We start from the raw sequence: 56,898 nt of genomic DNA, 5'->3' as shown, positions 1-56,898 counted from the left end.
GAGCTGTGCACGCGCACGTCGCCGCCCACGGCGGTGATCTGCCGCGCCAGCGCCGCCTTCGGCGCGCAGACGGCGACCGGCCCCACGACGTCGTCCGTCGGCCGCCCGTCGCGCACCCGGCGGGCCCACAGCGCTTCGAGGATGAGGTGTTCGCGCACGGAGAAGCCGCCGACGGCGGTGCCGAGGAGCCAGCCGTCGCCGACCCGTTCGAGCAGTTCCGCCCGGGTGTGCGGCCCCGGCTCCACGTCGAGCACGCTGCAGCGGGGTGCGACCGCGCCCCGGGCGCCGCGGCCGTGTCCGGTGCTGCTGCCCCCGCTCAGGGCCCGGGTCGCCCGGGAGGTGAGCAGCGCGCTCCAGCGGCCGTCGCGGACCAGCGTGACCGTCCGGGGCGCGGTGTCCTCGTCGTCCCGGAGGTAGCTGCCCGCGTACGGACGGGCCGTCGGGCGGTCGCGTACCGTCAGCGGGGCCGGGGTCCACGTGTCGCCGAGGGACCGGCCGAGGGCCTGCCGCTGGGCCAGGTAGTTGTCGGCCTCGCTGGTGTGGCCGAAGCACTCGTGCACCAGGATTCCGGCCGCCGGGGGCGTGAGCAGCGCCGGGCCGGACAACGGGCCGGTCAGCGGACGGCGCCGGGCCAGCAGCGCGCGGTCGTCGAGCAGCCGGGCCACGCCGCCGTCCAGTTCGGCCGCCACGTAGGCGCTGTCGTGGGCGGCGACGCCCCACTGCGGGACGTGGCCGTGCCGGGCCGGGCCGAGGCGGATGCGCACCCGGCACAGCCCGCCGTGTTCGTCGTGGTCGACGTGCGCCCCCGGTCCGAGCCGGGCGCGGGCCCGTGTCAGCGCCGCGCCGACGACGTCCTCGCCGGGGCCGGCCGGGACGGCGGGCGGGCCGTGGGGCCGCCCGTCAGCCACGGTCGAGCCGGTCGATCGCGCTCCGGCACCCCGCGAGCAGCCGGGCGCCGTGCTCGGTCGGCTGGGCGACCTCGAGCAGGTTCTTCTCGGCGACGCGCAGCTGATCGGTCTTCAGCGCGACGTAGCGCTGGATGCGGGCCCGTTCGACCGGGTCGCGCTCGACCGCCAGATGGCGGCCGGCCACGTGGACGTCGTTGATGAAGGAGAGGATGCCGTGCACGATGTGCCCGAGGGGCCGCTCCGCGTCGACGAACGGCGAGTGGTGCCGCGCCTCGGGATTGCGGACCACCGCCACGCAGTCGAGGATGCCGCTGAAGCGCTGGTGGGTGGCCTCGTGGACCAGGGTCTGGGCGAGCATGTGGGCGGGTCGTTCGCTGGTCAGGACCAGACCCCGCAGGCCGTGGATGCTGAAGTTCAGGGGCCGCAGCCCGCGGTGGCCGCCCAGTGCCGCGAACGCCTGGATGTCGATCGCCGCCATCTCCAGGCCCTCGGGCCACACGGCCGCCAGCGCGTCGGCTCCCCGCTGCACGGTCGCGGCGAACTCCCGCGCCCGCTCAGCGGTGAGGTCGAGCGGCTCCTCGTCGCCCTCGCGGGCCCAGCCGAAGAGCTGGGCGGCGCGGCCTCCGGCGGCGGTGGTGACGACCGGTGCCATGGGACGCCGGGCCCCGAGGCCGACGTGGGCCGCCGCGCCCGGCCGCTCGGGCTCCAGGCACCGGCCGAGCTGGGTGAGCAGGACCGCGGGGTCGGCGCCGGTCCCGGTGCTGCGCCAGATCCAGCCGGTCATGTCCGGTCGCAGTGCCCGGTCCAGGGCCTCGTCGACGTCCCAGGCGTCCAGCAGTTCCAGGGCGCGGGCGAGCTCGGGCGCGTCGGGGCGGTCCTCGCGCAGCGCCCTGACCGCGCGCAGGAGCCGGACGAGGTACTGCCGGGCCACGACGCGGCGCACCTGTTCGCCGGCGGCGACGGCGGCGGCGTCCTCCGCGAGGACGATCAGCGACAGATCGGGCAGTCCCGCCGCCGACCTGTCCGCCGCGAGTTCCTTCAGCCTCATGCGTCCCCCTGTCCCGCCGGTTCCGTGTGCCGCTCCGGCGCTTCCTGCGCTTCCGGCGCCGGGCGCGTGATGGTGCGCAGGGCCCGTACGAGCGCCGCCTCGAGCCGCTCGGGGTCGGCCCCGTCGAGGGGAAGCGGCTCCCACCAGGCGTCCTGCGCGGCCAGTGCGCGCAGCAGCGGCTTGAGGTGGACGCCCAGCGCGCTGCGCGCGTTGTAGGAGAAGGACACGCTGACCGAGCCCTCGTCGGCGCCGTCCGGGTCCTCGACCCCCTCGTGGGGTGCGAACAGCGGCAGGTACAGCACGTCACCGGGGTGCAGCAGCACCTCCCAGGGCCGCTGCGGGAGCCGGCCCGAGGGCACGAACCCCTTGGTCTCCAGCATGCGTCGGCGCTGCCGGTCGCGGCTGGTGTGCTCGGGCAGCCCGACGCGCCAGCTCTTGGAGCCCTGCTGCTGCACGACGAAGTTGTCGCTGTGGTCGAAGTGGCAGCCGATCCCGGCGCCGCCGCCGCGGGTGACGGACAGATCGGCCGTGCACTCGTCCCAGCCGAAGAGACCGGCCAGCTTCTCGCAGGCGGCAGCCAGTTGGGGCATGGTGTGCTGCGCCTGGTTCACGAAGAGCACGGTTCCGTCGGGGCGCCGGTGCACGCCCGCCGCTGAGGTGTCCGCGTCCAGGCGTGCCTCGAGTGCCGTGACGTCGGACCAGGTCAGCGCCGGTGCGAGAAACTGCGGTCCACAGCCGCGCAGGACGACGGGCCGGCGGCGCCAGTGCTCGCGGCGGAACCGGTCGAGGTCGAGCTGGTCCGTCTCGTCCGGCCGGCGGGTGTCCGTCCGTTCGGTCCGGTGAGTGTTCATCGCAGCCCCCATGCGCGCACGCGCTCCTCCAGTGAGGCCCGCACCCGCGGTGCGAGCGCGTCGAGGCGCCCGTCGAGGAAGGCGGTCAGGGCCTCGTACAGCGGGCGGCGGGCGGTGCCGATGACGCAACGGCCGCCTCCCGCCAGGAACATGGTCGGTTCCAGCCGCCACGCCCCGGGCGCCTCGTCGTAGGCGCGGAACCCGCACAGGACACCGCCGTGGAAGGCCGTGTGGGCGAGGGTGACGTCGAAGGTGGCGTGGGCTCCGGTGGCGACCGCGCGGACGACGGCCGCTGCGGCCTCGTGATGGACCAGCGGCTCCAGTTCGCCGCGCGGGTCGAGCTCCGGTGGCCGGCCTGCCATGAAGCGGTGGAAGCACTCGGGCAGCGTCGTGCCGCGGCCGTACGGGGAGAATGGGACGTCGCGGAACCGCTGGAAGGACGGCGAGGCGATGAACCGCTCCGCCACCTGGTTGACCGCCACCCCGCGCCGCTCCCGCAGCTCGTCCAGGGTGCGGGGGAACGCCCCCTTGAGGCCGGGCCCGGTGCCGGTGCCGCCGGAGACCACCTCGGAGCGTATGTTCCGTCCCACCAGGGCCAGTTCGTGCAGGTCCACCCGGCCGAAGGCGTCCACCAGGTCGGCGTCGAGGCCGAGCCGGCGGCCGGCCGGGCCGTCGGCGGTGAACGCCTCGCGGAACTCCCTGTCGTACAGCAGCCGGTCGAGGACCTTCAGGATCCGCTCGTGCCGCGTGGGCGGACCGAGGACGGGGGCCGGGGTCTCATGCGGCACGGGCGCCGCCCTCCTTCCAGGACCGCACGAGGGCGAACAGCCTCTCCGCGTTGGGCCGCGACTTCGGGACGAGCTGTCCGTCGGCGGTGAACTTGGGGTCCTCGTAGGTGACGCCGGTCAGGTTCGGCATCTGCGGCAGCAGGTGTTCCAGCAGGGCCAGTTGCTCGTCGAGCAGCACCCCGTGGTGCAGGTCGCGGAAGCGCCCGTCGACGATCTGGCAGCCCGACAGGTGCACCTCGTGGCAGCGGTCGAGCGGCAGCGCGTCCAGGCCCTCGAACATCCGCGGTCCGGTGCGCCCGGTCAGCCACTGGTAGGCGAGGATGTGCCCGATGTCGATGGTGGCCAGGGCGCCGGTCTCCCGGATCACGGTGTCGTAGAAGGTGAACGCGTCCAGGTCGCCGACGAGGAAGCTGCCGCCCTCGGTGAAGCCGGGGAACTCCACCGACAGGGGCGCCCGCAGCCGCTCCACCCAGTCGGCGACGCCGGCCACGCAGTGTTTCAGGCCCTCCTCGGTGAGGACGGGCGGCATGGGGTAGGGCAGGCTGCGGCCCGCCAGGGACCAGATGCCGAGGTCCTCGACGACCCAGCGGAATCCGTAGCGTTCGACGAGGGCGTTGGTGAAGTCCGCGATCTCGGCGCGCCGGTAGCGCTCGGGGCTCCCGGTGTTGAGCATGGTGTGGTGGAAGGCGCGGGGCCGCTCGGCGCCGAACAGCTCGAACAGGCGGTCGTACGCCGGGAAGTAGCGCTCGGGGGCGAGGGGGCCGTAGTCGATGGGCTGGAAGGCGACGAACATGTAGTCGTAGCCGGGGGCGTTGTGTCTCAGGAAGGCGGCCACCTGGTCGGTGGGCCGGCCGGAGCCGGTCTTCTCGAAGCCGATCCGCTCTCCCCAGACCAGGTCCATGCCCAGCCCCAGTCCGAGCTTCTCCATCACACGCTCCTCCCTCCGAGGGCATCGGACGCCGCGGGCGCCCGGCGGGCGCCGGCTGCGGTGGGGTCCGGCCCGTCGGGCTCCAGCAGGCGTTTGTCGAGCATCCGGTGCAGCCAGTGCCGTCCGTCCCTGTCCTCCGGCTGGAAGCGGCCGTCCGGGGTGGGCGTCAGGCCGGCGGGCACGGCGGCCATCCGCGGCCAGGCGACGTCGGCCAGGAACCAGCGGCCGCCCACCCGTCGCAGGGCGACGGCGAACCGCGGCCGGGCCGCCGTGGTCCGGTCGCCGGACGCGGCCGGACGTCCGTCCGGGTGCTGCGGCAGGTCGGGGCGGCCGGCGCGTTCGGCGTCGGGTACGGCCTCGACGGTCATCCGCAGCAGCCGGTCGCGGGCCTCGTCGGTCGCGGCGCCCGCCAGGACCGCGCCGCCGACGCGTCCGGCGGCGAAGGCCAGTCCGTCGTTGGTGACGAGCGGATCGTCGTCCTCGCGCGGCCGGTCGGCCCACAGGTGGCTGCCGGGTTCGGCAACGAGCAACTGCAGGGTGTCCAGGCCCATGTCGGCGGGGTGGCGCCGGATGACGCCGACCGTGTCGTGGTGGCCCTCGACGGCCCGGGGGTGGTCGTAGCCGTCCATGAAGGAGAGGTTGGTGACGATGCCCGCGCCGGTCAGGTTGAGCACGGCCCGCTCTGCGTGGGCCGCGTCCTGTCCCTTCCGCAGGGAGTCGAGTATGTCCTGGTCGGCCGTCTCGAAGCCGGTCGAGATCTGCACGCAGCCGGCCTCGCGAAGCCGGCGGCAGAAACCGGGGTCGGCCAGTTCCGGCTCCAGGCGGGCCCGGACCCGGAAGGTCAGGTCCGCTCCGCCGCGACGCACGGCCTCCATGACGCGCAACAGGTGCCGCAGGCCGGTGTTCTCGTCGGCCACGGCCACATCGGTGATGCCGAGCCGGCGGGCGAGCCCGACGAGGTGCCGGGCGGCGGTGCCGGGGTCGATCTGCTGGAAGGCCCGGGCGTCGCGGTAACGGTTGCCGTACGAGCAGAACGTGCACCGTCCCCAGTAGCAGCCCACGGTCAGGCGGTACGGGAACTGGTGGGCCTGGTTGCTGTAGTCCGCGAAGTCGAACTGCCCGAAGTCGGGCGCGGGTTGGTCGTTGAGGACGAAGCCGTCGCGCAGGCCGTCCGCGTGCCGTTCCGGCACCTCATGGGTGCGGGCCGGGCCGGTCCCGAGGACGTCGGTCAGGAAGTCCTCGCCGTGGCCCGCGCACCAGTGGTCCACCGAGCCGGCCGCCGCGGTCCGGCGGCGCAGGGCGGCGGCCCACATCTGCACGGTCGGTCCGCCGAGGGCGATCCGGACGTCCGGCCGGCGCCGTTTGACGGAGGTGGTCAGGGCGAGGGTGGGGACCACCTGGCTGAAGAACGGGACGGTGAAGGCCAGGAGGCGGGGCCGGTGTTCGGCGAGCAGCGCTTCGAGGCGGTCGGCGCACCAGCGGGCGGACCAGGAGCCGAGGGACGCCTCCACCAGCTCGTCGATCCGCCCCAGCCGGGGTGTCCCGGGGAGGATCCAGCCGTCCCGGCCGGCCTGCCGCAGGACGTAGCGGCCGGTCGCGGTGATGGCCGTCTCCTGGTCGAATCCGGCGGAGCGGTCCCGGGCGGTGCGCAGCAGCAGGTCGCCGTGGGCGGCCCGGTATTCCTCGCTGACGCCCCGGTAGATGGCGGCGGCGGTCGGCGCGTCGTCGGCCGCGCCGTCCTCGGGGGCCGTCGGGCGGCGCAGGAGCACCTCGTCGCGGTACTCCAGGTTGAGGTCGACGGCGCGCACTCGGTGCCCCTGGGCGGTCCAGGCCGCGGTGAGCTGGGGCAGGGCGAGGTAGGGGAACTGCACGGCCTCGCTGACCGGTGGCATCACCAGGAGCACGTCGATCACGGCCGGTCCGTCTCCGGCCCGGCGGCGGCGCCGGGCCCGGTCAGGCGGGCCAGCCGCCGCAGTTGCCGCCCGGCCGCCTCCGCCGTGTCCGGGTCGCCCTGGGCGCGGGCGAGAACGCGCAGCGTCTTCCACACCCCTTCGCGCAACGGCAGTTCGGCGGCGAGGGCGCGGAACTCGTCCAGGGCGGCGCCGGCGCCGTCCAGGCGCAGGGTGGCCCGCGCGCCCATGACGCGGGCGTGTGCGCCGAGGGTGTCCTGGGGGTCGATGGCCGCCGCCTCGCGCAGGTACGAGCGGGCGGCGCGGTGGTCGCCGAGGGCGAAGTGGGCGGCGCCGACGCGGTAGGCGAGCCAACTGGAGCGGTAGCCGTGCGCGGCGGCCCGCTCGAAGCACTTCTCCGCCGTCTCCAGGCTCGCCGCCGTGTGCGCCAGGCCGCGCAGGGCGATGACGATACCCGCTTCCGGTCCGTCGCCGTCCGCCTCGGGTCCGGACGGTCCGGCGCCCTGGTGGACGCGCAGCATCAGGTCCTCCGGCCACGGCGTGGCGGGCAGGTACGAGGACCGGCGCGCGCGCAGCCCGAGCCGGGCGGCGACGTCCGCGCCCACGGTGCGGTACTCGGACGGCAGGAAACCCGACCGGGTGGACCAGGTCATCGCGGTCAGTTCGCCTCCGCAGGCGCCGACCAGGCGGGCCAGTTCGTCCGTGCCGTGCTCGGACCTGCCGTGCTCGTCGACCAGCCAGTCCAGGTCGATGTCCGTCACGACGTCCGTGCGCACGTGCCGGTCGAGGTGGTCGATGAGGAGGTCGGGGGGTACGACGGCGAGCCGGACCCCGCACAGGGTGACCGCGAGGCAGCAGCGCTCCGCCCGCGGGTCGGCCGGAGCGCCGGCGGTGCCGATCAGCGAGACGGCGTCCAGCGCGTGCCGCACCCAGCCGTCGGAGGAACGCCAACTGGGCACCCACACCAGGTCGGTGAGGCCGGCCGTGATCGCGGCGGCGGACCAGAAGTCGTCAAGGCCGAAGGCGCCGGGCACTCCGCGGACCGGCAGCCGGCGCACCAGCGGGGCCGGGGAGCCGCCCTCCTCGGCGGCGGCGCGCAGCGCCTCGGCGCCGCCCGGGGCCAGGGGCTTGAGGTCGAGGTGGCGGTCGAAGCAGACGACCGTGCGGCCGCCGTAGGGGCGGCCGGACCACAGGGCCGCGACCTCGCCGTGCTCCTCGAAGAGATCAACGTGTGCCGGCATCCGGTGACCGTTCCATGAGAGGTGTTCCCGGCGCCGGGACGGTGTCCGAGGGCCCCGCGGACGCGAACCGGCGGACGTCCGGCCGTACGGCCACGGCGGCGGTGGAGACGAGCACGAGCGCGCCGCCCCACAGCATGATCGAGCGGGCGTCGGCGAAGCGGAGCAGTCCGGCGCCCAGCAGCTGCCCGAGCGGCAGGGAGGCGAAGGAGAAGAAGAAGTCCGCCGAGAAAGCGCGGCCGTGCAGCTCCTCGGGCACGTCCCGGCGCAGTCCGGTCATCTTGACGACGTCGAAGGCCTGCTGTCCGACACCGCCCGCGAAGAAGGCGGCGGCGAGCAGCAGGACGGAACCGGTCATGACGGGCGCCAGCACGGTCACGCCGAACAGGGCGAGCAGGGCGAGGGCGTACAGGCCGCGGCGCCGGCCGCCGATCCGGCCGCCGACGAGGGCGCCGACGGCGTTGCCGACGGCGAAGGCGCCCAGGACGAATCCGTACACGGTGGCGCTGTGACCGCGCTCGATCAGGAAGACGGGCAGGGCGACCATCCAGGGGCCGACGGCGAACACCACGTGCACGACGGCGAGGAGCTGCACATGGCGCAGCCACGGGATGCGCCACAGCACGGCGAGGCCCTGGAGGGCGGTGCGCAGGAGCGAGGGTTCGGCGTCATCCGCGTCGTCGCTCCGCGGGCCGCCCGCCGGGCCGTCCGGTTCGGGCCCGGCCTTCCCGGGCGCCGGTTCCGCCGCGCGGGCGCCGGACCGGGAGCGGGTCCCGATGTGCGCGCCCGCGTAGCGGGTGGCGGCGGCGGAGACCCCGAAGGCGAACGCGGCGAGCACGGCGCCCGTGGGCGCGCCGAGCGCGCCGACGACGGCGGCGGCGAGGGTGGGGCCGACCATGCCGGCGCTGTTGCGCATGCCTTCCAGCAGGCCGTAGGCGGCGGTGACCTCGGTGTCCTCCTCGCCGGCGGCGTCGCGGGCCGCGCGGTGCGGGAGGACCTTGGGCGCGACGACGAGCAGCGCGGGCTCGCTGACCGCCTCGCACAGTCCGATCAGTACGGCGACGGCGAGGACGACGGGGTCCAGTCCGCCGTCCCAGACCACGGCGAGTGCGACGAGAGCGGCCACGCGGGCGGAGTCCGCGACGACGGCCGCGCGGACCGGGTCGAACCGGTCCAGGAGGGCTCCGCTGAACAGCACCACCGCGCCGAGCGCGACGAAGCGCGCGGCGAAGACCGCGCCGATGGTCTCGGCGGGCGTGCCCGCCTTCGCGGCCGCCACCACCACGATGATGGGAAAGAACGCGTCACCGAGAAGGGAGACCATCTGCCCGAAACAAAGGCCGGCGAAACGCCGGTGCCGCAACAGCCGTACATAAATCGCCACAGCGGGCCGTGTGACCTTTCTCGACGAGAACCTGGGGTACCGTGCTCGAATTATCGGCCGGACGACGACAACGGGCGGACGGGCCGGAAAACCGGGCCGCCCACCCGTTTTCATGTCTGGTCCGGGCCGGCCTTAGCTGCGGAACCGGAACGCGTGGAACGCCACGCTGTCGTCCAGGTCCTCGGCCTCCAGGACCTCCAGAGAGTCGAGGTCCTCGATCTCCTCGAGGATCTTCTGGTCGGTGTTCGACTCGCCCATTGCGTCTCCCTCGGAAATAGGGCACCACAGGCCCAACCCCGCAGCGCTTGCAATTGATCCTAAGGGACGCCCTCACCCGCCCAAAGAAGGCATGGGGAGTTTGACCGAAAAGCACGCCGGCGGGCCGGGCTCCGCTTTTCGATCAGCGCCATGAGTCGGGAAATCGCGGGAAAATAAACGGAGTCGGCCATTCCTTCGTACGCGCGGTGGCTCGTTCCGGTCGCATTCGGCACTTTCGCCCGCGGAAACTTTTTCCCCGCGGCCCGAAAGGGTGACTTCGCTCCTTCACGGCCGGGGGGTTCCGGCCGTGACGGGACGTCTCAGCCGGTGGTGAGCACCATCCGGAAGCGGGCCCGGCCGGCCAGCATCTTCCGGTAGGCCTCGTCCGCCTGCTCCAGCGGCACGGACTCCGTCATCGGGCGGATGCCGTGCAGGGCACTGAACGCCATGGTGTCCTCGACGTCCTTCGCGGTGCCGGAGGGGTGACCGCGCACGACACGGCCGCTCATCAGCAACTGGACCGGGCTGATGCCCAGGGGCTCGGTGTCCGCCCCGATGACCACCAGCTCGCCGCGGGGCGCCAGGCCGTCCACGGTGGCCGTGATGGCATCGGAGTGCCCGGCGGTGGCGAGCACGACCTTGGCTCCGCCGAGGGACTGCAGGGCCTCGGCGACCGGGGTGCCGGAGGTGCTGTCGACATAGTGGTGGGCGCCGAGCCGCTTGGCGAAGTCGGCCTTCTCGGCGCCGCGGGCGATCCCCACGGTCTCGAAGCCCATGGCGACCGCGTACTGCACCCCGAGGTGTCCCAGGCCGCCGAGTCCGAGCACCGCGACCAGGTCGCCCGGCCTGGCCGAGCTGCGCCGCAGCCCGTTGAACGTGGTGACGCCGGCGCAGGCCATGGGCCCGGCGTCGCCCGCCGCCAGACCCTCGGGGATGCGGGCCAGGGCGTCGACGGGTACGAGCACCTTGTCGCCGAAGCCGCCGTCGTACGCCCAGCCCGGGACCTTCAGGTTCGGGCACACGACGAAATCGCCCTCGCGGCAGGGCGCGCAGTGGCCGCAGCTGCCGCCGAACCAGCCGACGGCCACCCGGTCACCGGCGCGCCATCCGCGGTCCTGGGCCCCCTCGCCCAGCTCCTCGATCCGCCCGGCGATCTCGTGCCCGGGCACCTCGGGGAACGACACGCCCGGCAGTCCGCCGCTCACGAAGAGGGCGTCGCTGTGGCAGATCCCGCACGCCTCCACGGCGACCAGGACCTGCCCGGGCCCGGGCCGGGGCACCTCTCGCTCGGCCAGTTCGAACGTGCCGTCCGGGGCGGTCACCTGCGCGACTCGATAGGTACTCATCTGCATCTCCGGAGAACGGGTACGACGGCCCCCCGCTCCAGCACACCAGCTCCACCCGAATGCCGCGCGCCGAACCCCCGGCCCGGATGCCGCCACCCGGCCGGCCCACCGCCCCGCCAAGCCCGGGTCCGGCCCCGGCGAGTCCCGCCGTCTGCCGCACGGTCCGCCGAACCGGACCCCGCCGGCCGCCGACCCGCCGAACCCCGTCTCACCAGCGCCCGGCTTGCCCGGCCCGGGCCGGGCACGTCTCGTCGTCGACAGGGCCGGACGGGGCGCTGTGACCGCACTCGGCCAGGCCGGAGCCCCCGTCGACAAGGGGTGGGGCCGGAAGCCCCCGCAGCCGCGACCGACGCTCGCGCCCCCTCCCCCCCTCACCCCTCTCCGGCCCGCCACCCCTCCGGGCGGAGGATGCCCAGGAGCTGGCGGACGAGTTCGTCCACGACGTCGTCCAGGGTCGCGTCCACCCAGCCGCTGCTCCAGTCGTGCAGCAGGCCGTTGACGCTGCCGATGAAGGCGGTGGCCGCGAGGCGGTAGTCGCGTACCGCCGCCTCCCCGCGGGCCGCCGCCGCGTCGGCCTCCGCGCGGATCAGGTCGACCCAGCGGGCGCGGCGGGCGAGCCGCTGCTCCTCCAGCCGGGCGCTGACACCGATGATCTCCACGAAGGCGATGCGGATGCGGCGCGGGTCGCTGGTGACGTCGCGGGCGTAGGCGCGGAACAGCACGGCGACCCGCTCGGCCAGCGGCAGCCCCTCCGCCGCCGCGAGCGCGTCCAGCACGGCCCGTTCCGCGAGGCCGTTGACCTCCAGGTGCAGCGCGGCGAGGACGTCCTCGAGGGTGCGGAACTCCTCGTAGAACTGGCGGGTGGACAGGCCCGCGGCCTGGCTCAGGGCGGCCACCGTGGTCGCCCGGTAGCCGGGGTCGCCGCCGAACAGCCGCAGCGCGGCGTCCAGGAAGCGGCGGCGCCGCTCGGCCTGCCGCTCCTCGGCGGACCTGCCGCCGTAGCGGCCCGTCGGCGCCCTGAGCCTGCCCGTCAACCCTGCCCCCCTGCCGCCCCGACCGCTGCCACCACTCCCCCAATCTTGTCGTGCACACATCTTGTCGAGAAGGCCGCCTCTTCCTTACTTTTCAGTAAGTTCACAGTGAAAGCGCCCGTGTTCAGATTCCCCGAGGAAAGAGAGCAGTCATGCCTGCCTCGAGAACCAGGCACCTTTGCTCCATGGCCGCCGCCCTCGCGCTGACCCTCGCCGGCCCGGCGACCGCCGCCTCCGCCGCCACCGCAACCGCCACCGCGTCGGACGCCGCCGGTCTGCGGGAGGTGCTGTTCGTCGGCAACAACTGGGACGGCACCGCCGACGTGATCAGGTCCTCCGGCGACTTCGCGAAGATCGGCCGGATCGACGTGATCCCGGACAAGGCCCAGCGGATGGCGGAGATCAACGCGGACCCGATCCGGTGGATCTACTTCCAGGCCATCCGCAACAGCGTGGGCGAGGGCCACGACCAGTTCGCCGACGACATGTACTCCACCCCGGACGGCCGCTCCGTCGTGGTGTCCCGCCCCAGCTTCGCGGACGTCGTCTCGATCGACCTGGCCACCGGCAAGCTCAACTGGCGCTTCGCCGTGTCCGGCTACCGTGCCGACCACATGGCCGTCTCGCCGGACGGCACCCGCGTCGCGGTGTCCGCGTCGACCGCGAACACCGTGCACGTGCTGGACATCGGGACCGGCAGACAGCTCGGCTCGTTCCCGACCGGCGACAAGCCGCACGAGAACATCTTCACCAGGGACGGCAAGTACATCTGGAACATGTCCATCGGCGACGTCAACACCGCCCTGGACGACCCGGTCTGGGACTGGACGAAGGGCGACCGGCACATCACGGTCGTGGACGCGACGACCTTCAAGCAGGTGAAGGTCGTCGACATGCGTCAGCGGCTCGACGCGTACGGACTGAAGGACTTCTCCGACGCCGTGCGTCCCGCCGTGTTCTCCCCCGACGAGTCCAAGCTGTACTTCCAGGTGTCGTTCTTCAACGGCTTCCTGGAGTACGACGTCGCCGCCGACAAGATCACCCGGATGAAGACCCTGCCGAAGAACCCGGCGACCAGCCCGGACCGCACCACCTGGGTCAACGACTCGCGCCACCACGGGCTCTCGATGAACCCCGAGGGCACCAGGCTGTGCGTGGCGGGCACCATGGACGACTACGCCACGGTGGTCGACCGCGCCACCCTCCAGGAGGGGCCGCTGGTCACCGCGTCCAAGCCGTACTGGGCCACGGTCAGCGGCGACGGCAAGGACTGCGTGGTCTCCGAGTCCGGCGCCGACCAGGTCACCGCGATCGACTTCGCCACCGGCCGGAAGGTGACGTCGGTCCCGGTCGGCGACCATCCGCAGCGCGTCCGCCTGGGGCACGTCCAGGACGGCTGGACGGGTCCGGGCGGAAGCTGAGCGACACACGCCCCGGGGCTCCCCCGAGCCCCCCCGGAGGCCGTGCCACACCAGGTGGGGCCGTCCCGGCGCAGTGCGCCGGGACGGCCCCACCTGCACATCGGTCTAACGCTCAACAATCCATGTGCCGCAGCACTCGCCGGGTCCCGTGCGCCGCCTTAGAGTGATCTACGTCACGTCAGTCTGACGGATTTACCCAGCTTTCACTCCTGCCCGCACGGTCTGGAGGGCGCATGACCCACATCAAGGTGAACGTGGACGGCACGGCCTACGAGGACGACGTGGAACCCCGTCTGCTCCTGGCCCACTATCTGCGTGACCGCCTCGGTCTCACCGGCACCACCATCGGCTGCGACACCTCCAACTGCGGGGCGTGCACGGTCGACCTGGACGGCGCGACCGTCAAGAGCTGCTCGGTGCTGGCCGTGCAGGCGGACGGCGGCGTCGTGACCACCGTGCAGGGGCTGGCGGAGGACGGCGAGTGGACGCCGCTGCAGCGCGCGTTCCACGAGCGGCACGGCCTGCAGTGCGGCTACTGCACCCCCGGCATGATCATGGCGTCGCGCGACCTGCTGCGCGAGAACCCGCGCCCCACGGCCGGCGAGGTCCGGGAGGCCCTGGAGGGCAACCTCTGCCGCTGCACCGGTTACCAGAACATCGTCCGCGCGGTCCTGGCCGCCTCCGGGCAACAGGTCACCGAGGAGGCCACGGCATGACCGACCAGGCCGTCGAACGCGAGATCGGCCGCTCCCGGCTGCGCAAGGAGGACGCCCGGCTGATCACCGGCCAGACGAACTGGACCGACAACATCCAGGTCGCCGGGCTGCTGCACATGGCCGTCCTGCGCAGCCCGATGGCCCACGCCCGGATCACCTCGGTCGACGTGTCCCCCGCCCGGGAACGCCCCGGTGTCGTGGCGGCGTTCAGCGGCGCCGACCTCGCCGAGGGGCTCGGCTCGCTGCCCTGCGCCTGGCCGGTGACCGAGGACATCGTGCTGCCCGACCACCCACCGATCGCCGTGGACGAGGTGCGGTACGCCGGAGACCCGGTGGCGGTCGTGGTGGCCCGCGACCGGTACGCCGCAGCCGACGCGCTGGAGGCGATCGAGGTCGACTACGAGCCGCTGCCCCCGGTCCTCGACCTGGAGGCCGCGCTCGCCGAGGACTCCCCGCTGGTCCACGCCGACAAGGGCACCAACCGCTGCTACACCTGGCCGCTCGCCACCGGCGAGAGCTTCGACGCGGTGCGCGAGCGCGCCGAGGTGACCCTGAAGCGCCGCTACCACCAGCAGCGGCTGATCCCCAACGCCATGGAGCCGCGCGCGGTCGTCGTCACCCCGCTGGCCGCCTCCGGCGAGTACACGGTGTACTCCGCGACGCAGATCCCGCACATCCTGCGGGTCATGCTGGCCGTGGTCACCGGCATCCCCGAACAGAAACTGCGGGTGGTCGCCCCGGACGTGGGCGGCGGCTTCGGCTCCAAGCTCCAGGTCTACGGCGAGGAGGCGCTCGCGCTCACCGTCGCGCGCCGGCTCGGCCGCCCGGTCAAGTGGACCGAGTCCCGCTCGGAGGGCTACCTCGCCACGCACCACGGCCGCGGCATGATCCAGGACGTCGAGGTCGCGGCCACCGCCGAGGGCAGGCTGCTGGGCCTGAAGGTCGACCTGCTCGCCGACATGGGCGCCTACCTGATGCTCGTCACCCCGGGCATCCCGATCCTCGGCGCTTTCATGTACCCGGCGATCTACAAGATGGACTCCTACGAGTTCAACTGCACCGGCGTGTTCACCACCCGCACCCCGACCGACGCCTACCGGGGCGCCGGCCGTCCCGAGGCCACGTTCGCCATCGAGCGGACCATGGACGAACTCGCCCACGAGCTCGGCCTCGACCCGGTGGAGGTACGGCGCCGCAACTGGATCCGGCACGACGAGTTCCCGTACACCACCATCGCCGGACTGACCTACGACAGCGGCGACTACGAGGCGGCCACCGACAAGGCCCTCGGCCTGTTCGGCTACGACGACCTGCGCGCCGAGCAGCGCAAGCGCGAGGAGCGCGGCGACACCGTACGCCTGGGCATCGGGGTGTCGACCTTCACCGAGATGTGCGGTCTCGCGCCGAGCCGGGTGCTGCGCGACCTGCGGTACTCGGCCGGCGGCTGGGAGGCGGCGAGCATCCGCATGCTGCCCACCGGCAAGGTCGAGGTCGTCACCGGCACCAGCCCGCACGGCCAGGGCCACGTGACCTGCTGGAGCCAGATCGCGGCCGACGTCCTCGGCGTGCCGTTCGAGGACGTCGAGGTGGTGCACGGCGACACCAGGGCCGCCCCGCAGGGCATGGACACCTACGGCTCGCGCTCGCTGTCCGTCGGCGGCGAGGCCGTGCACCGTGCCGCGGTCAAGGTCGTGGAGAAGGCCCGCAAGGTCGCGGCCCACCTGCTGGAGGCGAGCGAGCAGGACCTGGACTTCAAGGACGGCGCGTTCTCCGTGAAGGGGTCCCCGGAAGCCCGCAAGACCATCCAGGAGATCGCCTTCGAGGCCTTCACCTCGCACGACCTGCCCGACGGCGTGGAGCCGTCCATCAACGCGGAGACCGTGCTCGACCCGGAGAACTTCTCCTACCCGCACGGCACCCACCTGTGCGCGGTCGAGGTGGACACGGAGACCGGCAAGACCCGGATCCGCAGCTACGTCTGCGTCGACGACGTCGGCCGGGTGGTCAACCCGATGATCGTGGAGGGGCAGGTGCACGGCGGGCTCGCCCAGGGCATCGCCCAGGCGCTGTTCGAGGAGGCCGTGTACGACGACGACGGCAACCTGGTCTCCGGCACCATGGCCGACTACCTGGTGCCCTCGGCGGCGGACCTGCCGCACTTCGTGACCGACCGGACGGAGACGCCGGCGGCCTCCAACTCCATGGGGGTCAAGGGAGTCGGTGAGGCGGGCACGATCGCCTCGACCCCGGCCGTGGTGAACGCCGTGATCGACGCGCTGCGGCCGCTGGGCGTGCGGGAGGTCCGGATGCCGTGTTCGCCGCACCGGGTGTGGCAGGCGATCCGGGCCGCGCGGTCCGGTGCCGCGAACGTGGCCGAGCACGCCGGCGGGACGGGCCCCGCGCAGTCGGGCCAGTCCGGGCAGGCGGCCCAGGCGGGCGACGTCGGGCAGTACGGCCCGTCCGGAGAGGAGGGTTCGGCATGATTCCCCCCGCGTTCGAGTACACCCGTCCGACGAGCGTCGACGAGGCGGTGCGCGCGCTCGCCGACGCCGGCGAGGACGCGAAGGTGCTGGCCGGCGGGCAGAGCCTGCTGCCGCTGCTGCGGCTGCGGCTGGCCTTCCCGGAGCTGGTGGTGGACGTCGGCCGGATCCCGGAGCTGCGCGGCGTCCGGGAGGACGGCGGCACACTGGCCATCGGGGCGATGACCACGCACCACGAGGTGGTCCACGACCCGCTGGTGCGCCGGCACGCCGGTCTGCTCGCCGAGGCCACGGCCACCGTGGCCGATCCCGCCGTACGGCACCGTGGCACCCTCGGCGGCTCGCTCGCGCACGCGGACCCGGCCGGCGACCTGCCCGCCGTGGCCCTGGCCCTGGACGCGGAGCTGGTCGTCGTCGGCCCGGGCGGTCGGCGTACGATCCCGGCCCGGGAGTTCTTCGTCGACTACCTCCAGTCGGCGCTCGCGCCGGACGAACTCCTCGTGGAGGTGCGGATCCCGAAGAGGGACGGCTGGAGCTTCCACTACGAGAAGTTCCACCCGGTCGCCCAGTCCTGGGCCATCGTCGGGGTCGCGGCGCTCGTACGCCGCGACGACGGGCACATCGCCGAGGCGCGCGTCGGTCTGACCAACATGGGCGCCACCCCGCTGCGGGCCGCGGCGGCCGAGGAGGCGCTCGCCGGCGCCGACGGGCCCGAGGCCGTGGCCCGGGCCGCCGAGGCGGCGGCCGAGGGCACCGAACCGTCGCAGGACCTGGCCGCCACGCCCGAGTACCGGCAGCACCTGGCGCGGGTGCTGACCAGGCGGGCGGTGCTGACCGCCACCGGAATGGGGTGAGCGCCGATCACCCGGATGGACGACCCGGAGCAGGTGCGGGCCCGGCTGGAGGAGACGGGGTACCTCGTCGACGAGGGGCTGGCCGTCACCTGCTTCCTGGCGCTGCGACTGCACCGGCCGCTGTTCTGCGAGGGCGACGCGGGCGTGGGCAAGACCGCGCTCGCCTCCGCCCTCGCCGAGGCGCTGGGCGCGCCGCTGATCCGGCTGCAGTGCCACGAGGGGATCGACGCCGCGCAGGCCCTGTACGACTGGGACTTCCCGCGCCAGTTGCTGCACCTGCGGGCCGCGGAGGCGGCCGGGGTGCGGGACGCGGACCGGCTGGAGAGCGAGCTGTACGACCGGCGCTTCCTGATCGCCCGGCCGCTGCTGCGGGCGCTGCAGACCCATCCCTCGGTGCTCCTCGTCGACGAGATCGACCGGGCCGACGACGAGTTCGAGGCGTTCCTGCTGGAGCTGCTGTCGGAGTACTCCGTGACCATCCCCGAACTGGGCACGCTGCGGGCCGAGGAGCCGCCGGTGGTGGTGCTGACCTCCAACCGGACGCGGGAGGTGCACGACGCGCTCAAGCGGCGGTGCCTCTACCACTGGTTCGACCACCCCTCCTTCGCCCGCGAGCTGGCCATCGTGCGGCGCCGGCTGCCGGGGGTCTCGGCGCGGCTGGCCGAGCAGGTCACCGCGCTCGTCCAGACGTTGCGCGGCGCGGATCTGCTCAAGCCGCCGGGGGTGGCCGAGACGATCGACTGGGCCGAGGCGCTGGACGCGCTCGGGGCGACGGAGGTGGACGCGGAACTGGCCGTGGCGACTCTGGGCTCGGCCCTGAAGTACCGCGAGGACGCGGACCGCGCGCGGGGCCTGGACCTGACCGCGATCCTGGCGGCCCGGGGGACGTGACCGCGATGCACACGCCGGACAGCCCTCCGCACCGCCCACCGGGTCCCCGCCCGACGAGCGGCGCGCCACCCCGGGCGGGTGGCGACGGGCCGAACGGCGCGGGCGACGGGCCGCTCGGGGCCGATGCCGTCCTGCTCGGGTTCGTGCGGGCCCTGCGGGCCGCCGGGCTCGAGGCCAGTAGCGAGCGGGTGCACGCGTTCCTGCGTGCCGTGGCCGTGCTGCGGCCGGGGGCACGGGCCGACGTGTACTGGGCGGGACGGGCGACGCTGTGCGGCGGACACGACGATCTGGCGCGGTACGAGCGGGTGTTCACGGCGTACTTCGGATCGCCCGGCGAGCCCCCCGCGCGGGCGGTGCGGTCCGCTCCCCCGCCCCGGCTGCGCCTGGTGGCCCGGCAGGCGTCCGCCGTGCCCCGCGCACCCGGCGAGGACGAGCCGCACGGGCCGCCGGCGGTCACGCTCGCCAGCTCCGCCGAGGTGCTGCGGCACCGCGACGTCGCGGACCTGGACCCCGCCGAGCGGGCTCAACTGCGCCGTCTGCTGGCCGCGTTCGCGCTGCGGGGGCAGAGCAGGCGCTCGGCCCGGCGGCGGCCCGCACGGCGCGGGCGGGTCGACCCGCGCCGCACCGTGCGGGAGCTGCTGCGGCGCGGCGGGGAACCGGCCCGGCTGAGGCGGCACGCGCGGGTGGAGCAGCCCCGGCGGGTCGTGCTGCTCGTCGACGTGAGCGGCTCGATGGCGCCGTACGCCGACGCGCTGCTGCGGTTCGCGCACGCGGCGGTGCGCGGGGGCCGCACCGAGGTCTTCACGATCGGCACCCGGCTGACCCGGGCGACCCGGGAACTGTCGCACCGCGACCCGGACCTCGCGATGGCGGCGCTCGCGGCGGCCGTGCCGGACTGGCGCGGTGGCACCCGGCTGGGTGAGCTGCTGCGGGAGTTCCTGAACCGCTGGGGGCAGCGGGGCATGGCGCGCGGTGCCGTGGTGGTGCTGCTCTCGGACGGGTGGGAGCGGGGCGATCCGGAGCTGCTCGGGGCACAGATGCGCCGGCTGCACGCCCTCGCCCACCAGGTGATCTGGGCCAACCCGCGCAAGGCCCGGCCCGGTTACGCGCCGCTGGCCGCCGGGATGGCGGCCGCGCTGCCGAGCGTGGACGCGTTCGTCCAGGGGCACAGTCTCGCGGCGCTGGAACGGCTGGCGGCGGTGGTGCGCGGGGCCGCGGACGGCCGGGTGCCGGTGAAGGGAGCGGAAGGTGCGTGAGATCCTCCCGGCGCTGGAGCGCTGGTACCGGGCGGGGGTGCCGTTCGGGCTGGCCACGGTCGTCGCGGTCAGCCGCAGCGCGCCGCGCGGCCCGGGCGCCTCGATGGCCGTGGGCCCGGACGACGAGGTCGTGGGCAGTGTGTCCGGGGGCTGTGTGGAGGGGGCGGTGTTCGACCTCGCCCAGGAGGTGGTGGCGAGCGGCGAGTCGCGGCTGGTGACCTTCGGGTACAGCGACGAGGACGCGTTCGCCGTCGGGCTGACCTGCGGCGGCGAGATCACCCTGCTGGTGCGGCCGGTGACGCCCGGTTCGGACCCGGGGTTCGGCCGGGTCGCGGCGTCCGTGGCCGCGGGCGAGCCGGTGACCGTGGCCACGGTGGTCGACGGGCCCGCACCGCGCGGGGCCGCCCGGGCGGTCTGGCCGGACGGCGTCGAGGGCACCCTGGGCGCGGCCGGTCTCGATGTGGCGGTCACCGCCGACGCGCGCGGTGAACTCGCCCTCGGCGCCTCGGGGCTGAGGCACTACGGGCCGCACGGGGAGCGTCGCGAGGACGCCGTCACGGTGTTCCTGCAGTCGTTCGCGCCGCCGCCGCGGATGCTGGTCTTCGGGGCGATCGACTACGCGGCCGCCGTGGCCCGTATCGGCGCCTTCCTCGGCTACCGGGTCACCGTCTGCGACGCCCGGCCGGTCTTCGCCACGCCGAAGCGCTTCCCGGAGGGCGTGGAGGTCGTCGTCGACTGGCCGCACCGCTATCTCGCCGCCACCGGCACCGACGGGCGCACGGTGATCTGCGTCCTCACCCACGACCCGAAGTTCGACGTGCCGCTGCTGGAGGAGGCGTTGCGCCGGCCGGCCGCGTACATCGGGGCGATGGGCAGTCGCCGTACCCACGACGAGCGGCGCGAAAGGCTGGCCGAGTCCGGTGTCACCGAGGCCGAACTGGCCCGGCTGCGCTCGCCGCTCGGGCTGGATCTCGGGGCCCGGACGCCGGAGGAGGTGGCGGTGTCCGTCGCCGCCGAGATCGTCGCCCTGCGCTGGGGCGGCAGCGGCGCGCCGCTGACCACGACCGCCGGGGCCATCCATCCGGCCGCCGCCCCCTGAGTGCGAGGAGCAACTGATGGAACTGCACCACGAGTTCACCGTCCCCGTCCCCGTCGACGAGGCCTGGCGGGCACTGCTCGACATCGAGAGCGTCGCGCCGTGCCTGCCGGGCGCGACGGTGGAGGAGTACGACGGCAAGACCGTGACCGGTTCGGTGAAGGTGAAGGTGGGGCCGGTCACCGTGACCTACCGGGGCACCGCGGTCTTCGAGGAGCAGGACGCGGTCGCCCACCGGATGGTGCTCGCGGCGAGCGGCCGGGAGACCCGGGGGCAGGGCACGGCCAGGGCGACGGTCACCGCCGTGCTGAGCGAGCGCGACGGCGGCACGGCCGTGGCCGTGGACACCGATCTCAAGGTGACCGGTCGTCCGGCGCAGTTCGGGCGCGGCGTACTGGGCGAGGTGGGCGACCGTCTGGTGGGGCAGTTCGCCGCGTGCCTGGCCGACCGGCTGCGCGGCCCGGAGCCCGGGCCCGCCGCGCAGGAGGCGGCGCCGGCCGCCGGACGGCAGGAGCCGGAGCCCCTGGACCTGCTGCGCACGGCGGGTCTCCCGGTGGCCAAGCGCGGCCTCGCGGCCGCTGCGGCGTTGGCCCTGCTGGTGCTGGCCGCCGCCGGACTCCGGCGCCGCGGCCGCTCGCGGCGCGGCCGCGGGACCCGGCGGCCGCACGGCGGACGCCGTAGGTGACCTGCCGCTGAGGGGGCGAGGGTCAGCCGGCCACCAGCGTGTGGAGGTGGACGTCGTGCCGGCCGTCCGCGTGGGCGAGGGCGTCGCGCAGGCTTCCCTCGTAGGTGTAGCCGGCCTTCTCGGCCACCCGGCAGGACGCCGGGTTCGCGGTCGAGTGCCGCAGGGTCAGCCGGCGCAGTCCCAGCTCGTCCAGGGCCCACCGGCCCAGGCGCCGGGCGGCCAGGACGGCGATGCCGCCGCCCCGCGCCGCGGGCAGCACCCAGTAGGCGACCTCGGCGGAGCCGCCCGCGGGGTCGACGTCGTTGAGCGCGGCGAGCCCGATCGCCGCGCCCCCGCGGGGCGCGACGGCCCAGACCGCGCCGGTCCCGGCGGTGGGGCGCCGGTGCATGCGCGCTATGCGGTCGCGGGCCTCCGCGCGGCTGCCGACGGTGAAGAGGTTCCAGTGGCTGATGTCCGGGTCCTGGCCGGCCGCGAGCAGGGCGCCCGCGTCGGCGTCGTCGAGGCGCCAGGGCCGCAGCTCCAGTTCGCCGCTCAGCGGCAGTACGGGCTGCTCGCCGGCCGCGATCCGGCCGGCGGCCGGGACGGCGGGCGCGATGGCGGGTACCGGTGCGGCGGGACGGGAGGTCATCGCCGCATCCTGCCACGGCGGGCCGGGACGAGAGGCCCTGGGTCGTGTCCGCGAAGTCGCGTCGTTCGCCCGCAGGGCGGGCGTCGCGGCGTCCGGTGCGTGCTCTCGGGGTGCCGGCCGGATGCCCTCGTACTGGGTGTACTCGGGCTTTCGGCCGGTGCGGCGAGAGTGCGTACCGGGCGTCGCGACGCAGACACGACTTTGCGGACACGGCCTGGGTCGTGTCCGCGAAGTCGCGTCGTTCGCCCGCAGGGCGGGCGTCGCGGCGTCCGGTGCGTGCTCTCGGGGCGCCGGCCGGATGCCCTCGTACTGGGTGTACTCGGGCTTTCGGCCGGTGCGGCGAGAGTGCGTGCCGGGCGTCGCGACGCGGACGCGACTTCGCGGACACGGGCTAGGTGATGCGGTGCAGGGTCACGTCGGTGAGGGCGCCGTCGGCGACGGCCGCGGTCAGGTAGGTGTGGTGCGGCTGGCGGCGTCGGTCGGTCGGGGAGCCGGGGTTGAGCAGCCGCAGTCCGCCGGGGGCGACGGTGTCCCAGGGGATGTGGCTGTGGCCGAAGACCAGCACGTCCAGCTCCGGGAAGCGGGCGGCGCACCGGGCCTCGCGGCCCCGCGCGGGACCGGTCTCGTGGACCACGCCGAAGCGCAGGCCGCCCAGTTCGGCGTACGCCACCTCGGGGAGCCGGGCCCGCAGTTCGGGGCCGTCGTTGTTGCCGTACACCGCGACCAGCCGGCGGCTGCGGTCCTCCAGCAGGTCGAGGGTGGCCGTGTCGACCCAGTCCCCGGCGTGGAAAACCACGTCGGCGCGCGGGAGTTCGGCGAGCAGCGGGTCCGGGAGCCGCTTCGCGCGCCTGGGCAGGTGGGTGTCGGACATCAGGAGCAGTCGCACACGGCCACTCTAGGGATGCGGGGAGGTGAGGTGGCGGATGCCGCGTACGGCGCCCAGTACGGCGGCGCTCGCGCCGAGGGCGGCGGCGGCCGGGTGCCGGGCCAGGGTCTCCTGCCAGGAACGCCCGTGCGCCATGTCGTCGAAGGCCCCGTGGGCTCCCTGGTCGTCCTCGGGCGCCCGGTCGGCGGGCTCGAAGAGGTTGTCCAGGCCGGTCGGCGGGACGCTGTCGGTCTCCTGGGAGCCGAAGCCGGTGCGGGCGAGGTACCGGTCGAGCAGGGCCGGGGCGAGGCGGTTGGCCCAGAGGGTGGCCACGGTGGACGCGCCGACGTAGTACTGCTTGCGGCGCGGGTGGTCGGCCGCGTACGCCACACCCCGGGCGGCGACCTCCGGCTGGTAGATCGGCGGCACCGGCATGGGGTGCTTGTCGAGCCGGGAACGCACCCAGTCGAACTGGGGCGTGTTGACACCGGGCATCTGCGCGACGGTGATGTGCACGTTGCTGCCGCGGTGCAGCAGTTCGAGGCGGACGGAGGACGTGAAGCCGTTGACGGCGTGCTTGGCGCCGCAGTACGCCGACTGCAGCGGGATGGACCGTTCCCCGAGCGCCGAGCCGACCTGCACGATCGTGCCCCGGTCGCGCGGCAGCATCCGCTTCAGCGCGGTGCGGGTGCCGTTGACGAAGCCCAGGTAGGTCGTCTCGGTGGTGCGCACGAACTCCTCGGGCTCGATCTCGTCGAACGGCGCGAACACGGACGCGAAGGCGCAGTTGATCCACACGTCGATCGGCCCGAACTCCTTCTCGGCGGCGTCCGCGACGGCCTCGACCTGGGCCGGGTCGGCAACGTCGGCGGGCCGCACCAGGGGCCGTCCGCCGAGGACCGCGACCTCGTCGGCCGCGTTGCTCAGGCCGCCCTCGCCCCGCGCCACCAGGACGACGTTCGCGCCTCGCCGGCCGTACAGGCGGGCGGTGGCGCGGCCGATCCCGGCGCTGGCACCGGTGATGACGACGGTGGGGGGCATGGTGTCTCCTCTCGTACGGCGGGCTGGCGGTGTGTCAGGCCACCCGGTAGGGCCGGGCGCGCTCCTCCGCCAGGGTCAGCCCGAGACCCGGCGCGCCGTCGGCGCCCGGGGTGACGGAGCCGCCCCCGGGGGCGAGGACGCCGTCGAAGAGGAGCCGTTCGACGCGGACGTGGTCGTGGAACCACTCCAGGTGGCGCAGGTTGGGCACGGAGGCGGCGGCGTGGGCGTGCGCGTGCGGCGCGCAGTGCCCGGAGACGGCGGTCCCGCGGGCGTGGGCGAGGGCGGCGGCGCGCAGCCACACGGTGACGCCGCCGCACCGGGTGATGTCCGCCTGGAGGCAGTCGACGGCGCCGGCGGCCAGCATGTGCTCGAAGTACGGCAGCGTGTAGCCGTACTCGCCGGCGGTGACGTCCATGGGGACCCGGCCGCGGACGTCGGCCAGCAGGGTGAGGTGGTCGGAGGAGACCGGCTCCTCGAACCAGGTCACGCCCGCGTCGGCGAGCGCGCTCGCGACCCGGACCGCCTGTCCGCCGGAGTAGGCGCCGTTGGCGTCCACGAACAGCTCGGCGGTCTCGCCCACGCTCGCCCGCGCACGGCCGACGCGTTCCAGGTCGCGGGCCTCGCGGGAGCCCCAGGACTCGCCGATCTTGATCTTGACCCGGGGGATGCCCTGGTCCTCGGCCCAGCCGCGGAGCTGCCGGTCCTGGCGGTCGGCGTCGTAGGTGGTGAAGCCCCCGCTGCCGTAGACGGGCACGTCGTCGCGGGCGGCGCCGAGCAGGTCGACGAGGGGCAGGCCCAGCAGGCGGGCCTTGAGGTCCCACAGGGCGATGTCGACGGCGCTGACCGCCTGGGCGGCCACTCCCGGCAGCCCCGCGTTGCGGGCCGCCCGGCACATCGCCTCGTTGGCGCGCGGCACGTCGTGGACGGGTGTGCCGGTGACGGCGCCGGCGAGCAGGCCGTCGACGACGTGCGCGGCGGCCGCGGGGGCGTAGGTGTAGCCGAGGCCGTTCGTGCCGCCGGCGCGGACGGTGACCAGGACGAGGGTGGTGCTGTCCCAGGCGAGGGTGCCGTCGGCCTCGGGGGCGTCGGTGGGCACGGTGTAGACGGCCGTGTCCACGGACTCGACGACGGGCCGGTCGCTCATGGCCGCCTCCTCAGTCCCGGCGCCGCAGCCGCAGCGCGGCGCCGGTGCCGGCCGCGGCGGCGAGGGCGGCGGCGGAGGCGGTCGTCGCCCAGCGCGCGGTGCGGGAGGGCCCGGACGGGCGCTGGGCCAGGCGTTCCGGGGCGTCGCTGGGCAGGTTGCCGTCGAGGGCGAGGGCCAGGGCCTCGGCGAGGTGCAGGGCGCGCCGGCCGGTGCCGCCGTCCTCGATCTGGGTGCGGCAGCTGAAGCCGTCGGCGAGGACGAGGCTGCCGGGGGCGGCGGCGCGGACGGCGGGCAGGACGCCCTGTTCGGCGACGGCCATGGACACCTCGCGGTGACCGCGCTCGAAGCCGAAGTTGCCGGCCAGTCCGCAGCAGCCCTCGTCGAGGACGTCGGCGTCGAGGTGGGCGCGGCGCATGAGTTCGCGGTCGGCGTCGAACTTCATGACGGCGTGCTGGTGGCAGTGGGTCTGCACGGTCGCGTGCCGGGCGAGCGGCGGTGGCCGCCAGTCGTCGGGCGCGTGGTGGACCAGTTGCTCGGCGAAGGTGCGGAACTGTCCGGCGAGCCGTCGCACGTCCCGGTCGGCGGGCAGCAGTTCGGGGGCGTCGGCGCGGAACACGGCGGTGCAGGAGGGCTCGAGGCCGATGACGGGCGTGCCCGCCTCCAGGTAGGGCCGCAGCACACTGAGGGTGCGGCGCAACACCTTCTGGGCGACCGGCAGTTGTCCGGTGGAGATCCAGGTCAGGCCGCAGCACACGGGCTCGGTGGGTACGGCGACCCGGAAGCCGGCGTCCTCCAGCACCCGCACGGCCGAGATCGCGATGGAGGGGTGGAAGTAGCTGCTGAAGGTGTCCGGCCACAGCACCACGGTGCGCGGGTCGGCGGGGTCGGGTTCCTCGCCGCCGCGGGCCCGCCACCACTGCACGAAGGACCGGCGGGCGAACACCGGCGCCGGGCGGTCCCCGTCGACGCCGGCCAGCCGCTTGCCCGCGCGGGCCAGGCCGGGCGCGTGCAGCACGGTGTTGACCAGGCCGGGGGAAACGCGGGAGAGCCGTGCCCACAGGGGCAGCCAGCCCAGCGCGTAGTGCGCGGCGGGGCGCGGCCTGCCCTCGTAGTGGTGGGACAGGAACTCGGCCTTGAGTGTCGCCATGTCGACACCGGTCGGGCAGTCGGACTTGCAGCCCTTGCAGGCCAGGCAGAGGTCCAGCGCGTCGCGCACCTCGGTGGAGCGCCAGCCGTCCTTGACCGCCGAGTCGGCGTGGCCGTCGAGCATCTCGAAGAGCAGCCGGGCGCGGCCGCGGGTGGAGTGCTCCTCCTCCCGGGTGGCGCGGTAGGACGGGCACATCACGCCGCCGGAGTGGCTGCGGCAGTTGCCGATGCCGACGCAGCGCATCACGGCGCGGTTGAAGGAGTGGTCGTCCGCCGGGAACCGGAAGTGGGTGGAGGGGGTGTCGGGGCGCCATGACGGGCCGAGGCGCAGCTGTCCGTCGACCGGGTGCGGGTGCACGATCTTGCCCGGGTTCATCCGGTCGTCCGGGTCGAACAGGGCCTTCATCTCGCCGAACGCGGTCACCAGGCGCTCGCCGAACATCCGGGTGAGCAGTTCGCCCCGGGACTGCCCGTCGCCGTGCTCGCCGGACAGCGAACCGCCGTAGGAGGCGACGAGGTCGGCGGCGCGCTCGACGAAGCGGCGGAAGTCGGCGACGCCCTCGGCGGTCTTCAGCCCGAAGGGGATGCGGGTGTGCACGCAACCCTGCCCGAAGTGCCCGTACAGGGACGGGTGGTCGTAGTCGAACTCCTCGAACAGGGCCTTCAGGTCGCGCAGGTAGTCGCCGAGCCGCTCGGGCGGGACCGCGGAGTCCTCCCAGCCCTCCCAGGTCTCGCGGTCGTCCGGGGGCCGGGCGGTGACGCCCAGCCCGGCCTCGCGGGCCTTGAGCATCCGCTGCTCGCGCTCGGGGTCGTCGGAGAACGCGACGTCCGGGTCCTTCTCGCCGCGGCCGACGGCGCGCAGCAGGGCGTGGGCCTGTTCGTCGACGGCCTCCTGGCTGTCGCCGCTGTACTGGACCATGAGCCAGCTGTCGCCCCGCGGGAGGATGTTCAGGGACTCCAGGTAGGCGCCCTCCTCGCGCATCAGCTGCGCCATGCGCCCGTCCAGTGCCTCCAGCTGGCTCGGCGAGCAGTGCTCCAGCAGATGGGACACGTCGTCGGCGGCGGCGCAGATGTCGTCGTAGCCGAGGACCAGCAGGGACTGGTACGCCGGCACCGGCACGAGGTCCAGTTCGGCGCGCAGGACCGTCACCAGCGTGCCCTCGCTGCCGACGAGCGCCCGGGCCACGTCGAAGCCGTTCTCCGGGAGCAGGGAGTCGAGGTTGTAGCCGGAGACCCGGCGCGGGATCTTGGGGTAGCCGCGGCGGATGTCTGCGAGGTACTCGGTGGCGATGCGGTCCAGGCCGGCGTAGATCTCGGCGAGCCGGCCGCCCCCCTCCGCTATCCGGGCGCGCTCGTCCGGCGGTGTCGGGCCCACCCAGGCCCGCTGTCCGTCGTAGGTGAGGATCTCCAGGCGGCGTACGTTGTCGACGGTCTTGCCGTAGGCCTGGGCCGAGGCGCCGCAGGAGTTGTTGCCGATCATGCCGCCCAGCGCGCAGTGGCTGTGGGTGGACGGCTTGGGCCCGAACTGCAGCTTGCGGGGGGACAGACGGCGGTTGAGCTCGTCCAGGACGATGCCGGGCTCGACCACGCAGGTGCGGACATCGGGGTCCACGGACAGCAGCCCGTCGCAGTACTTGGTCCAGTCGATCACCACGGCCGTGTTGGTCGTCTGCCCGGCGAGGCTGGTGCCGCCGCCCCGGGAGAGGACCGGGACGCCGAAGCGCGCACAGACGGACACCGCGCGGGCGCCCGCCTCCACCGTGCGGGGCACCACGACGCCGATCGGGACCTGCCGGTAGTTCGAACCGTCGGTGACGTAGGCCCCGCGGCTGCCCGCGTCGAAGCGGACCTCGCCGTCCACCTCGTCGGCGAGTGAGGCCCGCAGGCCGGAGATGTCCCACCCGGTCATCCGCACTCCCTGAACTCACCTGGGCGCTGTACTGCGCTGTCCCTGTGCGGGGACGGCCGAGTACCCGACCGTTCGGCAGGCAAAACTGAACAGTTGTGACTGGACAGTTTGCGCTGCCGGTCCTAGGGTGACGGCATGGCCGTCATCTCCGAATCCGCCGTACGCACCGCGCGTGACCTGCGCGTGGTGTTCAGCCGGCTGCGGCGCCGCATCCGCGAGGTCGCGCAGGACGCCGACCTCACCCCGTCGCAGGAGTCGGCCCTCTCCCTCGTCGGCAAGCACGGCGCGGCCACGGCCAGCGCGCTGGCCGGCGCGGAAGGCGTACGGCCGCAGTCGATGGCGACCACGCTGGCCGCCCTGGAGCGGCACGGCCTGATCCGGCGCGCCCCCGACCCGGACGACGGCCGCCGCCAGTTGGTCACCCTCACCGACGCCGGCCGAGCCCGGGTCGAGGGCAACAAGCAGCTCCGCGAGGAGTGGCTGGCCCGCGCCTTCGAGGACCGCTACACCGAGGAGGAGCGGCAGACCGTCCTGACCGCGCTGGAGCTGCTGGAACGGCTCTCGCGGCCGTGATACCGAGGCTCACCCCGCGCACCGGCCGGACCGGCCGGACCGCCGGCCCCTCCCTCGCCGGATTCGACCGCCGGCTCATCGCGCCGATGGTCCTCGGCTCGGTGCTGAACCCGGTCAACTCCTCGATGATCGCCGTGGCGCTGGTGCCGATCGGCGTCGCGTTCGGCGCGCCACCCGCCGAGACGGTGTGGCTGGTCTCGGCGCTCTACCTGGCCACGGCCGTCGGCCAGCCCGTCATCGGGCGGCTGGTGGACACGTACGGGCCGCGCCGGCTCTATCTGACCGGCACCGCGATGGTCGGCGTCGCCGGTCTGCTGGGCGCGCTGGCGCCGTCGCTCGGCGCGCTGATCGCGGCCCGGGTGCTGCTCGGGTTCGGTACGTCGGCCGCGTATCCGGCCGCCATGCGGCTCACCCGCGCCGAGGCCGAGCGCACCGGGCAGGACAGTCCGGCGGGCGTGCTGGCCGCACTGGCCGTCGCCGCCCAGACGGTGGCGGTGGTGGGGCCCGCGCTCGGCGGGCTGCTGATCGGGCTGGGCGGCTGGCGTGCCGTGTTCACCGTCAACGTGCCGCTGTCCGCGGCCTGTCTGGTCCTCGGCGCGCTGCGGCTGCCGCGCGCCCCGGCGGCACCCGGGCGCCGGAGCGTCGACCTGCCCGGCATGGCGCTGTTCGCGGCCACGCTGGTCGCGCTGATGCTGTTCCTGACGGACCCGCGCCCGGACCGCTGGTGCCTGCCGCTCGCGGCCGCCGCCGCTGCCACCGCGTTCGCGCTGCGCGAGCTGCGCACCCCGGACCCGTTCATCGACCTCAGGGTCCTCGGCGGCAACGGCCCGCTGCTCGCCACGTATCTGCGCCAGCTCCTCGCCTACACCACCTCCTACGCCTTCATGTACGGCTACACCCAGTGGCTGGAGCAGGGCCGCGGGCTGGGCGCGGCCACGGCCGGCCTGGTGCTGCTGCCGCTGTCGGCCACGGCGCTCACCGTCTCCGCCCTCACCGGGCGGCGCGAGGCGGTGCGCGCCAAGCTGCTCACCGGGGCCGCGCTGCAGATCGCCGGCTCCGCCGCCCTGCTCCTGGTCGGCGCCGACAGCCCGGCGTGGCTGCTGCTCGGGGTCGGCGCCCTCCTCGGCGTCCCGCAGGGCCTCGTCGGCCTCGCCGCGCAGAACGCCCTGTACCGGCAGGCCGATCCCGAACGGATCGCGTCGGCCGCCGGACTGCTGCGGACCTTCATGTACCTCGGTGCGCTGGGCGCGTCCGCCGCCACCGCGGCGTTCTACCCGCACCGCGCCGACACCGCCGGGCTGCACGGCCTGGCCCTGTTCATGCTCGCCGGCTCGGCCCTGCTGCTGGCGACGACCCTCCCCGACCGTTCCCTTGGCCGGCTCACCCCTCGAAAGGCCTGATCGACGCATGTCCGTCACCACGCTCGACCCCCGCACCGCCTTCGTCGCGATCGACCTGCAGAACGGCATCGTGGCCATGCCTACCCAGCCGCACTCCGCCGCCGACGTCGTCTCCCGCACCGCCGAACTCGCCGCCGCCTTCCGTGACCGCGGCCTCCCCGTGGTCCTGGTGCGGGTGTCCTTCTCGCCCGACGGGGCGGACGCCGTCCCCGGCCGGACCGAGCGGCAGGCCCGCGGCCTCGCCTTCCCGGACGACTGGGACGTCGTCGTCGACGAACTGTCCGGCCACCCCGGCGACATCCACGTCACCAAGCACAACTGGAGCGCCTTCCACGGCACCGACCTCGACACGCAGCTCCGCCGCCGCGGCATCACGCAGATCGTGCTGGCCGGCATCGCCACCAGCATCGGCGTCGAGTCCACCGCGCGCGACGCCTACGCCCACGGCTACCACGTCACCCTCGCCACGGACGCCATGACCGACAGCGACCCCGCGGCGCACACGGGCAGCGTCGAGCGGATCTTCCCGCGGCTCGGCGAGAGCGGCACGACGGCCGAGATCCTGGAGCTGCTGGCCAAGACCCACGCCTGATCACCCGACACGGTGCCTTGTGCGGGCTTGACTTCGCCCGTACAAGGCAGCGGGTTAACATTCGGCCACGCGCCGTGCCACTCAGGCAACGGAAGGCGAACCAAGGGGGCTTGGAAACCGGATGCCGGTCAAGGTCAGCGTCGTCGTACCCGTCTACAACCCCGGGCCGTACATCGAGGACTGCGTGGCCTCGCTGCTGCGCCAGTCGCTGCCTCCCGACGAGTTCGAGGTCGTCTTCGTCGACGACGGCTCCACCGACGCCACCCCGGCCAGACTGGACGCGCTCGCCGCCGAGCACCCGCACTTCCAGGTCGTCCACCAGGAGAACTCCGGCTGGTCCGGCAAGCCCCGCAACGTCGGGATCGACGCCTCGCGCGGCGAGTTCGTGATGTTCGTCGACAACGACGACCACCTCGGCGACGAGGCCCTGGAGCGGATGTACGAGTACGGCGTGGCCAACAAGGCCGACGTCGTCGTCGGCAAGATGGCCGGCAAGGGCCGCCCGGTGCCGGTGGAGCTGTTCCGCCGCAACCACCCGCACGCCACGGTCGCCAACGCCCCGCTGATCGACAGCCTCACCCCGCACAAGATGCTCCGGCGCTCCTTCCTGGAGCGCACCGGGCTGCGCTTCCCGGAGGGCCGGCGGCGCCTGGAGGACCACGTCTTCGTCACCGAGGCCTACCTGCGCGCGGACAACGTCTCCGTGCTCAGCGACTACGTCTGCTACTACCACGTCAAACGCGACGACGCCGCCAACGCCGGTTTCCAGAGCTTCGATCCGGTCGGCTACTTCCAGAACCTCCGCGAGGCCCTGGACGTCGTCGAGCGATACACCGAGCCGGGCGCGCTGCGCGACCGGCTACTGCGCCGCTGGCTGCGGGTGGAGATCGTCGACCGGATGAGCGGGCGCCGGCTGCTGGCGATGCCGGACGACTACCGGCGGGAGGTGTTCCGGGAGACCCACGCGGTGGTCAAGGAGCGCTTCGGCCCCGGTGTCGCCCCCGGGATGCGGCTGGGCCAGCGGATCGTCGCCGCGCTGATCCGGGACGACCGCTACGACGACCTGGTCGCCTACGCCGAGTGGGAGGCGGGCGTCCGGCCCCGGGCCGTACCGGCCGGCGTCGAGTGGCGGGACGGGAGGCTGCGGGTGGGCTTCACCGCCGAGTACACCGACGCCGACGGCCCGCTCGCCGTCAGCGCCGACGGGACCCGGCCCCCGTCGGACGACGCGCCGGCCGACCTGGCCGAGGCCGTGTCCCGGCTGACCGCGGCCGCCGCGGACGGCTTCGGCAGGGCGACCGCCGATCTGATCCTGCGCGACCGGGAGACCGGCGCCTCCTACTTCCAGCCGGTGGAGACCGTTCGGGAGCGCGTCCCGGCCGCCGACGGCCGGACCCGGCTGGTGCTGCGCGGCACGGCCACCGTCGACCCCGCGACGGCGGCGGGCGGCGAACCGCCGGCCGGCGGGCTGTGGGACGCCCATGTCCGCCTCACGCTGGGCGGCTGGACCAAGGAGTGCCGGCTGGGGCCGGCGCCCGCGCAGGGCGGCGCGCTGCCGCCCGCCGGGCTGGTCGGCGGCCGGATGGTGCTGCCGTACTGGACGAAGGGGTACGCGAACCTCTCCCTGGACGTGGACCGGGCGGTGAAGTCCCTCGGGCTGCACCGGCTCACCCCGGCCGACGCGGCGCTGTCCGACAGCGAGGTGCTCTCCCTGGTGCTGCCGCTGTACGTCCCCGACAGCACCCCGATCACCCTCCGGCTGACCCACACCGCCTCCGGCCGCACCCTCGACGCGGAGGCCGTGCTGACCCCCGCCGACGGCGCCCACGGCCTGCTCGCGGCCCCGGTGCCGGTGCGCGAACTGCGGGGTGCCGCCTGGCGCGCGGCGCTCTGCCTGCCCGGCGGCCGGGTTCTGACGCTGCCGCTGCTGCTGAAGGCGGGCCGCGAGGACGTGCGGGTGGTGCGGGTGACTCCGCGCGGGCTGCTGCGGCGGCTGTTCGGAAGGGCCCGGCGCGTGCTGGGCGCGGTGCTGGGACCGACGACTACACGAAAGGCCTGAAGCGGTGCGGCAGTTGGAGATAGCGGACGCGTGGGTGCTGGAGCCGAAGGCGTTCCCGGACGACCGGGGCAGCTTCCACGAGTGGTACCGGGGCGCGGAGTTCCGCGAGGCCACCGGCTACGACCTTGGCCTCGCCCAGGCCAACTGCTCGGTGTCGCGGCGGGGCGTGCTGCGCGGCGTCCACTTCGCGGACGTGCCGCCCGGCCAGGCCAAGTACGTCACCTGCGTGCGCGGCGCCGTACTCGACGTGGTGGTGGACATCCGGGTCGGCTCCCCCACCTTCGGGCGATGGGAGGCGGTACGGCTGGACGACGACAACCGGCACGCGGTCTTCCTGGCCGAGGGCCTCGGGCACGCCTTCATGGCGCTGACCGACGACGCCACCGTGGTGTACCTGTGCTCGGAGGGGTACGCGCCGGGGCGGGAGCACGGCGTGCACCCGCTCGATCCCGGTCTGGGCATCGCCTGGCCCGAGGGCGTCGAGCCGGTGCTGTCGCCCAAGGACGCCGAGGCGCCCACCCTGGCCGAGGCGGAGCGGTCCGGGCTGCTGCCCTCCTACGCGGACTGCTCCGCCCACTACGCGCGACTGCGCGGCCGGTTCAGCGGGTGACGGAGTAGGGCTCCAGCGCGCGCCGCAGCGGTTCCCAGCCGCGGGCCCGCTTGGTGCCCCGGTCGCGCGCCGCGGCCAGCGGCTTCCAGAAGCCGGCGCCGAGGAAGTCCTCGGGATTGACGGCCGTGGTGCGCTCCAGCACCGATTCGGGGACCTTCTGCGGGTCGGGGACCTCGAACTCCGCGACGATCTCGTCGTACCGGTCCTTGAGCACGGTGTTCGACGGGTCGGCGCCGAAGACCACGAGCTGGCCGGTGGGCGCGGTGTCGACCAGTACCGTGACCAGGTCGGGACGGTGGCGGTTCAGGATCTCGACGAGCTTGTACACGTCGCCGGTCCAGGCGTCGGTGTGCCGGTCGCGGGCGGCCTCGTCGACGTTGCGCGGCAGCATGTCGTCGAAGACGACGACGCTCGCCCAGTCCGCGTGCTTCTCGATGTTGATGAAGTCCCGCAGCGCGTACTCGAAGAGGTGCATGCCGTCGATGAACGACAGGTCCAGCGTGGTGCGCCGCCAGTAGCCGAAGGGGCTGCGGTTGCGGGCCAGGTTGCGCAGCGGATGGCGGCCGCCCCTGAGGTGCGCGAGGGGGTTGTCGCGGGCGAAGAAGTCGTCGCTGGTCGCCTTGGCGAGGTGCACGTCGCAGCGGATCTCCGTGACCACCTTGAACGCGGGGTCGACGGCGATGCTGGGCACCCGGGACAGCGTCAGGCTGCGGCCGTCGTTGACGCCGATCTCCAGGTAGTTGCGGTTCGCGGTGACCTTGTGGAGCTCCCGCAGGAACTCGTGCCGTTTCACTGGGACATCTCCTTGCGGATGTGAGGCAGGGCTTCGTACAGGGCGGACCGCCAGTCCCTCGGCGGTTCCAGGCCGGTCTCCCGCCACCGCGCGTGCCCGAGGACGCTGTAGGCGGGCCGGGGCGCGGGGCGGGGGAAGGACCGGCTGTCGGTGGGGCGCACCCGCTCCGGGTCGGCCCCGGCCAGCCGGAACACCTCGCGGGCCAGCTCGAACCAGGTGGCCTCGCCGGAGTTGGTGGCGTGCAGGAGGCCGCGGGCGTCCCCGGCGCCGAGGTCCGCCACGAGGGCGGCCACGTCGGCGCTCCAGGTCGGCTGCCCGCGCTGGTCGTCGACGACGTCGAGGGTGTCGCGGCGGGCCTCGAGTTCGAGCATGGTGCGCACGAAGTTGCGGCCGTGGGCGCCGTACAGCCAGGCGGTGCGCAACACGACGGCACCGCCCGGGTGTTCGGCGAGCACCGCCCGCTCCCCGGCGAGTTTGGTACGGCCGTAGGCGGTGCGCGGCGCCGGGGTGTGGTCCTCGGGGTAGGGGGTGTCGCGGGCCTCGCCTGAGAAGACGTAGTCGGTGGAGACGTGGACCAGCCGGGCGCCGTGGGCGGCGCAGGCGCGGGCGAGCAGCCGGGGTCCCTCGCCGTTGACGCGCAGCGCGCGTGCCTCGTCGGTCTCGGCGTCGTCCACGGCCGTGTAGGCGGCGCAGTTGACGACGACGTCCGGACGGTGGTCGTCGAACGCCTGCCGTACGGAGCCGGGTTCGGCGATGTCGAGAGCCGTACGGTCCAGACCGGTGACGTCCTCGCCGCGTTCGCGCAGTTCCCGGACGGTGTCCTGGCCGAGCATGCCGCTCGCGCCGGTGACCAGCCACCTCATCGGACGCTCCGCCGCTTGAGCGGCTCCCACCACGAGCGGTTGTCCCGGTACCAGGCGACCGTGGCGGCGAGGCCGTTGGTGAAGTCGTGGCGCGGGCGGTAGCCGAGTTCGTCGCGGGCCTTGCTCCAGTCGACCGAGTAGCGCAGGTCGTGGCCCTTGCGGTCGGTGACCTGCCGCACCCGGTCCCAGCCGGCGCCGCAGGCCTCGAGGAGGAGGGCGGTCAGCTCCTTGTTGCTCAGCTCCGTGCCGCCGCCGATGTTGTAGACCTCGCCGGGCCGGCCCTTGGTGCGCACCAGCTCGATGCCGTGGCAGTGGTCCTCGACGTGCAGCCAGTCGCGGACGTTGCGCCCGTCGCCGTAGAGCGGGACGGTCAGGCCGTCGAGGAGGTTGGTGACGAAGAGCGGGATCACCTTCTCCGGGAACTGGCGCGGGCCGTAGTTGTTGGAGCAGCGGGTGACCCGGACGTCGAGGCCGTGGGTGCGGTGCTGGGCGAGGGCCAGCAGGTCGGAGGAGGCCTTGGAGGCGGAGTACGGGGAGTTGGGCGCGAGGGGGTGGTCCTCGGGCCAGGAGCCGGACGCGATGGAGCCGTACACCTCGTCGGTGGAGACGTGCACGAAGGTGCCGACGCCGTGCCGCAGCGCCGCGTCCAGCAGGGTCTGGGTGCCCACCACGTTGGTCCGGACGAACTCGCCGGCCCCGTCGATCGACCGGTCGACGTGGGACTCGGCGGCGAAGTGCACCACCTGGTCGGCGTCGGCCATCAGCTTGTCGACGAGGGCGGCGTCGCATATGTCGCCGTGCACGAAGTCGAGGCGGGGATGCCCGCTCGGCAGATTGGCGCGGGTGCCGGCGTAGGTCAGCCTGTCCAGCACGGTGACGCTCGGCGCTCCGGGCGAGTCGTCGGCGAGGAGGCCGCGGACGTAGTGGGAGCCGATGAACCCGGCGGCGCCGGTGACGAGGAGGTTCATATTGGCCATACCCTAACGGCGGACGGCCCGGTCCGGACCCTTGTTCGCCTTATTGGGCAGGCTCGCGGATCGCCGCCGCGGCGCCGCTCCCCGTCGCGGTGTTCCTCAGTCCTCGCCCCTCACTATGGTGGCGTCCCGCTCCGTGTCGCCCTGCCGCGGAGCGGTGCGGTCGACGACGGCCGGCAGACAGGTGCGGACGCCCTTGCCCCGCCCGCGGCGGGCCTTGGACCAGCCGGTCTCGGCATAGGGGAGGGTGGGCCTGTCACTGATGTGCGCGGTCACGGTGTCTCATCTTCTCTCTTCTGCCCTGCCGCCGGGCCGGCCGGTGGAACGGCTGCCGGCGGCTGCGGTGTGTCGGCCCGGGTCCCCGCGCCCCGGACGCCCAAACGCGTGGGCAGTGGCAGGGGCGGCTCTCCGTACTCGTGGCGCTCAAGCCGTCGGCGGGCGCGCTCGGACGCCCGCACCGGCCGCTCGCGGACATGGCGCCCACCTCGATCTGCTCGACCAGGCACCCGATCCGGTACCGGCCGACCAGCGGCCCCATGGCCGCCCTGGGTCCGAAGACGGTCCGCCCGGCCGGGCGGCGCACCGCGGGCGGGCACCCGTTCGTGATCATCCCTGAGCGGTCCGCGGCAACCCGAGGCCTGCTCGTGCGCGCTTTCGGCCGTAGTGGCTGGAATGCTGGAGCCGGAAGCCATGCCGCGGCGGCGAAGGGGTGAGGCCATGGAGGCGGAGCGCATGGTGCGGTCGCTGGGCGGGATGCTGGCCGAGGGCCACCTGGCCGGCTTCGATCAGCTCCCTGGCCTCATCGCCAGGCACGCCGCCCTGGCGGGCCTGTCCGACGCCCGCGTCTACCTGGCCGACCTGCGCGAGCAGGTTCTGCGGGAGGTGATCGGCAGCGGGCTGGACGGCACGCACGGCGGCGAGGAGTTCCCGGTGGAGGGCACGCTGCCGGGCTGGGTCTTCGCCTACACCCAGCCGCGCGCAGAGGGCGAGGTGGGCCGCTGGTGGGTACCGGTCCTGGACGGAACCGCGCGGCTGGGCGTCCTGCGCGCCGACCTGGGCGGCGGTGCGGGTCTTGAGGAGCTGCAGACGGTGGCGTCGCTGGTGGGTCTGCTGGTGGTCAGCAAGCGGCCCAGCAGCGATGCCGCCGCCCGCCTGGCCCGAACCCGGACGATGAACGTGGCCGCGGAGCTGCAGTGGAATCTGATGCCGCCGCGTTCCTTCGCCAACCGGGACGTGGTGATCGCCGCCGCGATGGAACCCGCTTACGAGATCGGTGGGGATGCCTTCGACTACGCCGTCGCCGGGGACCAGGTGCATCTTGCCGTCTTCGACGCCATGGGCCACGACAGCCACGCCGGGCTGACCGCGAACCTGGCCGTGGCCGCCTGCCGCAACCAGCGCCGCCAGAGAGCCGGCCTGGTCACCACCGGCGAGCGGGTCGAACGGGTGCTGCTGGACCACTTCGGACACGACACGTACGTCACGGCGATCCTGGCGGACCTCAACGCTCGCACCGGGCTGCTCACCTGGATCAGTCGCGGACACCACCCGCCGGTTCTCATCCGTGCCGGCCGCTGGACCGCCTCACTGCCCTGTAAGCCCGCCCATCCCCTGGGCACCGACCTCGGTATCACCGCCACGCTCTGCCACGAGCAGCTCGAACCCGGCGATCGCGTCCTCCTCTACACCGACGGCGTCATCGAGGCCCGCGACGCGACGGGCCGCGAGTTCGGTCTGGAGGCCTTCACCGACTTCGTCATCCGCCACCACGCCGACGGCCTCTCGGTACCCGAAACCCTGCGCCGCCTCATGCGCGCCGTCCTGGACCACCACAGCGACCGGCTCCGCGACGACGCCACGGTCGTCTGCCTCGAATGGCACGGACCCAGCCGCAACACCCAACTGCGGCCCACTCAGGGACCGGACACCGGCTGACCTCCCCGACAGCAGCACCGCCGCTGCCGGCCCGGACCGCACACGGGGCCTTCGTCCCGGCGCGACGCGCGGACGGCGCCGCAGCCCGCGGCAGCGGTGATCCATGCCGGCCGTCATCGTGCGGCGACCGGTGGGATGCCGAGCACGGCGCAGGCCGCGCGTGCCACGCGGGCCGGTGCGGTGCCCGGGTCGGGGGACGGCAGCAGCATGTGGCTGATGCTCAGGCGCACCAGGAGGTCGGCGGCCTCGTGGTGCCGGTGCTCTTCCAGGTGGGGCAGGACGTCGCCCAGCCACGCGGACACCAGGGTGCGGGCGCTGGTGAGCACGGGGTCGGGGCGGCTGGTGAGGAAGGGCAGCAGGGCGTCGGTTCCGCCGCGGGCGGCGGCCAGCACCGCCTCGATGAACGGGTTGCGTTCGGCTTCGGCCAGGGCGTGGCCGACTCCGGCCTGCAGGGCGAGGCCCACGTGCGTGCGGTTCCGGTCCAGCACGCCGGCCAGGCCGGTGAGGAACAGGTCGGCCTCCCGACGCACCAGGGCGTGGCCTATGCCGGCGCGGTTGCCGAACTCCGCGTAGATGGAGGGGCGGGAGACCTCGGCCCGCACAGCGAGGTCGGCGACCCGTACACGGTCCCAGCCGCTGTCGGAGGCCAGGGCCCACGCTTCGTCGAGGACGCGCTGACGCATGTGCTTGCGCCAGGCGAGACGGGGCGGATCCGGCGGCCGCCCGAATCCCGCCCCCTGCTCGGGGAGGGGCTGTTCCTGACGCCCTGGTCCGCCCGTTTGCGGCACCCGCATGATCACTCCTCGCAAGCTGACCGACCGTCAGAATATTGACACAGCGCCGCCTTTGTCAGCCGATCGGCCGACTGCCAGTCTGAGCCTCCCCCCCATGGCGTGCTTCCGCCTCCCCTGGGCGGGGGAGGCGGAAGCACGCACCCGACCGAGGAGCTGACGCTATGAGCCGCGATGCCGACAACGTGCGCTGGCGCGACCCCAAGCGCCTGTGGTGGCCCTTGGCGCTCGCCGTCCCGACCCTGCCCTGGCAGGCCGGCGTCCTTGTGCACGTCACCGGCGTCGCCGCGTTGTGGTGGTGGGGGCCGTTCTTCGCCTTCGTCCTCGTCCCACTGCTCGATCTGATCACCGGCACCGACGGGGCCAACCCTCCCGAGACGGCGGTCGAGCGCCTCGAGCAGGACCGCTACTACCGGTGGTGCACCTATCTGTATCTGCCGCTGCAGTTCGCGGCCCTCGTCTGGGCCTGCCGGCAGTGGGCCGGAGGCGCTCTCGGCGTGACCGGCTCGTTCGGGCTGGCGGCCACCACCGGCGTGGTCGCCGGGGTGGCGATCAACACCGCCCACGAACTGGGCCACAAGAAGGAGCAGGTGGAGCGAAGGCTCAGCCGTCTGGCCCTGGCCCAGAGCTGCTACGGCCACTTCTACGTCGAGCACAACCACGGCCACCACGTGCGTGTGGCGACACCGGAGGATCCCGCCAGCTCCCGCCGCGGGGAGAGCTTCTGGCTCTTCCTGCCCCGCACCGTCACGGGCAGTGCGCGATCGGCATGGCTTCTGGAGCGGCGCCGGCTCCAACGGCGTGGACGACCCACCTGGAGCCGGCACAACGACGTCCTGACCGCCTGGGCGTTGTCCGTCGCCCTCTTCAGCGCGCTGGGCGCGGTCTTCGGACCCGTGGTCCTGCCCTGGCTGCTGCTGCAGGCGGTCCTCGGCGTGGGCCTGCTGGAGTCGGTGAACTACCTGGAGCACTACGGCCTGCTGCGTCAACGGCGGTCGGACGGCCGTTATGAACGGGTCACCCCCCGGCACAGCTGGAACAGTGACAACACGGTCAGCAACCTGTTCCTCTTCCAGCTCCAGCGGCACTCCGACCACCACGCGAACCCGCTGCGCCGCTACCAGACCCTGCGGCACTTCGACGAAGCGCCGCAGCTTCCCGCCGGCTACGCGGCCATGATCGTCCTCGCCTGGGTCCCACCGCTGTGGCGCAGGGTCATGGACCCGAGGCTGCTCGCTCACTACGGCGGCGACACCGCGTTGACCAACACCAGGACACCCACCGGGCGGCGCCCGGCGCCGTCCACTTCTCCGGCCCGTCGGTAACGGTGTTCGGTTCGCCCACAAGGGTGAACCGAACCCGAGTTTCATGTATGTAGGGGAAGCCGCGGCGTCACGGCAACCGTCGAGGCTCAGGTCTGGCCGCCGCCACCGCCGCCGAAGGAACCGCTGGAACCGGGCGACCAGCGCGGACGCCGCTGGTCCTCGGCGCGCCGGGAGCCGGCGTTGCCGAGCTGGTGGGGGGTGAGCCGCTCGTTGCCGTCCTCGGCGCGGGGCACCTCGTGCGCCTCGCGCATCTCGCTCGTCTCACGGACCGGACCGGTCGGCGGCAGCTTGGGCTGCTCCTCGGGCCGGGGCGGAGCCGATTCGCGCCGGCGCACCGAGACGCCCAGCCGGAAGGCCCACAGCAGCCCGCCGACGAGCGCGACGCCGACCACGAGGACGAGGACGTAGCCGAACACCTGAGTGCCCGAGGCTGCTTCGTACGTGGCAGTGTTCATGGCCTGCGGGTACCCGGGAGTGCGCGCCGGATGCCTGACCGGGGGTGCTTCAGCCGAACGGCGCAGGGGGCGGCGGACCCGACCGTGGGCGTGCGGGGCGTGGCGCGGGCGGGCCCACGGGGTCCCCGGAGTAGCGTCGCCCGTGATGACCGAAACACCGGAGATGTCGGAGATCGCGGAGATCACCGCACGGTACTCCTCCCCCGCTCCCCGGCCCGGCCGGGTCCTGCTGCGCTGGCTGTCGACGACCGATCACAAGGTGATCGGCCGGCTCTACATGGTCACGGCCTTCGGCTTCTTCCTGCTCGCGGGGCTGCTCGCGCTGGGCATGCGCACGGAGCTGGCGCGGCCGGGGCTGCAGGTGCTCAGCGCGCAGGACTACAACGAGTTCGTGACCATCCACGGCACGATCATGATGCTGCTGTTCGCCACCCCCATGTTCGCCGGGTTCACCAACGCGGTCATGCCGCTGCAGATCGGCGCGCCCGACGTGGCCTTCCCCCGGCTCAACGCGCTGTCGTACTGGATGTACCTCTTCGGCGGCCTGATGGTGGTCTCCGGTTTCCTGGTGCCGGGCGGCGCCGCCTCCTTCGGCTGGTTCGCCTACGCACCTCTCAACAGCGCGTACTACTCCCCCGGCGCCGGCGGCGACCTGTGGGTGATGGGGCTGGTCGTCACCGGTGTCTCCACCACGCTCGGCGCGGTCAACTTCATCGCCACCATCATGTGCCTGCGCGCCCCCGGCATGACCATGTTCCGGATGCCGATCTTCACCTGGAACGTGCTGTTCACCTCGATCCTGGTGCTGCCCGCGTTCCCCGTGCTGACCGCCGCCCTGCTCGCCCTGGAGGCCGACCGCAAGTTCGGCGCGCGCGTCTTCGACGCGGCCGACGGGGGCGCGCTGCTGTGGCAGCACCTGTTCTGGTTCTTCGGGCATCCCGAGGTCTACATCGTCGCGCTGCCCTTCTTCGGCATCGTCTCCGAGATCCTGCCGGTGTTCTCCCGCAAGCCCCTGTTCGGCTATCTGCCGCTGATCGGCGCGACCATCGCCATCACCATGCTCTCGGCCGTCGTCTGGGCCCACCACATGTTCGCCACCGGCGCGGTGCTGCTGCCGTTCTTCTCCGTCATGTCGTTCCTGATCGCCGTCCCCACCGGCATCAAGTTCTTCGCCTGGATCGGCACCATGCGGTACGGCTCGCTGTCGTTCGAGACCCCGATGCTGTGGTCCTGCGGTTTCCTGGTGTCGTTCCTCCTCGGCGGCCTCAGCGGGGTGCTGATCGCCTCACCCCCGCTGGACTTCCACCTCACGGACTCCTACTTCATCGTCGCCCACCTGCACTACGTGTTGTTCGGCACGGTGGTGTTCGCCATGTTCGCCGGGTTCTACTTCTGGTGGCCCAAGTTCACCGGCCGGATGCTGGACGAGCGTCTCGGCAAGCTGCACTTCTGGCTGCTCTTCCCGGGCTTCCAGCTCACCTTCCTGGTCCAGCACTGGCTCGGCGAGCAGGGCATGCCCCGCCGCTACGCGGACTACCTCCCCGGCGACGGCTTCACCCTGCTGAACAGCATCTCCACCGCCGGCGCGTTCCTGCTCGCGGTCTCGACCCTGCCGTTCCTCTACAACGTCTGGCGCACATGGGCCAAGGGCGAGCGCGTGGACATCGACGACCCCTGGGGGTGGGGCCGGGCCCTGGAGTGGGCGACGTCCTGCCCGCCGCCCCGGCACAACTTCGTGGCGCTGCCCCGGGTCCGGTCCGAGTCGCCGGCCTTCGACCTGCACCATCCGGAGGTCGTGCGCGAGGCCCAGGAGGAAGGGAAACGATGAAGACCGAGGCGATGCTGTTCGGCGGGGTGGCGGTGTTCTTCGGCGGGGTCGCCGCCCTGTACGGGGTGTGGTCGCGCGAGCCGGCGGGCACGGCCGCGCTGCTGGTGGCGTGCGGCATGGCGGCGCTGGTGTCGTTCTTCTGCCTGGTGCAGTACCGGCGCAAGGGGAGGCGGGCACAGGACCTCGGGGACGCCGAGGTGGCCGACGGCGCCGGGCCGGTGGCGTTCTTCCCGGACGAGAGCCCCTGGCCGGTCGTCACCGCGCTGGGCTTCGCGGTGACGGCGACCGGCGTCGTCTACGGGCTGTGGCTGTTCCTCATCGGCTGCGGCGTTCTGGCCCGCGGGGTCTTCGGGCTGGTGTTCCAGTACGCGCGCCGGTGATCTCCCGGCGCGGCGCTCCGGGCCGGAACGACTCCACGGGTTCGTGGCCGGTCTCGTAGCCGCCGATGACGTTCTGCCGGATGTCGCCGGTCGGCACGCCCTCGGCGAGGCGCTCCCGCTCGGCCGCCGTCAGGGCCCGGCACAGCCACCGGGTCAGCAGGAAGGCGAGGACGGGCGCCGCGACGAGGGCGACGCGGTACACGTAGGTCAGCGCGTTGACGGAGACGCGGAACGTCTGGGCGCTGACGTCGTTGGCGCCCTCCAGCAGCAGCACGGCGTAGAACACGGTGGCCGCGACGCCCAGTCCGGTGCGCACGGGACGCTCGCGCGGCCGGTCGCACAGGTGCCGCTCCTGGCGCCACTCCCCCGTCAGGCGCTGCTCGGCGAACGGGTAGGCGTAGAGCACGGCGAACACCAGCGCGGGCAGGACCACGGCGGGCAGCAGCACGTTCCACATGACGGTGTGGCCCGCGAAGCTCGTCTCCCAGGCCGGCATCAGCCGCAGGGCGCCCTCCAGGAAGCCGACGTACCAGTCGGGCTGGGAGCCGGTGGAGGCCTGGTCGGGGCGAAACGGGCCGTACACCCACACCGGGTTGATCTGGGCGACGGCCGACAGCGCCGCGAGCACGCCGGCGACCGTCAGGGACAGGCCGATGGAGGAGGCGCTGAACTGCGGGACGAGCGGTTTGCCGTGGACGTTGCGGTTGGTGCGGCCGGGGCCGCGCCACTGGGTGTGCTTGAGGCGGAACACGAGGATCAGGTGCACCGAGACGAGGGCGACGAGCGCGCCCGGGATCAGCAGGATGTGCACCGGGTAGAGGCGGGTGATGATGTCGTGGCCGGGCACCTGGCCGCCGAAGGCGAAGAAGGCCAGGTACGTCCCGACCACCGGGATCGAGGTCATGATGCCCTGGGCGATCCGCAGTCCCGTGCCGGACAGCAGGTCGTCGGGGAGCGAGTAGCCGGCGAAGCCCTCCGCGAGGGCCAGCGCGAACAGGGTGACCCCGATGACCCAGTTCAGCTCGCGGGGCCGGCGGAAGGCGCCGGTGAAGAAGATCCGCAGCATGTGCGCGCCGATCGCGGCGATGAACAGGAGCGCGGCCCAGTGGTGCATCTGCCGGATCAGCAGTCCGCCGCGGACGTCGAAGCTGATGCGCAGGGTGGAGTCGAAAGCGGACGACATGAGCACCCCCTGCAGCGGCACGTAGGAGCCCTGGTAGACGACCTCCCGCATCTCCGGCTGGAAGAAGAACGTCAGCCACACCCCGGTCAGGATCAGCACCAGCAGGCTGTAGAGGGCGAGTTCGCCGAGCAGGAAGGACCAGTGCTCGGGGAACGCCTTGCGCAGCAGCGAGCCGCCCTCCAGCACCGGGAGGCGGGCGTCGGCGGCGTCGGTGAGGCGTTCGGCGGCGCGGGCGGCCGCGCGGGGACCACCTCTCACGAGTCCTGCGGTGCGGCCGCCCGCGCCACCTCCGCCTCGACGTCGGCCCGTGGTCTGCCGGTCTCCTTCGCGTACTCGCTCACCGCGGTCTGCACCTCCCGGTCCAGGTCCCGCCAGGCGCGCAGGGCCGTCTCGTAGGTGCCGGACTGGGCGCCCGTCATCTGGCGGCCGGCGGGCGGCCCGTAGGCGTCGCGCAGTTCCGCGACCGTTCGGTGTGCCGCCTCGGCGGCGCGCTGCTTCGCCACCAGTTCCTCGAAGGTGTGTGCCACCCCACCGACCTTAGGCACGGTCGGCGCGCGGCGCCCGTCGACCTGCCGTGCGCCGACCGCACCGGTACCCGAGTGGCGGGTCAGTCCGGTGGTACGAGGTCGGCCCACACCTGCTTGCCGCCGCTGACCGGCACCGTCCCCCAGGCCGCCGACACCGCCTCCACCAGCAGGATGCCCCGGCCGCCTGTGGCCTCCCAGCCGATGCTGGTCGGCTGCACCGGGCTGCGCGGCGAGGTGTCGGCGACGGCGAGCCGCAGCCGGTGGTTGACCAGGCTGAGGTCGAGGCGGACCGGCCCGCCGGTGTGCACGAGCGCGTTGGTGACCAGCTCGGAGACGACCAGGAGGGCGGCGTCGAGGGTGTCCGGGGAGACGCCCCAGGTCCGCAGGGTGCGCCGGGTGAAGCGGCGGGCGTGCCGGACGGCCTCGGGCACCCGCCACACGGTCCAGCTCTCCCGCAGCGGGCGTACGGCCATGCCGTCGTAGCGCATCAGCAGCAGAGCGACGTCGTCGCCGCGGTGGGCGCCGGTGAGCAGGGCGTCGGCGACCAGGCCGAGATGGCCGGGGTCGGCGGCGGCCAGCTCGGCGGCGAGCCGGTCCATGCCCTCGTCGATGTCGGCGCCCGGGGACTCCACCAGGCCGTCGGTGGTGAGGGCCAGGACCGTGCCGGGCTGGAGCCGCAGCGGGGTCATGCGGAACTCGGCCTGGCCGAGCACCCCGAGCGGCGGGCCGCCCTCGGCCTGCACGATCTCGGTGCTGCCGTCCGGGTGCCGCAGCACGGGCTGCAGATGGCCGGCGCGCACGCACAGGGCGGTGCCCTGCTCCATGTCGACGTCGACGTAGGCGCAGGTGGCGAAGAGGTCGGTCTCCATGTCCAGCAGCAGCCGGTTGGCGTGCGCGACGACGACGTCCGGGGAGTGGCCCTCGGCGGCGTAGGCGCGCAGGGCGGTGCGCATCTGCCCCATCAGGGTGGCGGCGCCCGCGTTGTGGCCCTGGACGTCGCCGATGACGAAGGCCACGTGGTTGTCGGCGAGCGGGATCACGTCGTACCAGTCGCCGCCGACCTCCAGGCCGGCGGTGGTGGGCAGGTAGCGGGCGACGGCGACCGCGCCGGGCAGCCGGGGCAGCCGGCGTGGCAGCAGGGTGCGCTGGAGCATGCCGACGAGTTCGTGCTCGGCGTCGAAGGCGTGGGCGCGCAGCAGTGCCTGTCCGGTGAGACCGGCGCAGGCGGTGAGCAGGGCGCGCTCGTCGGGGGCGAACTCGTGCGGCTGGTCCCAGCCGACCAGGCAGGCGCCGGCCATGCGGCCGCCGGCCGGCAGCGGCAGCACGGCGAGGCCGCCGGGGCCGACCTCGGCGAGGGCCGGCTCCAGCGGGCTGCCGGCGGGCCAGATGCGGGCGCGGCCCTGACGCAGCGCGGAGGCCAGGGTGGGCATCGCCCGCACCGGCGCGTCGGGCCACTCGGTGCGCCACTCGGTGCGCCACACCTCGGGCCACGCCTCGGGTTCCGGCGGGTCGAGGACGGTGACGACCAGGCGGTCGTTCTCCAGTTCGGCCAGCGCGATGCGGTCGGCGTTGAGCGGGACGCGCAGGGCGGCGACCACGGCCTTACCGACGTCCTTGACGGTGCCGGCGGTGGCCAGCGCGGCGGCCAGCCGCTGGACCCGGGCCACGTCGGTGACGCCGGAGCGGAGCGTGGAGGCGTCCGCGACGGTGCCGGTGAGACGGGCGGAACGGCCCTCGCCGCCGGGCACCAGCCGGCCGCGCAGCCTGACCCACTTGGGCGGGCCGGAGGGCTGCAGGATGCGGAACTCCAGTTCGCGTTCGCCGATCGACATGTGGTCGGCCTCGACGACGGACATGAGGGAGGGCAGGTCCTCGGGGACGGTGAGGCCGAGCAGCGTCTCCACCCGGCCGTCGAACTCCGGCCGGCCGATGCCGAACAGACCGAGGATCGCGTCGCCGACCTCGATCCGGCCGGTGTCCATGATCACGCTGAACGCGTCGGCGGGCAGCTCGCCCGTGTCGGTCGCGACCGGGGCCGGCGCGGGCAGGGCGACGGCCCGGGCCACCAGTTCCAGGCAGGCGCGGTCGTCGGCGCCGAAGCCGCCGGGCTGCTCGGTGACGGCGAGCAGGCAGCCGCCGGACGGGCCGAGCGGGAGGGCGGCCAGCGAGAAGTCCGGATACGGCGCCCGGCGTGCCTCGGCGCACCCCGCCAGGTCGGCCGGGCCCAGCCAGACGGGGCTCCGGGTGCGGTGGGTCTCGGCCATCGGGGAGCCGCCCGCGGCCGGACAGCCGTCGCGCAGCCCGTACAGGGTGCGGGGCAGACCGGCCGACTCGGTCAGGCGGAGCGTCGCGGGGTCGTCGCCCGGCGCGTACACGCCGGCGAACGAGGCCCCGGCGAAGACCAGCGCCTGTTCCAGGACGCGCCGCAGCCGGTCCGGTGCAGCGGGAACGGCCGCGAGTGCGTCCAAGGCAGATGCGGCACGCTCGCTCCGCGATCCGCGCACCGCGGCACCCTCACTCGCCACGTTCGCCATTACAGCGCGTATGAGCCGACGGCGCAGCCCCTGCGGACGCGCCGTCCCGTGCGCCGCCGCCCGCGTACCGCTCGAAAGCCGCCGAACACATCTTTACTTGTGCGTTCCGCACGGCCTTCTCGTGACAGCGGTGACTGTCCGCGACCGGTCGATTGCTGGAAATCTCTTCCCCGGTCACCCACAGGGAGGGGCTGCAGGCGCATGGACAAGCGGTACGAGGTGTACGCGCTGGCCGACGGGCACTTCTACGACACGCCCGACCGGCTTTCGGCGGACGACGGGCACGAGCCCGCGCCGCTGTTCGAGACGGCGCGTCGCACGGTTCCGGACGGCTGGCACGCGGCACGGAGCGGCGACTGGCTGACGCTGACCCCGCTCGGCGCGGACGGCGCACCGCTGCCCGGGCCGGCCCAGGGCTGGAAGGTGCACTCCTCGGCGACCCGGGCGAACGCGGACCGGATCGCGGCGGCCGTGTGGGACTACTGCGTGCCGCGCCGCATCCCGTTCAAGTTCGTGCCGGGCCCGCACCTGCTGCACCTGCGCAACACCAAGTACGCCGGCCGCGACACCAGCGGCAAGTTCGTCACCGTCTACCCGGACGGGGAGGAGCAGCTGCGGCAGGTGCTGGAGGAGCTCGGCGCGGAGCTGAAGGGCTGCGAGGGGCCGTACATCCTGACCGACCTGCGCTACGGCGAAGGCCCGCTCTACGTCCGCTACGGCGCGTTCGCCCGCCGGTACGTCGTCGACGAGCGCGGCTCGCTGGTCCTGGCGGTGGCCGACGGCGAGGGACGCCTGGTGCCGGACCGGCGGGACCCGTCCTTCCAGGTGCCCGAGTGGGTGGCGCTGCCGGAGTTCCTGCGGCCGCACCTGGAGGCCCGCAACACCACGACCGTGGGCGACCTGCCCTACCGCATCGAGAAGGCGCTGCACTTCTCCAACGGCGGCGGGGTCTACGTGGGCACCGACACCCGCGACGGGCGCAAGGTCGTGCTGAAGGAGGCGCGCCCGCACGCCGGGCTCGCGGCAGACGGGGCGGACGCCGTGGCCCGGCTGGAGCGGGAGAAGGCGGCGCTGGAACGGGCCGCCGGGACCGGCGTGGTGCCCGAGGTGCGGGACTGGTTCACGCTGGGCGACCACCGGTTCCTGGTGATGGACTTCCTCGAGGGCCGCACGCTCAACTCGTACTTCGCCGAGCGGCATCCCCTGCTCACGACCGATCCCGACCCGGAGCGCGTGGCCTCGTACACGCGGTGGGCGCTGCGCGTACACCGGGCGGTGGAACGCGCGGTGGAGGCGGTGCACGAGCGCGGGCTGGTCTTCAACGACCTGCACGTCTTCAACGTCATGGTCGCCTCGGACGAGGAGACCGTGTACCTCATCGACTTCGAGGCGGCCGCGCCGGCCGAGGAGAACGGGCGGCAGGTCGTCGCCCACCCCGGCTTCTTCGCGCCGCCGGACCGCCGCGGCAAGGACGTCGACCGGTACGCGCTGGCCTGTCTGCGGATCGCCCTGTTCCTGCCGGTGACCACGCTGTTCGTAGTGGACCGCGGCAAGGCCGCCCACCTGGCGGACGTGATCGCCGGGCAGTTCCCGGACGTGCCGCGCGCCTTCCTGGACGAGGCGGTCGCCGAGATCACCCGGAACCCGGCCGGCGGGACGGCCCGGACGTCCGCTCCGCTGGTGGACCCGGGCGACTGGCCCTACAGCCGGGACTCGATGGTCAAGGCGATCCTCGCCTCCGCGACGCCGGAGCGCGACGACCGGCTCTTCCCCGGCGACATCGCCCAGTTCTCCGAGGGCGGCGGGCTCGGCCTGGCGCACGGCGCGGCCGGTGTGCTGTACGCGCTGGACGCCGCCGGGGCCGGGCGGTACGAGGAGGGCGAGCGCTGGCTGCTGGACCACACGGCGGTGGTGCCGCCCGGCACTCCGCTGGGCCTCTACGACGGCCTCGCGGGCGTGGCGCTGGTCCTCGACCGGCTCGGCCACCGGCAGCGTGCGCTGGACCTGGTCGACTGCGTCCTGCGGGAGAAGTGGCAGAACCTCTCCTCCGAACTGAACGGCGGACTGGCCGGGGTCGGACTGGTCCTCGGCCACCTGGCGGCCGCGACCGGCGAGCCGGAGCTCGGCGAGCGGGCCGATGAGGCCGCCGACATCCTCGTCCGGCGCCTCACCGAGCCGGTCCCGGACACGCCGCGGCGGCGGGCCGGGCTGCTGCGGGGCGCGACCGGGCCCGCGCTGTTCCTGCTGCGGCGGTACGAGCAGACCGGTGAGACCCGGCTTCTGGTGGCCGCGGCCGAGGCACTGCGCCGCGACCTGGCCGGCTGCGTGCTCCAGAAGGCGCACGGCGGGCTCGAGGTGGACGAGGGCTGGCGGACGCTGCCGTACCTCGGCGACGGGAGCGTGGGGATCGGGATGGTCCTCGACGACTACCTGGCGCACGCGGGCGACGGCGGCGAGCGGTTCTCCTCGCTCGCCCGGACCGCCGACGACGCCCGCGAGACGGCCTTCCTCGCACACGCGGCGGGCGCGGCGGCGGAGTTCGAGCAGGCCAGGACCGGCATCCGCACCGCCGCCACCTCCCGCTTCTACGCGCAGCCCGGACTCTTCCAGGGCCGCGCCGGAATGATCCTGCACCTGGCCCGCGGCCTGACGCCGGACGCCGGCCGGGAGCGGCTCGAGCAGCAGATCGCGGGGCTCGGCTGGTTCGCGATGGCCTACCAGGGCCAGCTCGCCTTCCCCGGGAACCAGATGATGCGGCTCTCCATGGACCTCGCCACCGGAACGGCCGGCTGCCTGCTGGCGCTCGCCTCGGCCCTCGACGCCGAACGCGCCGCGCACCTGCCGTTCCTGCCGCCGCCGGCGGCCCTCACACGCGGCTCCGCACCGACGGAGTCGTGACACAACCCCCGTCCCCAATAGGGAAAGGACACCCATCATGGCACTTCTCGACCTGCAGACCCTGGAGTCCGACGAGCACACCGGCGGCGGCGGCGCCAGCACGCTGAGCCTGCTGTCCTGCGTCTCGGCGGCGAGCGTTGCGCTCTGTCTCTGACCGAGCCGCCGGATAACGGCTCCGGGCGCCCCACTCCCCGTGCGGGGGTGGGCTGCCCGGAGCCTTCCCGTTTCCCGTCCCGTTCGTTGTTCGTGCTCCCGTTCGATCCGAGGCGAGGCCGCAGCCGATGACGCCCCCGACCGACCTCCCCGACCGTCTGCCGCGCGCCGTGCTCCGGCACGTCCGGGCCCGGTGCGCCGCGCTGTGCGCCGTCAGCGCGGCGGCGACGGCCGCCGGACTGCTGCTGCCGGCCGCGCTCGGCCGGGCCCTCGACCTGCTGCTGAACCGTGCGCCGGCCGGCCGCTGGGTGGCCTGCTGCGCGGGTCTGGTGCTGCTGCTCGCCGTGCTGGACGGGTGCGCGGGCGTCCTCACCGGCACGGTGGACGCGCGATCGACCGCGTGGCTGCGCCGCCGGGTCACCGGGCACGTACTGGCCGTCGGCCCGCGCGCGGGCGCCCGGTTCGGCTCCGGTGACCTGGTGGCCCGGCTGGTGGGCAGCGCCGCGCAGGCCGGCACGGCGCCGGGCGCCACGGCGGCGCTGGTCGCCGCGCTCGCCGGGCCGGTGGGCGGGGTGGTGGCGCTGGGCCTCATCGACCCCTGGCTGGCCGCCGTGTTCCTCGCCGGAGCGCCGGTCCTGGCGCTGCTGCTGCGCGCCTTCGCCCGGGACACCTCGGCCTGCGCCGCCGACTACCAGCGGGTGCAGGGCAGGATCGCCGCCGCGCTGACCGAGGCGGTCGGCGGCTCCCGCACGATCCGCGCGGCCGGCGCCGAGGACCGGGAGACGGCCCGGATCCTGCGGCCGCTGCCGGAACTGTCCCGCGCCGGGCACCGCATGTGGCGGGTGCAGGGGCGGGCCGCCGCGCAGGCGGTCACGGTGGCGCCGCTGCTGAACCTCGGCGTGGTCGCGGTGGCCGGGCTGCTGCTCGCCCGGCACCGTCTGTCGGTCGGCGAGGTGCTGGCCGCCTCCCGGTACGCGGCCCTCGCCACCGGCGTCGGCATGCTGCTCGGGCACCTGGCCGCGCTCTCCCGGGCCCGCGCGGCCACCGGACGGCTGGCCGAGGTGCTGGCCGAGCCGGCCCCCGGGTACGGCTCCGGTGAACTGCCGCCCGGCGAGGGACGGCTGGAGCTGCGCGGCGTGACGGCCCGGCGGGGCGGGCGGACCGTGCTGGACGGCGTCGACCTGCTCGTCCCGGCGGGCGCCATGCTCGCGGTGGTCGGTCGTTCCGGCACCGGCAAGTCGCTGCTCGCCGAACTCGCGGGCCGGCTCACCGACCCGGACGCCGGGGAGGTCCGGCTGGACGGGGTCCCGCTGCGCGACCTGCGCCACGACGAGCTGCGCCGCGCGGTGTCGTACGCCTTCGAGCGGCCCGCCCTGCTGGGCACCACCATCGAGGACACGCTCTCCTTCGGGCTCGCCGCCCCCTCCGCCGAGCGCGTCCGGTCGGCCGCGCGCGCGGCCCGCGCCGACGACTTCGTCCGCCGGCTGCCCGCCGGCTACGCCACCCGCTGCGCCGACGCGCCCCGGTCCGGGGGCGAGGCCCAGCGCCTCGGGCTGGCCCGCGCCTTCGCCCACGGCGGCCGGCTGCTCATCCTCGACGACGCCCTCTCCAGCCTCGACACGGTCACGGAGCACCAGATCACCGAGGCCCTGCTGTCCTCCCGTGCGGGCCCGACCCGTCTGCTCATCGCCCACCGCACGGCCACCGCGGCCCGCGCCGACGCGGTCGCCTGGCTGGACGGGGGCCGGGTACGGGCGGTGGGCCCGCACGCCGAGCTGTGGCGGGACCCGGAGTACCGGGCGGTGTTCGGGGAGGAGGACGGGACATGAGCGAGCGGCCCGCGGGCGGGTGCCCGCACCGGGAAGGAGCCCGCTGATGGGCGTACGGCGGCAGGCGCTGCGGTTCCTGCGGGCACGGTGGCGGGTGCTGATGCGGCTCGGCTGCTGGTCGGCCCTGGAGGCGGGGCAGACCTTCGTGCTCGGGTACGCCCTGGCGCGGGCGCTGGACGCCGGGTTCCTGGCCGGGAACACACGGACCGGCCTGCTCTGGCTCGGCGCGGCCGGGCTCGCGGTGGCCGCCGGGGCGTACGGGACCGGACGCGTGTACGGCGCGGTCGCCGCGCTGGTCGAGCCCGCCCGGGACCGGCTGGTCGAGCGGGTGGTGGCGCGCGGGGTGCGGGAGGCGGACGGCGGAGCGCTCTCCGGGCTCACCCAGCAGGTGGAGATCGCCCGGGACACGTCCGCCGGTCTCGTCCTGGTCTCCCGGTCGTTCCTGTTCACCGCGGCCGGGGCGCTGGCCGGCCTGTGCGCGCTGGACCCGCTGCTGCTCGCGGTCGTCGTCCCGCCGCTGCTGGCGGGTGTCGCGCTGTTCGCTGCGACGCTGCGGCCGCTGGCCCGGCGCCAGGAGTCCTTCCTCGCCGCCGACGAGGCGCTCGCCGGGGAGCTGGGGGCGGTGTGCCCGGGGCTGCGGGACGTGGCGGCCGCCGGCGCGGAGGCCCGGATGGCGGCGGAAACCTCGGAGGCGGTCGCCGCCGAGGAGCGGGCCGCCCGCGCCCTGGCCCGCTGGAGCGTGGCCCGGGTGGCGGCGCTGGCGGTGGGCGGCGAACTGCCGGTCGTCCTGCTGCTGGTGACCGCGCCCTGGCTGCTCGGGCACGGCGTCACCGCGGGTGCGCTGGTGGGCGCCCTGGCCTACGTCACCCAGTCCCTGCTCCCCGCCCTCCAGAACCTCGTCCACGGCCTCGGCACCAGCGGCTCCCGCCTCACCGTCGTCCTACGCCGCCTGCTCCCGCCCACACCCCCCGACGTCGAGAACCGGCCACCGGCCGCACGACGGCCCGCCGACGGACCGGACCCACAGCCGGCGTCCGGCCCGGCCGGACGCAGCGCCCGGCGCCCGGCGCCCGGACCCGGCAGGCCGGACCAGCGCCCCGCACCCGACTCCGCCGACCAGCCGGACCATCGCCCCGCGCCCACACCGGGCGACCGCGGCGACCAGCGTCAGGCGTCCGCATCCGGCACGCCGAGCCGGCCGGCACCCACGAAACGGCCCACAGCCGGGGAGGGACGTCCGGACCGGCACCCGCCAACAGAGCCCGCCCCCCACCCAGCGCCCGCCCCGGCCGACCGCAGCGACCGGCTCGACGCCGCGGGCGAAGGGCCGCCTGCACGGGAGGCCACGCACGAACGAGGCCGCCCCGGCGGTCGGCCGCCCCGGCCCCCGGCGCCCCGGCTCGGCGCCTCGGGCGGAGGGCCGGCTCCACGGCGGGAGCCGGGGGGAGCCGTTCACCCGCGTCCGCGTCCCGGGGCTCCCGCCCTCGGTCTCCGGGGTGTCACCTTCGCCTACGGGCCCGCCAGCGAGCCCGTGCTCGACGGGCTCGATCTGAGGCTGCCGGCGGGCGGGCACCTGGCCGTCGTGGGGCCGAGCGGGATCGGGAAGTCGACCCTCACGGGGCTGGTCGCGGGGTTGCTGGTGGCACGCGAGGGGGCGATCCAGGTGTACGGGCACACCGTGCCGAGCCCGGAGGCGGCCGCCGCGCGGGTGCTCATTCCGCAGGAGGCGTACGTCCACGGCGGGACCCTCGCTGAGAACCTGGGCATGTTCCGCCGGGAGCCCGTGCCGGAGGCGGAGCTGACGGCCGCGGCCGAGGCGGTCGGGTGCCTTCCGCTGCTCGAGGCGCTGGGCGGCCCCGCGGCCGGGGTCGATCCGGCCGCGCTGTCCGCGGGCGAGCGCCAGTTGATCGCGCTCACCCGCGCCTACCTCTCCCCGGCGCCGCTCGCCCTGCTCGACGAGGCCACCTGCCATCTCGACGCGGCCGCCGAGGCACGGGCCGAGCGGGCCTTCGCCGCCCGGCCCGGCGGAACGCTGGTGGTCGTCGCGCACCGCATCAGCTCGGCCCTGCGGGCCGGCCGGGTACTGGTGCTGGACGGGCCGCGCACCGCCTGCGGCACCCACGAAGAACTGCTGCGGACCTCGGCGCGCTACCGCGACCTGGTCGGCGGCTGGACGGCGGAGCCCGCCGCGCCGGTGCGGTGACCGGCGGTCACAGCCACCCCTCGCCCTGCGAGATCCGGATCGCGTCGATGCGGTTGCGCGCCCCCGTCTTGCGGGTGATCGCGGCCATGTAGTTGCGCACCGTGCCGTGGGACAGGTGCAGCCGCCCGGCGATCTCCGCGACGGACGCGCCGTCGGCCGCCATCGACAGCACGCTCAACTCCCGGCCGGTCAGCGGCATCTGAGCGGCCTTGAGGAACCCGAAGCCCAGCGACGTGTCGACGAATCGTTCCCCCTCCGCGACCCGCCGGATCGCCCGCACCAGCCGGTCCGGGGAGCCCGCCTTGTCGACGAAGCCGAGCGCCCCCGCCTCGGCCGCCCGCTTCAGGGCCCCGGGCCGGTTCCCGCTCGCCAGCACCACCAGCGCCGGCGGCCGCCCTCCCGTGCCCGGGGGACACAGTTCACCGAGCGGCGGGCTCCCCTGGCCGTCGCCGCACTCGAGGTCCGCCGCGCAGACGTCCGGGCATAAGGAGCGCACCCTCGTCGCGGCGCCCCGCCATGGCGTGTCCTCCACCTGGAGCCCGGGCTCCCGTCTCAGCCACTCGGCCAGAACCGCCCGTACCAGACACGCGTCGTGCACCAGGAGTACCCGTATCACTGCCCCGCCCCTCCAGCGGACCGCCCGGCGGCCGCCTCGCATGCTTTCGAATTCAGGTGTTGAGCGCGTGCCCTATTGTTCGGCGCTGTCACCGATCACGGGCGCGGGAAACCGGCCATCAGGATGCGCGGGGGCGCACGTGCGGCGCCCGTACACCACCCGCGCTTCCGATGCCTGGGCATGGGTCCGGGCGGACGGGGTAATCGAAAGATTTGATCGTCGCGCGCGGGTTCGCGCGCAGGTCAGGACGCCGCCGGGGGGCACGCCGGCGGCGCTCGCCGTGCGCCCGGCGCGCCCACGGGGCAGCCTTGATCCCGGGAGGCGTGCGCGGCCGTACGAGGAGGTGGTCGCCGTGCCCGACGGGCCAGGGGCCGGGCGGACACCGGAGGTGGCCGGCATGACGGCCGGCCGGCCGCTGCTGTCGCTCGCGCTGGCCTCGATGCTGGAGGACGTGCGCGCGCACTCCGGCGCGGTCTACCTGCTGCGCCACTCCGAGCCGGTGCTGGAGATGGCGGTCATGGCGGGCATGCCCCGCGCGTTCGCGGCCCCTTGGGAGCGGGTCGGGCTGCACGCGCCGATCCCGGTGGCGGACGCGGTGCGCGAGCGCCGGCTGGTGTGGGTGAGCGGCGAGGAGGAGATGGCGCGTCGCTACCCGCGTATCTCGGTGGTGCTGCCGTACCCGTTCGCGCTGGCCGCGCTGCCGGTGGCGACGGCCGACACCGTGTTCGGCGCCGTGTTCGTGACCTGGCCCGGGGTGCGGCCGCCGGAGCTGTCCGACCCGGAGCGGGAGCGTCTGACCGCGGGTTGCGAACGGCTCGCGCTGCGGCTGGCCCGGGCCGCCGAGGAGAACCTGACCCTGCTCCCCGAGGCCGATCTGCTGGCGGCGCCGGTGTCGGGGGTGGCGGGCACGCTGGGCACGGTGGAGGCGGCGCGGATGGTGGCCCGGCTGCCCTACGGGCTGGTGTCGCTGGACCTGCACGGCCGGGTCGGCTTCGTCAACGCGGCGGCCGCCGAGCTGCTCGGCCGGCCGGCGGCCGAACTGCTGGGCACCCAGCCGTGGGTGTCGGTGCCGTGGCTGAACGACCCGGTGTACGAGGACCGCTACCGGGCCGCGCTGATCAGCCAGCAGGTGGCGTCGTTCGTGGCGCTGCGCCCGCCGGGCGAATGGCTGTCGTTCCGGCTGTACCCGAGCAGGACCGGGCTGAGCGTCCGGATCACCCGTGCCCGGGCGGTCGCCGAGATCACCCGCGAGACGCCGCAGCCGGGACCGGGGCCGTCCCGGCTGGTGACGATCTCTCAGGTGCTCAGCCTGGCGGGCGCGCTGACCGAGGCGGTCGGGGTGCACGACGTGGTGCAGCTGGTCGCCGACGAGGTGGCCCCGGCGGTCGGCAGCCAGGCGCTGGTGATCCTCGGCTCCCAGGGCGGACGGCTGCACGTGCTGGGACACCGCGGCTACACCGACCCGCACGTGGTGGAGCGGTTCGACGGACTGCCGCTCACCGAGCGCACCCCGGGCACCCATGTCCTGAACAGCGGCGTACCGGGGTTCTTCGAGACCCAGGAGCAGCTGGAGCGGCTGTATCCCAGCCGGCAGCGGACCCCGGACGGCTACGCGGCCTGGGCGTTCCTGCCGCTGATCGCGTCCGGGCGGCCGGTGGGCACCTGTGTGCTCGCGTACGCCGAACCGCGGGCCTTCGCCGCCGACGAGCGGGCGGTGCTGACCAGCCTCGGCGGTCTCATCGCGCAGGCATTGGAGCGCGCCCTGCTGTACGACGCCAAGCACCGGCTGGCGCAGGGGCTCCAGGAGTCCCTGCTGCCGCACTCGCTGGCGAGGCTGCCCGGGATCGAGGCGGCCGCCCGGTATCTGCCGGCCACTCAGGGCATGGAGATCGGCGGCGACTTCTACGACCTGGTGTCGAGCGGCCCGCTGGCGGCGGCGGTGATCGGGGACGTACAGGGCCACAACGTCACGGCGGCGGCGCTGATGGGGCAGATCCGCACCGGGGTCCGCGCCTACACCACGGTGGGGCAGCCGCCCGAGGAGGTGATGAGCAGCACCAACCGGCTGCTCATCGATCTGGGGTCCGAGCTGTTCGCGAGCTGTCTGTACCTGCGCCTGGACCCGGCCCGGGGCCGGGCCGTGATGGCTCGCGCCGGGCATCCGCCGCCCCTGCTCAGGCGCCCGGACGGCCGGGTGCGGGTGCTGGACCTGGCGGGCGGCCCGCTGCTGGGCATCGACGCCTCCGCCACGTACCCGACCACCGAGGTGTCCCTGACGCCCGGCTCGGTGCTCGCCCTGTACACGGACGGGCTGGTGGAGTCGCCCGGCGTGGACATCGAGGACTCCCTGGTCGACCTGGGCGCGCTGCTCGGCGAGGTGGGCGGCCGGCCGCTGGAGGAGCTGGCCGACGAGCTGCTGCGGCACAGCGCGGCCGCGCAGGAACGGATGGACGACGTCGCGGTGCTGCTGCTCAGGGCCCACGACGGCGGCTGAGCCGCGGTGCCGCGACGGCGGCGAGTCCCAGGCCCCGCGACGGCGGCGAGTCCCAGGCACC

The 56,898-nt window shown here is 74.3% G+C and carries 48 protein-coding genes (1 of these 48 cut by a window edge); 22 read left to right on the top strand and 26 right to left on the bottom strand.

What is annotated here, in order from left to right:
• The 11 genes from ACFYU0_RS17410 to ACFYU0_RS17360 all read right to left on the bottom strand — a co-directional run.
• Positions 1-908, bottom strand: partial view of a metallopeptidase TldD-related protein gene (locus ACFYU0_RS17410; protein WP_389301883.1) — the 5' portion only. It extends 136 nt beyond the left edge of the window; 908 of the gene's 1,044 nt are visible here — the first part of the coding sequence; it begins with the start codon at positions 906-908; its stop codon lies off the left edge, out of view.
• Entirely contained in the window at positions 901-1,956 is a 1,056-nt protein-coding gene (locus ACFYU0_RS17405; protein ID WP_389301880.1) for an aKG-HExxH-type peptide beta-hydroxylase, read from the bottom strand. Before ACFYU0_RS17405 ends, ACFYU0_RS17410 begins: the two co-directional genes overlap by 8 nt.
• The gene (locus tag ACFYU0_RS17400; protein WP_389301878.1) at positions 1,953-2,807 is read right to left on the bottom strand and encodes a JmjC domain-containing protein; all 855 of its coding nucleotides are present in this window, start codon (positions 2,805-2,807) and stop codon (positions 1,953-1,955) included. Before ACFYU0_RS17400 ends, ACFYU0_RS17405 begins: the two co-directional genes overlap by 4 nt.
• A complete protein-coding gene (locus ACFYU0_RS17395; protein WP_351673558.1) occupies positions 2,804-3,595 on the bottom strand; it encodes a hypothetical protein in 792 nt (263 codons plus the stop codon). The genes ACFYU0_RS17400 and ACFYU0_RS17395 overlap by 4 nt, the downstream gene beginning before the upstream one ends.
• Positions 3,585-4,523 (bottom strand): DUF692 family multinuclear iron-containing protein, encoded by a 939-nt coding sequence (locus tag ACFYU0_RS17390; RefSeq protein ID WP_389301874.1) that lies wholly within the window; start codon positions 4,521-4,523, stop codon positions 3,585-3,587. Before ACFYU0_RS17390 ends, ACFYU0_RS17395 begins: the two co-directional genes overlap by 11 nt.
• Positions 4,523-6,436, bottom strand: a complete 1,914-nt coding sequence (locus tag ACFYU0_RS17385) for a B12-binding domain-containing radical SAM protein (protein WP_389301871.1) — start codon at positions 6,434-6,436, stop codon at positions 4,523-4,525. The genes ACFYU0_RS17390 and ACFYU0_RS17385 overlap by 1 nt, the downstream gene beginning before the upstream one ends.
• Positions 6,433-7,674, bottom strand: coding sequence for a tetratricopeptide repeat protein (locus tag ACFYU0_RS17380; RefSeq protein ID WP_389301869.1), 1,242 nt, complete (start codon positions 7,672-7,674; stop codon positions 6,433-6,435). Before ACFYU0_RS17380 ends, ACFYU0_RS17385 begins: the two co-directional genes overlap by 4 nt.
• Entirely contained in the window at positions 7,658-9,169 is a 1,512-nt protein-coding gene (locus ACFYU0_RS17375) for an MFS transporter (RefSeq protein WP_389301866.1), read from the bottom strand. The genes ACFYU0_RS17380 and ACFYU0_RS17375 overlap by 17 nt, the downstream gene beginning before the upstream one ends.
• Before the next feature lie 18 nt (positions 9,170-9,187).
• Positions 9,188-9,313, bottom strand: coding sequence for a hypothetical protein (locus ACFYU0_RS17370; protein ID WP_351673548.1), 126 nt, complete (start codon positions 9,311-9,313; stop codon positions 9,188-9,190).
• Positions 9,314-9,633: 320 nt separating this feature from the next.
• Positions 9,634-10,659, bottom strand: coding sequence for an alcohol dehydrogenase (locus ACFYU0_RS17365; RefSeq protein ID WP_351673546.1), 1,026 nt, complete (start codon positions 10,657-10,659; stop codon positions 9,634-9,636).
• A 371-nt stretch (positions 10,660-11,030) separates the two neighbouring features.
• Entirely contained in the window at positions 11,031-11,693 is a 663-nt protein-coding gene (locus ACFYU0_RS17360; RefSeq protein WP_389301863.1) for a TetR/AcrR family transcriptional regulator, read from the bottom strand.
• A gap of 149 nt (positions 11,694-11,842) precedes the next feature.
• Between ACFYU0_RS17360 and ACFYU0_RS17355 the strand changes: the two genes are divergently transcribed.
• From ACFYU0_RS17355 to ACFYU0_RS17320, 8 genes are all read left to right on the top strand, one after another.
• A complete protein-coding gene (locus ACFYU0_RS17355) occupies positions 11,843-13,111 on the top strand; it encodes a YncE family protein (RefSeq protein ID WP_389301860.1) in 1,269 nt (422 codons plus the stop codon).
• Between the two features lie 233 nt (positions 13,112-13,344).
• Entirely contained in the window at positions 13,345-13,827 is a 483-nt protein-coding gene (locus ACFYU0_RS17350) for a (2Fe-2S)-binding protein (RefSeq protein WP_389301858.1), read from the top strand.
• Complete coding sequence (locus tag ACFYU0_RS17345; protein WP_389301856.1) at positions 13,824-16,310, top strand: xanthine dehydrogenase family protein molybdopterin-binding subunit; 2,487 nt, start codon at positions 13,824-13,826, stop codon at positions 16,308-16,310. Before ACFYU0_RS17350 ends, ACFYU0_RS17345 begins: the two co-directional genes overlap by 4 nt.
• Positions 16,307-17,161 (top strand): FAD binding domain-containing protein, encoded by an 855-nt coding sequence (locus ACFYU0_RS17340; RefSeq protein ID WP_389301853.1) that lies wholly within the window; start codon positions 16,307-16,309, stop codon positions 17,159-17,161. The genes ACFYU0_RS17345 and ACFYU0_RS17340 overlap by 4 nt, the downstream gene beginning before the upstream one ends.
• Before the next feature lie 15 nt (positions 17,162-17,176).
• Positions 17,177-18,052, top strand: coding sequence for an AAA family ATPase (locus ACFYU0_RS17335; protein WP_389301850.1), 876 nt, complete (start codon positions 17,177-17,179; stop codon positions 18,050-18,052).
• 5 nt (positions 18,053-18,057) lie between these two features.
• Positions 18,058-19,308: a VWA domain-containing protein gene (locus ACFYU0_RS17330; protein ID WP_389301848.1), complete on the top strand. Its 1,251-nt coding sequence runs from the start codon at positions 18,058-18,060 to the stop codon at positions 19,306-19,308.
• Positions 19,301-20,407 (top strand): XdhC family protein, encoded by a 1,107-nt coding sequence (locus ACFYU0_RS17325; protein WP_389301846.1) that lies wholly within the window; start codon positions 19,301-19,303, stop codon positions 20,405-20,407. Before ACFYU0_RS17330 ends, ACFYU0_RS17325 begins: the two co-directional genes overlap by 8 nt.
• Positions 20,408-20,423: 16 nt before the next feature.
• Positions 20,424-21,089 (top strand): SRPBCC family protein, encoded by a 666-nt coding sequence (locus ACFYU0_RS17320; protein WP_351673631.1) that lies wholly within the window; start codon positions 20,424-20,426, stop codon positions 21,087-21,089.
• 22 nt (positions 21,090-21,111) lie between these two features.
• Here ACFYU0_RS17320 and ACFYU0_RS17315 read toward each other — a convergent pair whose 3' ends face one another.
• From ACFYU0_RS17315 to ACFYU0_RS17295, 5 genes are all read right to left on the bottom strand, one after another.
• The gene (locus tag ACFYU0_RS17315; RefSeq protein ID WP_389301842.1) at positions 21,112-21,717 is read right to left on the bottom strand and encodes a GNAT family N-acetyltransferase; all 606 of its coding nucleotides are present in this window, start codon (positions 21,715-21,717) and stop codon (positions 21,112-21,114) included.
• 391 nt (positions 21,718-22,108) lie between these two features.
• Complete coding sequence (locus tag ACFYU0_RS17310; RefSeq protein WP_351672636.1) at positions 22,109-22,603, bottom strand: metallophosphoesterase; 495 nt, start codon at positions 22,601-22,603, stop codon at positions 22,109-22,111.
• Positions 22,604-22,612: 9 nt separating this feature from the next.
• Positions 22,613-23,623, bottom strand: coding sequence for an SDR family oxidoreductase (locus ACFYU0_RS17305; protein WP_389301839.1), 1,011 nt, complete (start codon positions 23,621-23,623; stop codon positions 22,613-22,615).
• A gap of 34 nt (positions 23,624-23,657) precedes the next feature.
• Positions 23,658-24,767: an enolase C-terminal domain-like protein gene (locus tag ACFYU0_RS17300; RefSeq protein ID WP_351672632.1), complete on the bottom strand. Its 1,110-nt coding sequence runs from the start codon at positions 24,765-24,767 to the stop codon at positions 23,658-23,660.
• A 10-nt stretch (positions 24,768-24,777) separates the two neighbouring features.
• Entirely contained in the window at positions 24,778-27,822 is a 3,045-nt protein-coding gene (locus tag ACFYU0_RS17295) for an FAD-binding and (Fe-S)-binding domain-containing protein (protein WP_389301836.1), read from the bottom strand.
• A 135-nt stretch (positions 27,823-27,957) separates the two neighbouring features.
• On the opposite strand from ACFYU0_RS17295, the gene ACFYU0_RS17290 reads away from it, so the two are divergent.
• The 5 genes from ACFYU0_RS17290 to rfbC all read left to right on the top strand — a co-directional run bounded on the left by ACFYU0_RS17290 (position 27,958) and on the right by rfbC (position 33,056).
• Entirely contained in the window at positions 27,958-28,395 is a 438-nt protein-coding gene (locus ACFYU0_RS17290; protein ID WP_389301834.1) for a MarR family winged helix-turn-helix transcriptional regulator, read from the top strand.
• Positions 28,392-29,795, top strand: coding sequence for an MFS transporter (locus ACFYU0_RS17285; RefSeq protein ID WP_389301831.1), 1,404 nt, complete (start codon positions 28,392-28,394; stop codon positions 29,793-29,795). Before ACFYU0_RS17290 ends, ACFYU0_RS17285 begins: the two co-directional genes overlap by 4 nt.
• Positions 29,796-29,802: 7 nt before the next feature.
• Complete coding sequence (locus ACFYU0_RS17280) at positions 29,803-30,387, top strand: hydrolase (protein ID WP_389301828.1); 585 nt, start codon at positions 29,803-29,805, stop codon at positions 30,385-30,387.
• A gap of 121 nt (positions 30,388-30,508) precedes the next feature.
• On the top strand, positions 30,509-32,446 hold the full coding sequence (locus ACFYU0_RS17275) for a glycosyltransferase family 2 protein (RefSeq protein WP_389301826.1): 1,938 nt from the start codon (positions 30,509-30,511) through the stop codon (positions 32,444-32,446).
• Between the two features lie 4 nt (positions 32,447-32,450).
• Entirely contained in the window at positions 32,451-33,056 is a 606-nt protein-coding gene (gene rfbC, locus ACFYU0_RS17270; protein ID WP_351672620.1) for a dTDP-4-dehydrorhamnose 3,5-epimerase, read from the top strand.
• On the opposite strand, the gene ACFYU0_RS17265 is transcribed toward rfbC, so the two are convergent.
• From ACFYU0_RS17265 to ACFYU0_RS17250, 4 genes are all read right to left on the bottom strand, one after another.
• Positions 33,046-33,849 (bottom strand): class I SAM-dependent methyltransferase, encoded by an 804-nt coding sequence (locus tag ACFYU0_RS17265; protein ID WP_389301823.1) that lies wholly within the window; start codon positions 33,847-33,849, stop codon positions 33,046-33,048. The genes rfbC and ACFYU0_RS17265 overlap by 11 nt on opposite strands.
• Positions 33,846-34,712 (bottom strand): dTDP-4-dehydrorhamnose reductase, encoded by an 867-nt coding sequence (gene rfbD, locus ACFYU0_RS17260; protein WP_389301820.1) that lies wholly within the window; start codon positions 34,710-34,712, stop codon positions 33,846-33,848. Before rfbD ends, ACFYU0_RS17265 begins: the two co-directional genes overlap by 4 nt.
• Positions 34,709-35,680 (bottom strand): dTDP-glucose 4,6-dehydratase, encoded by a 972-nt coding sequence (gene rfbB, locus ACFYU0_RS17255; protein WP_389301949.1) that lies wholly within the window; start codon positions 35,678-35,680, stop codon positions 34,709-34,711. The genes rfbD and rfbB overlap by 4 nt, the downstream gene beginning before the upstream one ends.
• Before the next feature lie 105 nt (positions 35,681-35,785).
• Positions 35,786-35,962, bottom strand: a complete 177-nt coding sequence (locus ACFYU0_RS17250; protein WP_351672615.1) for a hypothetical protein — start codon at positions 35,960-35,962, stop codon at positions 35,786-35,788.
• A gap of 441 nt (positions 35,963-36,403) precedes the next feature.
• On the opposite strand from ACFYU0_RS17250, the gene ACFYU0_RS17245 reads away from it, so the two are divergent.
• Complete coding sequence (locus ACFYU0_RS17245) at positions 36,404-37,621, top strand: PP2C family protein-serine/threonine phosphatase (RefSeq protein ID WP_389301817.1); 1,218 nt, start codon at positions 36,404-36,406, stop codon at positions 37,619-37,621.
• Positions 37,622-37,734: 113 nt separating this feature from the next.
• On the opposite strand, the gene ACFYU0_RS17240 is transcribed toward ACFYU0_RS17245, so the two are convergent.
• Positions 37,735-38,304 (bottom strand): TetR family transcriptional regulator, encoded by a 570-nt coding sequence (locus ACFYU0_RS17240; protein WP_389301815.1) that lies wholly within the window; start codon positions 38,302-38,304, stop codon positions 37,735-37,737.
• Positions 38,305-38,576: 272 nt separating this feature from the next.
• On the opposite strand from ACFYU0_RS17240, the gene ACFYU0_RS17235 reads away from it, so the two are divergent.
• The gene (locus tag ACFYU0_RS17235) at positions 38,577-39,737 is read left to right on the top strand and encodes an alkane 1-monooxygenase (RefSeq protein ID WP_389301812.1); all 1,161 of its coding nucleotides are present in this window, start codon (positions 38,577-38,579) and stop codon (positions 39,735-39,737) included.
• 86 nt (positions 39,738-39,823) lie between these two features.
• Here the strand turns inward: ACFYU0_RS17235 and ACFYU0_RS17230 are convergent, their stop codons facing one another.
• Complete coding sequence (locus tag ACFYU0_RS17230) at positions 39,824-40,192, bottom strand: DUF6479 family protein (protein WP_389301810.1); 369 nt, start codon at positions 40,190-40,192, stop codon at positions 39,824-39,826.
• Between the two features lie 163 nt (positions 40,193-40,355).
• On the opposite strand from ACFYU0_RS17230, the gene ctaD reads away from it, so the two are divergent.
• Together ctaD and ACFYU0_RS17220 are read left to right on the top strand one after the other, a co-directional pair.
• Complete coding sequence (ctaD, locus tag ACFYU0_RS17225) at positions 40,356-42,020, top strand: cytochrome c oxidase subunit I (protein WP_389301946.1); 1,665 nt, start codon at positions 40,356-40,358, stop codon at positions 42,018-42,020.
• On the top strand, positions 42,017-42,400 hold the full coding sequence (locus ACFYU0_RS17220) for a cytochrome c oxidase subunit 4 (RefSeq protein WP_389301808.1): 384 nt from the start codon (positions 42,017-42,019) through the stop codon (positions 42,398-42,400). Before ctaD ends, ACFYU0_RS17220 begins: the two co-directional genes overlap by 4 nt.
• On the opposite strand, the gene ACFYU0_RS17215 is transcribed toward ACFYU0_RS17220, so the two are convergent.
• From ACFYU0_RS17215 to ACFYU0_RS17205, 3 genes are all read right to left on the bottom strand, one after another.
• Entirely contained in the window at positions 42,336-43,841 is a 1,506-nt protein-coding gene (locus tag ACFYU0_RS17215; protein WP_389301807.1) for a cytochrome bc complex cytochrome b subunit, read from the bottom strand. The genes ACFYU0_RS17220 and ACFYU0_RS17215 overlap by 65 nt on opposite strands.
• Positions 43,838-44,110: a hypothetical protein gene (locus tag ACFYU0_RS17210; protein WP_389301805.1), complete on the bottom strand. Its 273-nt coding sequence runs from the start codon at positions 44,108-44,110 to the stop codon at positions 43,838-43,840. Before ACFYU0_RS17210 ends, ACFYU0_RS17215 begins: the two co-directional genes overlap by 4 nt.
• Before the next feature lie 80 nt (positions 44,111-44,190).
• Positions 44,191-46,644: a SpoIIE family protein phosphatase gene (locus tag ACFYU0_RS17205; RefSeq protein ID WP_389301804.1), complete on the bottom strand. Its 2,454-nt coding sequence runs from the start codon at positions 46,642-46,644 to the stop codon at positions 44,191-44,193.
• A 201-nt stretch (positions 46,645-46,845) separates the two neighbouring features.
• Between ACFYU0_RS17205 and lanKC the strand changes: the two genes are divergently transcribed.
• The 4 genes from lanKC (at position 46,846) to ACFYU0_RS17185 (ending at position 53,727) form a co-directional block, all read left to right on the top strand.
• On the top strand, positions 46,846-49,542 hold the full coding sequence (gene lanKC, locus ACFYU0_RS17200; protein WP_389301802.1) for a class III lanthionine synthetase LanKC: 2,697 nt from the start codon (positions 46,846-46,848) through the stop codon (positions 49,540-49,542).
• A 37-nt stretch (positions 49,543-49,579) separates the two neighbouring features.
• Entirely contained in the window at positions 49,580-49,696 is a 117-nt protein-coding gene (locus tag ACFYU0_RS17195) for a SapB/AmfS family lanthipeptide (RefSeq protein WP_351672594.1), read from the top strand.
• Between the two features lie 127 nt (positions 49,697-49,823).
• On the top strand, positions 49,824-51,524 hold the full coding sequence (locus ACFYU0_RS17190) for an ATP-binding cassette domain-containing protein (protein WP_389301800.1): 1,701 nt from the start codon (positions 49,824-49,826) through the stop codon (positions 51,522-51,524).
• Positions 51,525-51,570: 46 nt separating this feature from the next.
• Positions 51,571-53,727: an ATP-binding cassette domain-containing protein gene (locus ACFYU0_RS17185; protein WP_389301798.1), complete on the top strand. Its 2,157-nt coding sequence runs from the start codon at positions 51,571-51,573 to the stop codon at positions 53,725-53,727.
• A gap of 7 nt (positions 53,728-53,734) precedes the next feature.
• On the opposite strand, the gene ACFYU0_RS17180 is transcribed toward ACFYU0_RS17185, so the two are convergent.
• On the bottom strand, positions 53,735-54,343 hold the full coding sequence (locus tag ACFYU0_RS17180; protein ID WP_351672589.1) for a response regulator transcription factor: 609 nt from the start codon (positions 54,341-54,343) through the stop codon (positions 53,735-53,737).
• Between the two features lie 397 nt (positions 54,344-54,740).
• Here ACFYU0_RS17180 and ACFYU0_RS17175 point away from each other — a divergent pair, with 397 nt between their 5' ends.
• Positions 54,741-56,837, top strand: a complete 2,097-nt coding sequence (locus ACFYU0_RS17175; protein WP_389301943.1) for a SpoIIE family protein phosphatase — start codon at positions 54,741-54,743, stop codon at positions 56,835-56,837.
• The last annotated feature ends 61 nt before the right edge of the window (positions 56,838-56,898 follow it).

It is taken from the genome of Streptomyces sp. NPDC003720 (assembly GCF_042875075.1).
GTDB lineage: Bacteria > Actinomycetota > Actinomycetes > Streptomycetales > Streptomycetaceae > Streptomyces.
This window is presented reverse-complemented; position numbering and strand designations above follow the sequence as displayed.

Coding starts and splice junctions, on each gene's coding strand:
- ACFYU0_RS17405 (WP_389301880.1), bottom strand. CDS start 1,956: ATGAGGCTGAAGGAACTCGCGGCGGACAGGTCGGCGGCGGGACTGCCC.
- ACFYU0_RS17400 (WP_389301878.1), bottom strand. CDS start 2,807: ATGAACACTCACCGGACCGAACGGACGGACACCCGCCGGCCGGACGAG.
- ACFYU0_RS17390 (WP_389301874.1), bottom strand. CDS start 4,523: ATGGAGAAGCTCGGACTGGGGCTGGGCATGGACCTGGTCTGGGGAGAG.
- ACFYU0_RS17380 (WP_389301869.1), bottom strand. CDS start 7,674: ATGCCGGCACACGTTGATCTCTTCGAGGAGCACGGCGAGGTCGCGGCC.
- ACFYU0_RS17375 (WP_389301866.1), bottom strand. CDS start 9,169: ATGAAAACGGGTGGGCGGCCCGGTTTTCCGGCCCGTCCGCCCGTTGTC.
- ACFYU0_RS17370 (WP_351673548.1), bottom strand. CDS start 9,313: ATGGGCGAGTCGAACACCGACCAGAAGATCCTCGAGGAGATCGAGGAC.
- ACFYU0_RS17365 (WP_351673546.1), bottom strand. CDS start 10,659: ATGAGTACCTATCGAGTCGCGCAGGTGACCGCCCCGGACGGCACGTTC.
- ACFYU0_RS17355 (WP_389301860.1), top strand. CDS start 11,843: ATGCCTGCCTCGAGAACCAGGCACCTTTGCTCCATGGCCGCCGCCCTC.
- ACFYU0_RS17350 (WP_389301858.1), top strand. CDS start 13,345: ATGACCCACATCAAGGTGAACGTGGACGGCACGGCCTACGAGGACGAC.
- ACFYU0_RS17345 (WP_389301856.1), top strand. CDS start 13,824: ATGACCGACCAGGCCGTCGAACGCGAGATCGGCCGCTCCCGGCTGCGC.
- ACFYU0_RS17340 (WP_389301853.1), top strand. CDS start 16,307: ATGATTCCCCCCGCGTTCGAGTACACCCGTCCGACGAGCGTCGACGAG.
- ACFYU0_RS17335 (WP_389301850.1), top strand. CDS start 17,177: ATGGACGACCCGGAGCAGGTGCGGGCCCGGCTGGAGGAGACGGGGTAC.
- ACFYU0_RS17330 (WP_389301848.1), top strand. CDS start 18,058: ATGCACACGCCGGACAGCCCTCCGCACCGCCCACCGGGTCCCCGCCCG.
- ACFYU0_RS17320 (WP_351673631.1), top strand. CDS start 20,424: ATGGAACTGCACCACGAGTTCACCGTCCCCGTCCCCGTCGACGAGGCC.
- ACFYU0_RS17315 (WP_389301842.1), bottom strand. CDS start 21,717: ATGACCTCCCGTCCCGCCGCACCGGTACCCGCCATCGCGCCCGCCGTC.
- ACFYU0_RS17305 (WP_389301839.1), bottom strand. CDS start 23,623: ATGCCCCCCACCGTCGTCATCACCGGTGCCAGCGCCGGGATCGGCCGC.
- ACFYU0_RS17300 (WP_351672632.1), bottom strand. CDS start 24,767: ATGAGCGACCGGCCCGTCGTCGAGTCCGTGGACACGGCCGTCTACACC.
- ACFYU0_RS17295 (WP_389301836.1), bottom strand. CDS start 27,822: ATGACCGGGTGGGACATCTCCGGCCTGCGGGCCTCACTCGCCGACGAG.
- ACFYU0_RS17290 (WP_389301834.1), top strand. CDS start 27,958: ATGGCCGTCATCTCCGAATCCGCCGTACGCACCGCGCGTGACCTGCGC.
- ACFYU0_RS17280 (WP_389301828.1), top strand. CDS start 29,803: ATGTCCGTCACCACGCTCGACCCCCGCACCGCCTTCGTCGCGATCGAC.
- ACFYU0_RS17275 (WP_389301826.1), top strand. CDS start 30,509: ATGCCGGTCAAGGTCAGCGTCGTCGTACCCGTCTACAACCCCGGGCCG.
- rfbD (WP_389301820.1), bottom strand. CDS start 34,712: ATGAGGTGGCTGGTCACCGGCGCGAGCGGCATGCTCGGCCAGGACACC.
- rfbB (WP_389301949.1), bottom strand. CDS start 35,680: ATGAACCTCCTCGTCACCGGCGCCGCCGGGTTCATCGGCTCCCACTAC.
- ACFYU0_RS17245 (WP_389301817.1), top strand. CDS start 36,404: ATGGAGGCGGAGCGCATGGTGCGGTCGCTGGGCGGGATGCTGGCCGAG.
- ACFYU0_RS17240 (WP_389301815.1), bottom strand. CDS start 38,304: ATGCGTCAGCGCGTCCTCGACGAAGCGTGGGCCCTGGCCTCCGACAGC.
- ACFYU0_RS17235 (WP_389301812.1), top strand. CDS start 38,577: ATGAGCCGCGATGCCGACAACGTGCGCTGGCGCGACCCCAAGCGCCTG.
- ACFYU0_RS17230 (WP_389301810.1), bottom strand. CDS start 40,192: ATGAACACTGCCACGTACGAAGCAGCCTCGGGCACTCAGGTGTTCGGC.
- ctaD (WP_389301946.1), top strand. CDS start 40,356: ATGTCGGAGATCGCGGAGATCACCGCACGGTACTCCTCCCCCGCTCCC.
- ACFYU0_RS17220 (WP_389301808.1), top strand. CDS start 42,017: ATGAAGACCGAGGCGATGCTGTTCGGCGGGGTGGCGGTGTTCTTCGGC.
- ACFYU0_RS17205 (WP_389301804.1), bottom strand. CDS start 46,644: ATGGCGAACGTGGCGAGTGAGGGTGCCGCGGTGCGCGGATCGCGGAGC.
- lanKC (WP_389301802.1), top strand. CDS start 46,846: ATGGACAAGCGGTACGAGGTGTACGCGCTGGCCGACGGGCACTTCTAC.
- ACFYU0_RS17195 (WP_351672594.1), top strand. CDS start 49,580: ATGGCACTTCTCGACCTGCAGACCCTGGAGTCCGACGAGCACACCGGC.
- ACFYU0_RS17190 (WP_389301800.1), top strand. CDS start 49,824: ATGACGCCCCCGACCGACCTCCCCGACCGTCTGCCGCGCGCCGTGCTC.
- ACFYU0_RS17185 (WP_389301798.1), top strand. CDS start 51,571: ATGGGCGTACGGCGGCAGGCGCTGCGGTTCCTGCGGGCACGGTGGCGG.
- ACFYU0_RS17175 (WP_389301943.1), top strand. CDS start 54,741: ATGACGGCCGGCCGGCCGCTGCTGTCGCTCGCGCTGGCCTCGATGCTG.